This window comes from uncultured Anaerobiospirillum sp., assembly GCF_902485895.1.
Lineage (GTDB): Bacteria > Pseudomonadota > Gammaproteobacteria > Enterobacterales > Succinivibrionaceae > Anaerobiospirillum > Anaerobiospirillum succiniciproducens.
In genome coordinates this window covers 1-57,671 of record NZ_CABTML010000011.1, presented here as the reverse complement: position 1 = coordinate 57,671, position 57,671 = coordinate 1, and the positions used below count along the sequence as shown (strand labels likewise).

The 57,671-nt window shown below is 44.5% G+C and carries 32 protein-coding genes (1 of these 32 running past the window's edge); 14 read left to right on the top strand and 18 right to left on the bottom strand.

Annotation, left to right across the window (positions count from 1 at the left end; genetic code table 11):
* Positions 1–1,669 carry the 5' portion of a translational GTPase TypA gene (gene typA, locus RDO37_RS01155; protein ID WP_027939567.1) on the bottom strand. Its footprint begins 170 nt before the window's first position, so only the first 1,669 of its 1,839 coding nucleotides appear in the window; its start codon is at positions 1,667–1,669; its stop codon lies off the left edge, out of view.
* Positions 1,670–2,362: 693 nt separating this feature from the next.
* Between typA and RDO37_RS01150 the strand changes: the two genes are divergently transcribed.
* On the top strand, positions 2,363–3,337 hold the full coding sequence (locus RDO37_RS01150; protein ID WP_308497831.1) for a YihY family inner membrane protein: 975 nt from the start codon (positions 2,363–2,365) through the stop codon (positions 3,335–3,337).
* Between the two features lie 148 nt (positions 3,338–3,485).
* Here the strand turns inward: RDO37_RS01150 and RDO37_RS01145 are convergent, their stop codons facing one another.
* Complete coding sequence (locus RDO37_RS01145; protein ID WP_308497830.1) at positions 3,486–7,133, bottom strand: hypothetical protein; 3,648 nt, start codon at positions 7,131–7,133, stop codon at positions 3,486–3,488.
* Positions 7,134–7,387: 254 nt separating this feature from the next.
* Complete coding sequence (locus tag RDO37_RS01140; protein ID WP_308497829.1) at positions 7,388–9,523, bottom strand: ATP-dependent DNA helicase RecG; 2,136 nt, start codon at positions 9,521–9,523, stop codon at positions 7,388–7,390.
* A gap of 430 nt (positions 9,524–9,953) precedes the next feature.
* On the opposite strand from RDO37_RS01140, the gene RDO37_RS01135 reads away from it, so the two are divergent.
* The gene (locus tag RDO37_RS01135) at positions 9,954–10,901 is read left to right on the top strand and encodes a hypothetical protein (RefSeq protein WP_308497828.1); all 948 of its coding nucleotides are present in this window, start codon (positions 9,954–9,956) and stop codon (positions 10,899–10,901) included.
* 150 nt (positions 10,902–11,051) lie between these two features.
* Here the strand turns inward: RDO37_RS01135 and RDO37_RS01130 are convergent, their stop codons facing one another.
* The 3 genes from RDO37_RS01130 to RDO37_RS01120 all read right to left on the bottom strand — a co-directional run bounded on the left by RDO37_RS01130 (position 11,052) and on the right by RDO37_RS01120 (position 16,684).
* A complete protein-coding gene (locus RDO37_RS01130; protein WP_308497827.1) occupies positions 11,052–12,413 on the bottom strand; it encodes an MFS transporter in 1,362 nt (453 codons plus the stop codon).
* Positions 12,414–13,046: 633 nt separating this feature from the next.
* Positions 13,047–14,426, bottom strand: coding sequence for a CDP-diacylglycerol--serine O-phosphatidyltransferase (gene pssA, locus RDO37_RS01125; protein WP_052338941.1), 1,380 nt, complete (start codon positions 14,424–14,426; stop codon positions 13,047–13,049).
* Positions 14,427–14,755: 329 nt separating this feature from the next.
* On the bottom strand, positions 14,756–16,684 hold the full coding sequence (locus RDO37_RS01120) for an aminopeptidase P family protein (RefSeq protein WP_308497826.1): 1,929 nt from the start codon (positions 16,682–16,684) through the stop codon (positions 14,756–14,758).
* A 1,372-nt stretch (positions 16,685–18,056) separates the two neighbouring features.
* Between RDO37_RS01120 and prlC the strand changes: the two genes are divergently transcribed.
* Positions 18,057–20,114: an oligopeptidase A gene (gene prlC / locus RDO37_RS01115; RefSeq protein WP_308497825.1), complete on the top strand. Its 2,058-nt coding sequence runs from the start codon at positions 18,057–18,059 to the stop codon at positions 20,112–20,114.
* A gap of 203 nt (positions 20,115–20,317) precedes the next feature.
* Here prlC and menA read toward each other — a convergent pair whose 3' ends face one another.
* The gene (gene menA, locus RDO37_RS01110) at positions 20,318–21,256 is read right to left on the bottom strand and encodes a 1,4-dihydroxy-2-naphthoate octaprenyltransferase (RefSeq protein ID WP_052338989.1); all 939 of its coding nucleotides are present in this window, start codon (positions 21,254–21,256) and stop codon (positions 20,318–20,320) included.
* 822 nt (positions 21,257–22,078) lie between these two features.
* Here menA and RDO37_RS01105 point away from each other — a divergent pair.
* Positions 22,079–24,106, top strand: coding sequence for an exoribonuclease II (locus tag RDO37_RS01105; protein WP_308497824.1), 2,028 nt, complete (start codon positions 22,079–22,081; stop codon positions 24,104–24,106).
* Between the two features lie 175 nt (positions 24,107–24,281).
* On the opposite strand, the gene RDO37_RS01100 is transcribed toward RDO37_RS01105, so the two are convergent.
* From RDO37_RS01100 to def, 5 genes are all read right to left on the bottom strand, one after another.
* On the bottom strand, positions 24,282–25,739 hold the full coding sequence (locus RDO37_RS01100; protein WP_308497823.1) for a TrkH family potassium uptake protein: 1,458 nt from the start codon (positions 25,737–25,739) through the stop codon (positions 24,282–24,284).
* An 11-nt stretch (positions 25,740–25,750) separates the two neighbouring features.
* Complete coding sequence (trkA, locus tag RDO37_RS01095) at positions 25,751–27,139, bottom strand: Trk system potassium transporter TrkA (RefSeq protein ID WP_027939839.1); 1,389 nt, start codon at positions 27,137–27,139, stop codon at positions 25,751–25,753.
* A gap of 382 nt (positions 27,140–27,521) precedes the next feature.
* Positions 27,522–28,889 (bottom strand): 16S rRNA (cytosine(967)-C(5))-methyltransferase RsmB, encoded by a 1,368-nt coding sequence (gene rsmB, locus RDO37_RS01090; protein ID WP_052338990.1) that lies wholly within the window; start codon positions 28,887–28,889, stop codon positions 27,522–27,524.
* Complete coding sequence (gene fmt / locus RDO37_RS01085) at positions 28,882–29,847, bottom strand: methionyl-tRNA formyltransferase (protein WP_303074739.1); 966 nt, start codon at positions 29,845–29,847, stop codon at positions 28,882–28,884. Before fmt ends, rsmB begins: the two co-directional genes overlap by 8 nt.
* A gap of 323 nt (positions 29,848–30,170) precedes the next feature.
* Entirely contained in the window at positions 30,171–30,701 is a 531-nt protein-coding gene (gene def, locus RDO37_RS01080; RefSeq protein WP_027939841.1) for a peptide deformylase, read from the bottom strand.
* A gap of 320 nt (positions 30,702–31,021) precedes the next feature.
* Between def and RDO37_RS01075 the strand changes: the two genes are divergently transcribed.
* The 5 genes from RDO37_RS01075 to RDO37_RS01055 all read left to right on the top strand — a co-directional run bounded on the left by RDO37_RS01075 (position 31,022) and on the right by RDO37_RS01055 (position 35,989).
* Positions 31,022–32,266, top strand: coding sequence for a topoisomerase DNA-binding C4 zinc finger domain-containing protein (locus RDO37_RS01075; protein WP_308497822.1), 1,245 nt, complete (start codon positions 31,022–31,024; stop codon positions 32,264–32,266).
* A gap of 393 nt (positions 32,267–32,659) precedes the next feature.
* A complete protein-coding gene (purE, locus tag RDO37_RS01070; RefSeq protein ID WP_027939842.1) occupies positions 32,660–33,160 on the top strand; it encodes a 5-(carboxyamino)imidazole ribonucleotide mutase in 501 nt (166 codons plus the stop codon).
* A 214-nt stretch (positions 33,161–33,374) separates the two neighbouring features.
* On the top strand, positions 33,375–33,953 hold the full coding sequence (locus tag RDO37_RS01065) for an L-threonylcarbamoyladenylate synthase (RefSeq protein ID WP_308497821.1): 579 nt from the start codon (positions 33,375–33,377) through the stop codon (positions 33,951–33,953).
* Positions 33,954–34,144: 191 nt separating this feature from the next.
* Entirely contained in the window at positions 34,145–35,005 is an 861-nt protein-coding gene (aroE, locus tag RDO37_RS01060; RefSeq protein WP_308497820.1) for a shikimate dehydrogenase, read from the top strand.
* A gap of 12 nt (positions 35,006–35,017) precedes the next feature.
* Positions 35,018–35,989, top strand: coding sequence for a class I SAM-dependent methyltransferase (locus tag RDO37_RS01055; RefSeq protein WP_308497819.1), 972 nt, complete (start codon positions 35,018–35,020; stop codon positions 35,987–35,989).
* Positions 35,990–36,141: 152 nt separating this feature from the next.
* On the opposite strand, the gene RDO37_RS01050 is transcribed toward RDO37_RS01055, so the two are convergent.
* The 4 genes from RDO37_RS01050 to lgt form a co-directional block, all read right to left on the bottom strand.
* Positions 36,142–37,008, bottom strand: a complete 867-nt coding sequence (locus RDO37_RS01050; protein ID WP_027939844.1) for a substrate-binding domain-containing protein — start codon at positions 37,006–37,008, stop codon at positions 36,142–36,144.
* 280 nt (positions 37,009–37,288) lie between these two features.
* The gene (locus RDO37_RS01045; protein ID WP_308497818.1) at positions 37,289–39,712 is read right to left on the bottom strand and encodes a PTS sugar transporter subunit IIA; all 2,424 of its coding nucleotides are present in this window, start codon (positions 39,710–39,712) and stop codon (positions 37,289–37,291) included.
* Between the two features lie 441 nt (positions 39,713–40,153).
* The gene (gene glmU, locus RDO37_RS01040) at positions 40,154–41,548 is read right to left on the bottom strand and encodes a bifunctional UDP-N-acetylglucosamine diphosphorylase/glucosamine-1-phosphate N-acetyltransferase GlmU (RefSeq protein WP_303075212.1); all 1,395 of its coding nucleotides are present in this window, start codon (positions 41,546–41,548) and stop codon (positions 40,154–40,156) included.
* Between the two features lie 179 nt (positions 41,549–41,727).
* Positions 41,728–42,516: a prolipoprotein diacylglyceryl transferase gene (lgt, locus tag RDO37_RS01035; RefSeq protein WP_308497817.1), complete on the bottom strand. Its 789-nt coding sequence runs from the start codon at positions 42,514–42,516 to the stop codon at positions 41,728–41,730.
* Positions 42,517–43,422: 906 nt separating this feature from the next.
* Between lgt and RDO37_RS01030 the strand changes: the two genes are divergently transcribed.
* The 4 genes from RDO37_RS01030 (at position 43,423) to RDO37_RS01015 (ending at position 50,315) form a co-directional block, all read left to right on the top strand.
* Positions 43,423–48,180 carry a hypothetical protein gene (locus RDO37_RS01030; protein ID WP_308497816.1) on the top strand — a complete coding sequence of 1,586 codons (4,758 nt, stop codon included), beginning with the start codon at positions 43,423–43,425 and terminating at the stop codon, positions 48,178–48,180.
* 129 nt (positions 48,181–48,309) lie between these two features.
* Positions 48,310–49,344, top strand: a complete 1,035-nt coding sequence (locus tag RDO37_RS01025; RefSeq protein ID WP_308497815.1) for a 4'-phosphopantetheinyl transferase superfamily protein — start codon at positions 48,310–48,312, stop codon at positions 49,342–49,344.
* 279 nt (positions 49,345–49,623) lie between these two features.
* On the top strand, positions 49,624–50,043 hold the full coding sequence (locus tag RDO37_RS01020) for a hypothetical protein (RefSeq protein ID WP_308497814.1): 420 nt from the start codon (positions 49,624–49,626) through the stop codon (positions 50,041–50,043).
* Between the two features lie 86 nt (positions 50,044–50,129).
* Positions 50,130–50,315 (top strand): hypothetical protein, encoded by a 186-nt coding sequence (locus RDO37_RS01015; RefSeq protein WP_308497813.1) that lies wholly within the window; start codon positions 50,130–50,132, stop codon positions 50,313–50,315.
* On the opposite strand, the gene dnaE is transcribed toward RDO37_RS01015, so the two are convergent.
* Positions 50,312–54,316, bottom strand: coding sequence for a DNA polymerase III subunit alpha (gene dnaE, locus RDO37_RS01010; protein WP_308497812.1), 4,005 nt, complete (start codon positions 54,314–54,316; stop codon positions 50,312–50,314). The two genes, RDO37_RS01015 and dnaE, sit on opposite strands and share 4 nt — an antisense overlap.
* Positions 54,317–54,760: 444 nt before the next feature.
* Between dnaE and RDO37_RS01005 the strand changes: the two genes are divergently transcribed.
* The gene (locus tag RDO37_RS01005; protein ID WP_308497811.1) at positions 54,761–55,657 is read left to right on the top strand and encodes an alpha/beta hydrolase; all 897 of its coding nucleotides are present in this window, start codon (positions 54,761–54,763) and stop codon (positions 55,655–55,657) included.
* 382 nt (positions 55,658–56,039) lie between these two features.
* On the opposite strand, the gene RDO37_RS01000 is transcribed toward RDO37_RS01005, so the two are convergent.
* A partial coding sequence (locus RDO37_RS01000) for a transposase (protein WP_308497810.1) occupies positions 56,040–57,671 on the bottom strand: 1,632 nt, incomplete at its 5' end.

Below are 57,671 nucleotides of genomic sequence, written 5' to 3'. Positions count from 1 at the left end.
TGTTGTCATCGGAACCTGCTGCACGAACGTTGGTGAGCTTCTTGGTCTTTAAGCAGTTAACGGTTAAGTCGTTGGAGCGAACGTGCAGACCGATAACCTGACCCTCGTAAACCTCTTCACCTGCGTCTACGAACAGACGGCCACGCTCTTGTAAGAACCATAAAGCGTATGGAACGGCCTTACCAGTGTCGTTAGAAATCAGAACACCGTTAGCACGCTCACCGATAGAACCACCTACATACTCGTCATAGCTGTCGAATGTGTGGTACATAAGACCAGTACCAGAGGTTAAGGTCATGTATAAGCTCTGGAAGCCGATAAGACCACGAGCTGGGATGCGGTAGTCTAAACGTACACGGCCCTTACCATCTGGGCTCATGTTCTTAAGCTCACCCTTACGACGGCCGAGCTCTTCCATTACACCACCCTGGTCGCCTTCTTCGAGGTCTAAGGTTAATACCTCGTATGGCTCTAAGGTCTTGCCGTTCTCATCCTTGTGAAGAATAACTTCAGGACGGGATACGCCAAGCTCGTAGCCCTCACGACGCATCTGCTCAATTAAAACAGATAAGTGCAGCTCACCACGGCCTGATACACGGAACTTGTCAGCGTCATCAGTGTTCTCAACGCGCAGAGCTACGTTGTGTACCAGTTCAGTACGTAAGCGCTCTTCAATGTTACGTGAAGTAACAAACTTGCCTTCCTTACCTGCAAATGGTGAGGTGTTAACACAGAATGTCATGGACACAGTTGGCTCGTCAACAGATAAAGGAGGCAGGGCCTCAACAGCTTGTGGAGAGCAAATGGTGTCAGAAATCTTAAGCTCGCCTAAACCAGTAATAGCGATAATGTCGCCAGCACCAGCCTCAGCTACTTCAGAACGGTGCAGACCTAAGTAACCTAAAACCTGACCTATCTTACCTTGACGGGTGGAGCCATCAGCACCAACGATGGTTACAGGCTGATTGGTCTTAACGCTACCACGGGTGATACGACCAACACCGATAACACCGACGTATGAGGTGAAGTCTAATGAGGAGATCTGCATTTGCAGCTGACCTGCTGGATCAGCCTGTGGTGGGCTTACCTTTTCAATGATGGCATTGAATAAAGGCTCCATGGTGTCGCCATGGTTCTCTGGATCTAAAGAAGCCCAGCCTGATAATGCGGATGCATAAATAACAGGGAAGTCGAGCTGCTCATCGGTTGCACCTAAGTTGTCGAACAGATCGAATACCTGATCGATAACCCAGTCAGGACGTGCACCTGGACGATCGCACTTGTTAATTACAACGATTGGGCGCAGACCACGAGCAAAAGCCTTCTGAGTTACGAAGCGGGTTTGTGGCATTGGGCCATCTACAGCGTCAACGAGCAGCAGTACTGAGTCAACCATGGACATAACGCGCTCAACCTCACCACCAAAGTCTGCGTGTCCTGGGGTGTCAACGATGTTGATGCGGTAGTCCTGCCAGTTGATGGCGGTATTCTTAGAAAGGATGGTAATGCCACGCTCTTTTTCAATGGCATTTGAGTCCATCACACGCTCTTGAGCGCTTTCATTACGATCAAGGGTGCCTGATTGACGCAATAACTTGTCTACGAGAGTAGTCTTGCCATGATCAACGTGGGCAATGATGGCAATGTTACGGATCTTTTGAACATCCATGGAGAAATACCTATTGTGGAATACCGAGCTATACGGGTATTTAAGAGCATGAACTGCACTTGGCAGTGCATTTAAAATCTACAAGAACCAGAGCCTAGAACATCTCTGTAGCGCACTGTAAGGGACAGGATCTTTAGCATGCTTATCATGGTCTGAAAGATTGCTAAGGCGTTACCTTAGGAACAAAAGAAATGATGTTAGCTAAAAGATAATACTGTTCTTACGTGCATAGAAAACTAAACTTTAAGCTAAGAGCATAGTCTCTAGCTAAGGCTCAGCTGACATATCTATCAGTGTCGAATCTGCACCTAAAGTCAATTTTGCGATCTCTTTCGCGCTTTGTTACTTGTAAGCTTGAAAAAACGGCCCCGCTATTTTAGCGCAAAAATCTCTAGAACGGTGTGCATTTTAAAATTTCTCTTTTTACTAGAGTTAACTGTCATCAATACGATAAACATCATCTTTGTTAGCAAGAGGTTCACTCTAATTGCAAGCCTTTATCATAAGAGGCAGGCCTCACAGCAACACTTGTGCTCTAAATCGACTATAGAAAGCCACTAAAATATATAAGGCTTGCAGATTGCATCCAAGCACATACACAATTATCAAGATCGAATACAATTACAGATTACTGGCCCAAGATTGGGCTTAGATAATTAAGATACAGAACAATCATTAAGCTGGAGTGAGTAAATGTTGGAGCTTATCAAGTATTTTATACGGCGTATCAAACGTGATGGTATTGGTATTGAAGCTGCGTCGCTTTCTTATACCTCAATACTAGCGTTAGTTCCTGCATTAACTATCATCTTGTCAATCTTTGCTATGGTTCCATCCTTTGAGCCAGTCAAAGAATCAATGATGAGCTTTATTCAGGATAATTTTGTTCCTGTGTTTGCCGACGCTATCATGGGGTCGCTGCAAAAGTTTGTAGATCATGCAGGCTCTATGACGGTAACCGGTCTTCTAGTGCTGTTTATCGTCAGTATGATGCTCATTCGAGCCATTGATAAGGCTATCAACCGTATTTGGCGTGGGTCACAACGTCGTAAGATCATTACTTTCGCTATTTATTGGACCTTGCTGACAGTGGGCCCTCTTGCTATGGGTATTACGGTTTGGGCTACCTCTAGTATCGTGGCTTTACAGATTTTTCAGGACATGGAGATGGCCACAGCTGTACGCACAGTCTTATATGTGCTGCCTTTCTTCGTGCAAACTGCCTTAATCTTTGTTCTGTATACAGTCTTGCCAGTAGCTCGCGTTAAATCACGCGATGCTTTATTAAGTGCCGCTGTAGTTGCTCTATTATTTGAAATCTCTAAGCGTGTATTTGCCGCCTTTATTATCAATTTCTCAGATTATGAAGCTATCTATGGTGCTTTAGCAGCACTGCCTGTACTGATGATTTGGATTTATATCAACTGGTGGCTGGTGCTTTTAGGAGCTGAGCTTACAGCTGTTCTGGGTATTGCTCGCTCTGAGCACTCTAAAGAAGTACCATCAATGATTCACTCCATCGTTGACACTATGGGTAAGGATACTAAGAAGCCAGAGCAGATTATTTCCGATGCTCTTGCCTATGAAAAAGAGCCAGCTCCTCGTTCAGCTATCAAGGTTCATGTATCTCCAGTCCGTCGCGACAACGCTGTCGAGCATAAAAAATAGCAAACCAACGCTACATATCTAAACACTACTCTTTTCCAATCTTACAAGCGGGCAATATCCAACATACGATACACAGCGCCCGCTCCTGCCAAAGCTTAAAAAGTACAAGGCCATGCTCTAAGCATGGCCTTGTCTAGCAAGTCGATAATTAGAAGATCAGCTCCTCTTCACCCTCTTCGCTATCAAAAAAGCTGTCTATAAGTACGTTCTTGAGAAGATCGGTCTCAGTCTTATCTGCCTGAGCTCGAGCTTCAGCGCTTATTGCTTCATTGCTCTTATTGGCAGTCTGCTTAGGCTCATCTCCTCCTGCACTATTATCACTAGCAGCTACAGCCTCACTCTTATTAGATTGGGCTTCGTCCTTAGCTACTTCACTTGCCTCACTTGTAGTTTCAGCCTTTGCACTGTCTTTACTTGGCTCGCTAGTCACAGGCTCTTTCTTAGCAGTGTCTTCACCTGGCACTGTAGCTACAGTTTCAGCCTTTGCACTGTCTTCACTTGGCTCGGTAGCTATAGTCTCTGCATCGCTTTGTGGCTTAGTATCTTGGGCTTGAGCATTAGCAGCATCTGCACTAGTCTCTTCCTTGTCTTGAGAGGCTGTAGTGCTGTCTGCGTCATTGGCTTGGGCGCTGGTTTGGGTAGAGTTAATTACAGCAGTATTTGTCTTGGTGGACTTTTGGTCGGAATCTGAGGAGGTTTGAGCAGGAGAAGTGGAGAGGTTTTCGGTAGGAACACCTGATAAAGATGAGGCGTCTTGAGTGGAGTCAGGAGTGTCTTTTGCTGAAGAATCTTTTGCTATGACGCTAGAGTCTTGGTCCTTATCAGAGGCCTGACTATCTGTTGCTTCAAAATCTCGGTCAGTGCTGGTTTCTGTCTCTTTATCTGGAGCTTTGTCTGAAGATTCAGAGCCATCGGCACTCACTTTAGCTGATGATGTATTGCCTTCATCTTGAGTATCTGACTTAGTGGCATTACTATCTTGTGTTGCCTTTGGCTCTTGAGCGCTGTCTGTTTTAGGAGCGCTGTTATCGCCAGGCTTTTCATCTTTGCTCTTATCCTTAGCTGCCTGATCTATTAGCTGAGCACTCTTGTCATCCTCCGCTGTACTATCATTTGATGAGTTTGAGCTCTCATCGCTATTGTCTTGCCTTGAAGTAGCCTCATTAGATTTATCCTCTTGAGGCTTTAACTCTTCTTTTTTGTCAGTACTGCTTGATTTGTCAGATAGTGAGCTAGAGTCTGCAGCGCTATTTGCCTTTGGATCTGGACTAGTTTCTTGTATCTTGTCCTTATCATCATCAGACTTTTGCGGCTCTTCAATCTTTACCTTGCCATTAAGGACAGCAGCTGCATCAGTCTGCTCTTTAGCCTTAGCGTTCTCATCGTACTGAGGCAGATATAAACCAGGGCGCTGCTCTCCACGACGTAATGGGATAATTGCAAAGCGTGGTTCATCGAGATCACCTAAGATGGTTACCTTAGTAGAGCTATCCTTTGCAGGACTGATGAAAAAGCTATTGCCTGAGATCTTATTACGCTCATAGTCTGCATTGACTGATAAGCGCATGTTGGCAGTAGATAAAGCCATGGATGTAGTATTTTGAGCTACACCTTGATTAAAGGTGGTGGTGCTCTTAAGAGCGGAGATACCGGCAACAGCGCCTTGTACACCAGTGAGCAGCTCGGTATAGGACAGCTCGTAGTTCTTGTCTTTACCACCGTTAATGAGGTCTAAGCCAAAGTCTGAGATGAGCATGGCATCAGAGTTAACATTAAGCTTACCTTTAGCTTCATTGATGAGGCTCTCAAAGGTCTTAGCTTGGGCTTTAGACTCTAAGCTTAAGTTTACATCCATCCTGCCAGTAAGCATGTGGCTTACTAAGTTGGAGTTTAAGTCTGCACTCTCAAAGTCAGGAGCATTGAGTTTAAGGTGGCTCTTATCAAATGCCTTAAGTGCAATGAGAGCCTCTGCTGCTGCAGATGATTCTTTGAACTTGGCATTTGGTACTTCGATTAAGAGTTTATCTGCATCTAAGTGCCACTTGCTGTGCATGCTGCTAATTAGCAGATCGGAGTATAAGAAGTTCTTAAACTCAAGCTCCATAGCGGCAGCATTGGCGCTCTTTGCAACAGCATCAGCTGTAGCCGCCTTATTATCTACAGCGGTCTTATCCGCATCAGCACTATCCTGACTGTCCTTTTTAGCCTCAGTGTTGGCAAAGACATTGTCTTTAAGGACAGATACGCTAGAGAGCAGACGATAGAACTCATCTTGGTCTTTTTGTTGTGCTTGACCCTTTATAGAAAGATTATCAGCAGTGCCAGTGATGGATTGGATCGACATTGGCAGTGAGTTTAAGTATGACAAAAACTCCAAAGACTCAAAGCCAGCATGCTTGAGGTTAAAGGTGTATTCGTTAAGACCTGCACTTAAGAACTTTAAGCGTGGGGTGTTGATTGCTAGCTTGGCCTTTTTCATGAGGAGCTTTTCTAAGTTGAGCTCTTTGTTCTTATGGTCAAGCTCACCTTGTGCAAGATAGCGTCCCTCATAGACATTACCTTGCAACTTAAAGGTAAAAGCATCTTTGGAGAAAGTAGCACTTACCTCATTGCTCTCCATAGTGGTTTGCAAATTAGGCATTGAGATTTCATCAGCGCTACCGTTAAAGGTGCCCTGCATGCCATTAGAGGTGATCTTGAGATCTTCAATATTGCCATTGATACCTTGGACAATATAAGTACTCAAGTTCACATCATCGGCTTTTGGAGTATGGCTTTGCTTAGCGCCTTGCTTGCCACCTTTGTCTGCAGCATTTTGCGCATCTTCAGCTGCTTTAGCTGCTGCTAAATTATTAGTGTTCTTTGAGCTATGAGGCTTGCTCTTACGGGCAGATGGAGCATCATCAGAGAGAATGACATCGGTTAAGACAGTGCTTTGTGATGTCAAAGTGATGTTCTCTGGGCTAGTGAGGCCTGAGTAGATGATGACATTGGCAAGACTGAGCTCATCAAGCTTGATATCGGTGATAACCTGCGGCGTGCCGTTAGTACCATCAGCTTTTTGATCTTGATTGGCGTTGGCGCTATTAGCATTGGCAATGCTTTGGTTGTACATGCCTTTACCTGAGATGATGCCACCATACATTTGTACGCTAAAGTTATTAAGGCGCATGCCATCTGGTGCTTGTTCAAAATCCACCACAAAGCTCTTAGCTTGCTCTTTAAAGAGGCTAAGTTTTTCTGAGGCTAAGGAGCCTGATCTGAAGGTAAGACCTTCTTTGTCGCTAAAGGAGACCTGGTTTAAGCGAATGGTCGCATCCTTGGTCTTCAAAAAGCGAGTATTGATTGGAGTGTGATGGAAGCGAACGGCATTAGCGCGAATAGACTTATAGCCTGCTTTTGACGAGGAGAGCGCGGCGAGATCTTCCTTGCTTAGCTTAAGATCGTTGATGTAGATATCGTTGATCTTCAGCTCATCATCAGACAAAGCAGAGCTAATATCGTACTCAAGGTACAGCTCACCTACAGTGGATGAGCCAAACTTAACGTTGTTGAGCTTGATAACATCTGGGTATACAGGGGAGAACTCGGCATCTTCAATAGTGACATCTAAACCTGTTTGCTTAGACAGGTAGGAGCCTAAAGGGCCTTTAATCGCTGTACCGTTAAAGAAGATAGCGACCAAGGTAAAGCCAACCACAGTGAACGCACCGGCAGCAGCGCCTGCGCGAATCATGCAGCTTAATACTTTGCTTTGCGAACGCTCAGCGCGTCTTTTATGGTAAAGGCCTACCATCTTCATTCACCGTAGATTGTTAACAGATGCCACATTACAAGCAAAATGCATTACCAGATATTCAAAAATGCCTAGTCTTGTTTTGCCTTGCAATACTTTCGCTACAGTGTACCTAATGCAAGCCCCGATGTGATCAAAAACTTATGTTCAGGGCTTATTTTTCTTCATTAGCGCTTGAAGATCGTTAAGACAGTGTAGTTTGGGCCATGATCTACATGCCTAAATCATGGCTAAATAGTACTTATGGGCGGGCGCTATTTTTTTGCCTTACCTGATAGAGGGCCGTTTTCGAGATCTAAGACTTGCGGGAACCAGCGCATGATAAGGTTGCCTGCAGTCTCAGGATCGTTATTGAAAATCGCAGATGCTGCGCGAGTGGCATTTTCAATCAGATCGTAATCTCGATTGAGATCGGCAAAACGGAAGTTTTCTTTACCAGCCTGATTAGTGCCAAAGAACTCACCAGGACCACGCATTAAAAGATCTTGATTAGCGATAGCAAAACCATTGGTGGTACTACGCATGATCTCAAGACGCTTAATGCCGCGCTCACGACGCTCATTATCTTTAGCTGGAGTATTGTTTTGGTGGAGTAATAAACAGAACGATGGTTTAGAGCCTCGGCCTACACGACCACGTAGCTGATGGAGCTGTGCAAGACCTAGACGATCGGCGTTTTCAATTACGATTACAGTGGCATTTGGCACATCCACGCCAACTTCCACAATTGTAGTAGCGACGAGAATATTGATCTCTCCTGAGATGAATGCCTCCATGGTCTCGTTCTTTTGCTTCTCGCTCATTTGAGCGTGCAGAAGTCCAATTTTCAGATCTGGCAGTAGCTCGGTAAGCTCCTTGTGACGCTTCTTAGCTGAAGTGGCATCTAAAAGCTCATTTTCTTCAACTAATGGGCATACCCAATAGGCCTGATTGCCCTCATGACAGTGATGGTTGAGACGATTGGCCACTTCTTCGATGCGATCTTGACCAATGATGGCTGTGGTAATTGGGGTACGACCCGCTGGAAGCACGTCAATGGTGGATACATCAGTATCTGAATAGAGGGCTTGTTGTAATGAACGTGGAATCGGGGTAGCTGTCATGAGCAGCTCATGGGCTGCGTATTCTTCAGGAGACTTGTTGAGCAAGGCCTCACGTTGATCTACACCAAAGCGGTGTTGCTCATCGACAATGACTAAAGATAGGTTCTTATAGACTATGTCCTTTTGGAAGAGCGCATGGGTACCAACAAATATCAGTGCCTTTCCTGACTTAGCCTTTTCAAAGACGCTCTCACGTTCTTTTTTCTTTAAAGAGCCAATCACGCAGACTACTTCAAAGCCCATAGGCTCGAAAAGCTCAGAGATCTTGCGATGATGTTGTTTGGCCAAAAGCTCAGTTGGTGCAAGCAGAGCACATTGCATATTGGCACTCGCAAATTGCTCCATCACCATAGCTGCAACTAAGGTTTTACCCGAGCCTACGTCGCCGTGAACTAAGCGGCTCATTGCCTTGTTCTTGTTACAGTCACCCATGATCTCATCAAAGACACGACTTTGAGCATCAGTTGGGGTAAATGGCAGGCTCTTTAAGAGCTTTTCATGGCTTTTAGTATTAAGTTCAACGCTCTTAGCTGCTTTGCTTACTTGGCGAGCTTTAAGCTCAAGAATACTCAGCTTATAAGCCACGAGCTCTTCGTAGCAAATACGCTGATAGCTAGGCAGTGCTTCAAGTAGAACTAAACCATGATCCTCTCTAGGCTCAGGATTATGGGTAATCATGAGAGCACGAGTTAAGTCCATGCCGTATGGATTGAGCATGGTTGGTAAATACTCTTCAAGAGGGTGGCGTGCTAACAGAGTTAAGGCTAAATGGGTAAGCTCACGTAAGCGGTATTGAGTAATGCCTGCAGTTAAATGATAAACCGGCGAGAGTCTAGCAGGGAGCTCGATTTCGGAGCTATCAATAAAAGTAACTTCTGGGTGGGTAATGACGTACTTTGGTGATGGTCCATAAAAGTCCATACGTACGCTACCCCATGCAAGTACGGTGGTGCCTACAGTAAGTTTTTGTAGCAAATACTTACTTGCATGGAAGAAGATGATCTTGATATGTGAGCCTTCATGATCTTGAGCAGAAAACTCAGTCAGTTTTGGCTTGATACGTGGCGCTGAGGTAATAGTTAGCAAGAGATTGCACGGTACATTCTCCTCAGGGGAGCTTTGTACTGAACGAATATAGGTGCGATCCTCATAGCGGAAAGGTAGGTTCATGAGCAAATCGTAAATGTTAGATAAGCCCAATCGACCTAATTTAGCCATAGTCTGTGTTGCAACACTATTGATGCTCGACAGTGGCGTCGCTATAAATTGTGCATCCTGTCCTGGCATAGCCTCGGCTCCGCATTGACCAATTATCGCCTAACCATGCACATAGCTTTTCAAGCTCACGCTAGATGGCCGTGCTGCTAGTAAGGCGCTCCTTGTATGGCAAAGAATCTAGATCGCCACTCAAGGCATAGGTCATTATAGCATCGGATGTTTTTAGAACTTTGCCCTCTGCTATATTCCCATACAATGCCGAACAATAGGACTAGCTGTCATAGGCTTACATGATATTCAAACATGTATTACTGGACTTGATCTGCTATACAGGCTCAACTTAAGTTAATTTGAGTGAAAGATGCTTTTTATATCATTAGGCATGAGTTAAATGTGTAAGCAGGATTCAAAAGCTAATCTTATGTAAGATTAAGTGTTAATTAGAAGTAGTTCGTATGATCGCACTTAGCTTTCAAGTGAAAAGGGATTTAGTTGAAATATGTCAATGAATATTGCAATTTTCTTTGATGCTACTAAAGAGCAACAGAAAAAGCTGTTTAGCAAGCTTAGATTTAACACTATAGCAGGGTGGTATAAGCACTTAAGGTTACACCCAGTTCGTGATACAAATGTTTTCACTAGGGATTTTTACGACTTTAATTGGCATGAGACTATTTATACACCTTTAAATATGGTAGCTAGAGGCACTTTTAATGGCGAATATTTCAACGAAGAAGTGAAGCCACGCAGAAATGGTGTGCTAGTTGAAGTTGGTGAAAAAAGCTACGAGTCCTTATTCATTTATGGTTTGCAGGTGGATCACAGTTCAGCGTTTGATTCATTAATAAAAGTGGCATGGACTCAGGCTTTAGAAAGCGCAGGAATCAAGGATTATGCTATGGTTTTGCAACTAGGAACTAGTGGCGGCTATTGTGTGTCAGATGCCGTAATCTCTATTCGTTCAATCGCAAGTGGAGCCTTTAAAGATCAGGTATTTGTGACTTTCTTTTCAGGCACTGAGACTGAAATATGCTTCCCTATTGTGGAGGATAGCATCAACCCTCCATATAGATTTTGGGATAAGAAAGCCGCTAAGCCTGTGGTGATTGATGAGGGCAATGTGCAGCTAGAGACTATTATGACTTTAGAGCATGCTATGGCAGCATGGTGCATCATAACAAAAGAGGATTTTGAGAAAGTAAAACAATTAAGTACGACAGATTTTGTCTACTTGGTAAATAATTATGATTACACTGGTAAGTATGATTTGTTCAAGGATAGATACTTCAATGGTAAGTCATTAGATGATCTTGTCTATTATGGCCACATTATCAATTGTGCAATATCAGACGCTGACTATATAAGCCTTATTGACTTAATTGAGGACGAAGAATACAGACTAGAGGAGAATGCGTCTGTAACGCTAGAGTCGCTTATAAACGATTAAGCCTCTGGAAACTGCATTAAAACTTACCTTTGGGATCATTCAAGTCATTAGCGCATCTTCTTTGTAAGAAGGTAAAAGTAAAGGAGTAGTGTCGTTTATTACTTTAGCAAGGCACTTATGAGTACAGAGCCCTATTCATCAGCTATCATCTTATGACTTTGGTTGCTTAGGATTTGTAGCATTTTGAATTGACTCTTTTGGATGATACTCGCCTAGTGTGCCGTGAATATTTGTGCGACTAGAAACGTCAATGTCATTGAACATCGTTTCATCATAGTCTTTGGCCATGGCTTCGGCCTTATGCTCGGTAGCGGCGATGCGCTCCTTGCGATTTTTGATGAAGCGATAGCCAGTGTACAAACTCATTACAATCATCAGAGTGCCTGAGACAGCAAATTGATAGCGTATGGCTAAAAGATTGGCGATCGCAGCGCCAAGTAATGGGCCAAACATACAGCCAAATTGGGTGGCCATAGTAGCTGCACCAAAAGCTCTGCCTTTAAAGTCAGGTGGAGTTGCTAAGGTGATAGAAGCATTCAGCGCTGGCACTACTCCTACAATGAACAGTCCCATGAGGGCTGCTAAGATCATAAGTACGGTGTAGGTTGGAGCAAATGACTGCAAGATAAGAAAGAAGCCAGCTCCCATAAAAGCTGCAGCCATTGATCTGTAATAGCCATGACGCTGACCTAAAAATCCCCATATTGGAGCTGCGATAGCTCCTACCATTGGAGGGACAGAAACGGCAATACCAGCATAAATGGCGATATCGCTATAGCCGCCTAAAAGCTGTCCTACGTACAGCGAGAGTAGCGGCTGAATGGCCATCATGATGAGATGGAAGATGAAAAATAAAGCGAGAATCTCGCTAATGACCTTGTCAGTAAAGCAGGTCTTAAGATCCTGCAAGATGGTGGTTCGCTCTTGAGTAATCTCAGACTTATCACCTGAGTCTGGAATGATGTAAGTAACTACAGTGATAAATGCCAAGAATGCTGAGGCTATTAAGAATGAGGCTCGATAGCCAAAAGCTTCAGCTAAAAGACCACCAATGAGTGGGCCGCATACGGTACCAGCAAGCATGGATGATTGAATAAAACTAAGAGAAGTGCCGACTTTCTCTTTGGGGCTTTGTGAAGACACCATCGATAGAATGACGGGTAAATAGCCATTGGCAAAGCCTTGAATGATACGCATGCCTAAAAGCTGTATAGGCGCAGTGACAATGCCTCCCACACCATAGCTAATAAAGAGCAGGATAGCTGATCTGAGCGCCATACTCTTTTTGCCTTTAACATCTGAGATCTTTCCCCAGATCGGAGCCATGATGCCTGCAATTAAGAAACATGACGAAAACACTAAGGCCGACCACAGCTCAATAGTCTCTTCAGGAGCGCCAAGCTCAAGCAAGTACACTGGTAAAAATGGCACGCACATGGTATAGCTTGAGGAGGTAAAGAAGATACAAAAGGAGTAGAGGCCGAGTCTTAAGTTCCATGACATATTTTGCATACTTAGCTCCTTGTTCTATCTTGTTTGAATGCATGCAGGCGCAGCTTGTACTAGAGTGTCACAAATGCTGTATTGGGACGCTCTAAAAATTTTAGAGCATGACACGTACTAAAGATAGCTTAGGTTAGGCGCATATGAGAGCTAATGCCTTAGAGAATTGACAAGGGCAAGATCGATCGTCTAACGGAAGTTGAATGTTGCGCTGTTGCTACTGTGTATGAGTAATCTTAGATCTGAGATCAGGCGTCGAAAGCTAGTTGCGATTGAATGTCATATCCGTTGTGAGAAACGAGATCTACTCCAAAAACCTACCTAACACTATTGGAAAATCTGCATGGAGTGCGCAAAGACAAGGAATTCTTAGCTCCAAGACAAATGAGATTTTGCGTAATTGAGCCATGGTTTAGCCAAAGTAAGGTGCACTAAAGAGATGAGCGCAATTGGCTTTGAGTCGTAGATAGGCATAGATGGCATTTTAAAGCCCAGATCGCAAAGCCATTGGGTGAAAACATAAAGCCATGGTCGCTAAGGCATTGCGGGAAATTTAAAGCCCAGATCGCAAGGCACTGCGGGAAATATAAAGCCATGGTCGCTAAGGCAACCATGGCTTCAAAATGCAGATGAGCATTTAGCCTAGAGAAGCTTCTTGATGATGAATGAAGCTCTTAAGCGGCGCACCTTCTTTAAGATCTTTTGGACCTGCTCAGGGTAGCTATCAAAGCTGTCGAGCTGATCTACTGAGGTGATCTTGGTGGTGTGGTGCAAAATATACTGCTTTTCGTGCATGAACTTTTCACTTAAAAGATGGTTTGGATCGTTGATAAATAAACCGTTTTCTAAGTCTAAAGCCCAAGCACGTGGGTTTAAGTTATTACCGGTGATCACAGCTAAATTGCGGTCAATGAACATACCCTTGAGGTGATAGGTATTGATCCCGTCTCGCCACAGGTGGATGTTAAGCTTGCCAGCATCAATATGATGCTTATGGCGCTGTACCATCTCTTTTAAGTTTTGCTCATAGACATATGGAATGGCTCCAATTGGTGAAAATGGCTTATCTGGTGAGATATAGAAGTCATTTGCCACCTTGTCACCAACCACAATAGTGATCTCAACATTACGTTCAAGCGCCATCTCTAAGTGCTCAAGAAGCTCCTTTGGTGGGTTGAAATAAGGAGTGCAGATAAAGATGTGCTTTCTAGCTGAATCAAGTGCCCAAATAATAGAGCGATTGAGCTGATTGTTCTTTTTGCTAAGACCTGACAGTGGGGTAATACCAACCTCATCATCTTGCAGTTTTCGCGCTGCTTTAACCGTGTATTGAGCCTTGGTTAAAGAGCGCTGTAGCATCTTAATTTCATTCTTCATCTCTTTGGCAGGACGAATATTGCCTTGAGAGAAGTCTTGTACTGCATAGTTGATGTGGAACACTTCATTAGTGAAGCGGCAGAAAGAATTAGCTAATTCCTTGGATTGAATTTCGTGGTAGCGATCTAGACGGTACTTTTGATTGGCGTAGTTAACGTAAACATTGTTAATAGAAGCACCAGAGTAGAGTACGGTGTCATCAAAGACAAAGCCCTTAAGGTGCATGACGCCAAAGATTTCACGACGTTTAACTGGTACACCATAGACATGAGGTGCTAGCTCTTGATCTTGTGCAAAGTCACGGTACATGTCGGCATTGGTGCGGCTATCTCCTGTAGCTCCGATTAAGCCACGCTGTGCACGATGAAAGTCAACGTAGACACGAATATATAGCTTTGGATTACGTCTTTTAGCCTCATACAGGGCTTCCATGACCTCTCTACCGGCTTCGTCGTCTTGTAGATAAAGCATGGTCATCATGATACGTACCTTAGCTGAGGCAATCAGTTCTAAGACACGCTGATGAAAGTTTGCAGGCCGCTCGAGGATGTTATAGCCTGAAGCTTTTACCGCAATTTGCGGCATCTGCTGCAGACGAGTCTGGCTGTAAATTGAATTTGGCAGACTGTTTTTAAAGAGAAACATCTTATTAATTCACCTCAAAAGGCGCTAAAACAAAGTATTAACAAGCCCACACCGTAAGGCCCATCTTCACCACACCGTGGCCATTATATATGCAATAGCCAAGCACTAGCTATATCTACTGCCATCGCTCTTTTCACATTATGAAGAGGCTTGCAGGATATGCACGTTCACAAAAATGCAGGTGCGTATTCTAGCCACCCTTTTAAGAGGGTGGCAATAACCCTACAACTAGGCACTCATGACACTTAAAGAGGGTGGCATCACCCTCTTAAGTGAGGGTGGATGTAGCCATATTTTTATGGGCCTAGCTGCTATCCTTAGGGCGGCTATTAGATCGCGCAAGTAGCCTCGGTTAAGTAGCTTACCTCAAGGTCTGAGAGGGTGGTGGCAGTGTTCTTGATAACGGTCAGAACGTTCTGATGGTACTCATTTAACCAAGTACGCTCTGTAGGAGAGAGCATCTCACGGATAATCAGACGGGTATCAAAAGGCACTAAGGTCAGTGGTTCAAAACACAGCATATCGGTAAAGCCAGCTTGGCTGCAGCGGCTTACCTCATAGAGGTTTTCAAGACGAATACCAAACTCATCAGTCTCGTAGTAGCCTGGCTCAATCGAGACAACCATACCAACTTCTAAAGGTACAGTAGAGCTACGTGTGGAGATGTTGTGAGGACCCTCGTGAACAGCAAGTAGATGACCTACACCATGACCAGTGCCATGCTCATAGTCATAGCCATGCTCCCACAGCGGACGACGAGCGATCGCATCAAGCTGCATACCGCAAGTACCATGAGGGAAGATAGTAGAGGCCAGAGCAATGTGAGCTTTTAATACCAAGGTATACAAGGTCTGCATATGCTCAGTGAGGTTCGGACCAACTAAGATAGTACGCGTAATATCGGTAGTGCCCTCAATAAAGTGCGCACCTGAGTCAATTAAATACAGTGGATCCTTGCCAAACTTACGTGCCTCTGACACCTCAGCATGGTTGTAGTGACACATGGCGGCATTTGGGCCTAAAGCTGAAATGGTCGCAAAGGAAGGCTCAATATAGTCACCCTCGATCTTACGGAAGTACTCAGCCTTTTCTGCTAGAACAGCCTCATCAAGGTCTTCGATACGTCGCTGATAGGCCTCAAGATCGGTGATATTGTCTGCCTTAGTGATGTCATCAAGCCAAGCTAAGAAACGGCATAAAGCTACACCATCCTTAAGGTGGGCCTTATGCTCGCCGGCAAGCTCAATGGAGTTTTTGCAAGCCTTTGGAATCTCGCACAGACCTAAGCCTTCGACTACTTGAGCACCCTTAACGGTAAGCTGCTCAAAAATATGGGCATTAGTGCTAGCACTATCCACATAGACCTTACAGTTTGAGGAGCTTAAACGCTCTAAAACATCGTCAAAGCCTGCCTCAGGGAAGATATCGATGTGGCCAATATGATCTTCTAAGTTGGCCTGAATCTCGTCAGTAAGGTGATCTAAGTTTAAGTACCACTCCATAGCCTCATTGGCATAAGCGACTAAACGACAGTTGATAACTGGCAGGTAATCGCGGTCACGGCCACGGATGTTTAAAAGCCAGCAAACAGACTCAGGTCGTGAAATGATAGTGGCATCTAAACCACGATCTCTCAGGGCCTTCGCTAAGTTCTTACGCTTTTGTAAACTTGGGCAGCCGTTGTACTCATCAGGATAGAGCTCAACTGCTGAGCACACAGGATGAGGGCGACCCTCCCAAATAACATCAAAGAGGTTTTCATCAGTAGCCACTAACTCAATACCAGCCATGTTGAGCTCTTTTTCGAGCTTCTGCTGATAAGTGCGGCTGATGCATTTGAGGTCGACACCCACACGGCTTTTCTTTGGCAACACGGCGATGAGGTAGTCAAAAGGAGTTACCTCAGCAAAGTTAAAGGTATCGTAGACCTCATCGTCAACTTGCTCTTTAACCTGCACCTTGTAGCGGCCATCTACAAAGACAGCTTGGCCGTGCTCAATATTTACCTGAACCGCTTCATCTTTGCGATTGGTCGCTTCTAAAGGGAACTCACCCTTTTGTTTTACGGTTACGCAAACATAACCTGCAGATCCGGTAAAACCGGTTAGGGTGGCAATACGCTCACAGTCAGGGGTTAGATCTCCTGAGAGATACTCATCATCATGTGGGATGAGAATAGCATCGAGCTCGTGTTCAATGAGCTTCTCTTTTAATGCATCAAGTAGATCTAAGGACTCATCCTGAGTAATGTCAGTCATATATAAAAAAATCCTTGTTAATCTTCTACATCCTGCCTAGTTTAAAGAAGACGTTCATATCATCACATCAAGATGCTATGCAACATAGACAAAATGTAAGGGGCTCCTAAGCAAGCTTATACAGTCGATTAACTGAGAGCATATATAGAGCCTTGAGAGCCTGAATACGATACTACATTTGCCTTAGAATTCCCTTAGCTATGGGTACACAACTATATTTACGCACGCTGAGCGTAGCAACTTAATAAGTCGCATTAGCCATGTTGTCCAAGCTAGAAGTCAAAAGGTATCGCCCTATCCTTAAATGAGCTTAAAAACTCAAGTTTAGGCTGAAAGATAGGCTAATGTATAAATTTAAGCTGCTTGATGCCGCGACTATACTCAAAATGAGCTAGTGGAAAATGGCAATGAGCAACATGAGTTTGGTTAACCCAAGCTAGCAAGCTAGTAGACCAGTGAAATGTAGCGGGCTAAATCCTTAAAGCACAAAGGTACTTTGCGCATGGTGAAGATAAATTACTTATTGAGGCAACGTTTAACGTGCCGTAACCCTATCTAAAAGACCCTGCTAATCCCTAGAATGTTCCCAAGTTATCTTAATTGCACTAAAAGCATCTACCTTATTGTAAAAAAGCATAGGTTTAGAGCATTTTGCGTGCAAATAAGAGCAGCAAACTATTTGCCAGGCAACTATAAGCTCAGATTGAAACGAAGCACTTAAGAGAGTGCCTAAGCTTCGCTTGAGGTTAGTAGTTGCTATGGGCAAAACAGCGCAATCTTAGCACAAAGCCCGAAAGTAAGCCAATTTGCTAACTTATGATTTAAATATCAGCTTGCAAACGCCTTCTTTTAACTGCAAAGAACATTGTGCATATACTAAAGGCTGCAGATGGTTTATATGTACAAAGGCCGATGTTCTGTGCCGCAAATTTGTCGTGAGTCTTTGTCTAGACTAAGTCTTTGGTGTTAATCTATGGATAATTTAGCTTGTTAAGGATTCTTGCAACAAGCTAAATGCACCGTGTGGATGACTCTATACACTAGATTTTGTATGGGCCGCTGGATCTATACGCTAGGTTTCGTATGGGCTGCTAGCTCTATACACTAGATTTTGTATGGGCTGCTAGCTCTATACACTAGGTTTCGTATGGGCAGTCTGGCTCTGTACGCTTGTTTGTATGGGGTGTCGGTGCGGCTACCTAGCTAAAGAGGTTAGATAGCATTTAAATAATTAGAAGCAGCATTGTGCGTAGGCGTAGTGGTTCTACGCATCAGATATAAGCTGCTGTGCTGAATATATGGCTGTGAAATGTGAGGTTTAATGTGCCTCTTTTTTTATAGCTAGGATTGCCCGACTGAGCTGAGGTTATTCATGAGCGAGCATACTATCAATCCATTAACTGCATTACAGGGCTTACCTAACTTTTCTCAGGTTAAACATGAGCATGTGTTTGATGCAGTAAAAGCAGCTGTTGATGCCAGCATTAAAACTATCAAGACAGTAGTTGCTGCACATGAAAACGATCCTACCTGGGATAATGTCATGGCTCCAATTGAGGAGGCCGATGACAAGCTCTCTCGTGTCTGGTCAGTGGTTTCTCACTTAAACAGCGTTTGCAATACCGAGGAGTTTAGAAAGGCTCATGATAGCTGCTTGCCTATCATGTCCGAGTACTCCACCTTCGTCGGACAGTACAAGCCACTGTGCGATGTACTTAAGAAGATTTCTAAATCAGATGCTTATAGCCTCTTAACTTCTGCACAAAAGAAATCCATTGAAAACTCCTTAAGAGATTTCCGCCTCTCAGGTGTGGATTTACCTGCAGACAAACAAAAGCGCTATGCTCAGATTAGTGCTGAGCTCTCTCAGTTACAGTCTGACTTTGCTAACAATGTGTTAGATGCTACCAAGAACTTCATCTTACATATCGAGAATGAAGATGATGTCCAGGGCTTGCCATCCTCTCAGATCAACCAGGCGCGTGCTGAGGCTAAAAAGCGCGATCTTAAGGGCTTAGTATTTACTTTAGACATTCCTTCTTACCTGCCATTTATGACCTATGCAGATAATCGTGAGCTGCGTAAAGAGCTTTACATTGCTTATGTAACTCGTGCCTCTGATAAGGGTCCTAATGCTAACAAGTGGGATAACCAAGATAAGATTGATAACATTCTGCGCCTGCGTCATGAAGAGGCTCAACTCTTAGGCTTTGAAAGCTATGCCCACCTCTCCTTAGCTACTAAGATGGCTAAAGATCCACAAGAGGTTATCGACTTTTTAGAGGATTTAGCTCGTAAGTCCAAGCCTCAAGGTCAAAGAGAAATTGATGAGCTCAAAGAGTTTGCAGCTAAAAATGGTCTTGAAGGCGATCTCGAGCCTTGGGATGTTGCTTACTACTCACAAAAGCTGTGCAAAGAGCAGTACTCTTATGACCCACAAGAGTTACGTCCATACTTTGGCACTGAAAAGGTAGTTTCAGGTTTATTTACCTGCGCTGAGCGTCTTTATAATGTGTCTTTCCGCCCTCGTTTTGGTGTGGATGTATGGCATGAGGATGTTCGTTGCTACGACATTTATGACCGCTTTGGCTCCAAGATGGGCACTTTCTACATCGACCTGTATGCTCGTGATGGTAAGCGTGGTGGTGCTTGGATGGACGAGGCTATGTCGCGCCGTTACCGCTATGATGGCTCACTGCAGCTGCCAGTTGCTTACTTAGTTTGCAACTTCACCCCACCAATGAATGGCAAGGATTCACAGCTCACTCACGATGAGGTGGTTACCTTATTCCACGAGTTTGGTCATGGTCTGAATCAGCTGCTTACTCGCATCGATATTGCTGACGTTTCTGGTATCAATGGTGTGCCTTGGGATGCTGTGGAGCTACCATCTCAGTTCAACGAGAACTATGCATGGCAAGAGGAGGTTTTAAACTTCTTATCTGCTCACGAAACCACCAAAGAGCCGCTGCCAAAGGACAAGCTTGATGCTCTGATTAAGGCTAAGAACTTTGAGTCTGCCATGGCTATGCTCCGCCAGCTTGAGTTTGCCCTTTTTGATTTCAGACTGCACCTTGAGTATGACCCAGAGAAGGGCTCACGTGTCTATGAGACCTTAGGTAAGGTTAAAGACTTAGTCAGCGTGGTTCCTCAATATGCTGATGCCCGTTTCCCAGATAGCTTTAGCCATATTTTTGCAGGCGGTTATGCAGCAGGCTACTATAGCTACAAGTGGGCTGAGGTTTTAGCTGCTGATGCCTTTGGCCGTTTTGAAGAAGAGGGTATCTTCAACGAGAAGGCTGGCGAGGACTTTAAAGACTACATTCTGGCCTGTGGCGGTGCTAGCGATCCAATGAAGGGCTTTATCTCATTCCGTGGTCGTAAGCCAGAGGTTGATGCACTCTTACGTCAGAGCGGCATTAGTGCCTAAAGCGCTAAAACAACTAGTTATTAAGCGCTCAAACAATTTGTTATGCCCTAAGGCCAATAGCATGGCGCTGTTGGCCTACAAAGATGCCACTGCTTGCGGCATTTTGTTTGAAACAGGCATGCAAAAAGGAGAGGCCATAAGATACTTATGGCCTCTCCTTTTTTATGGCCTCATGGAGGCCAATGCTCATATGCTGTGGTTTTTTAATAGTAAACCCAGAAATCAACGAGCAGTACGATGAGCCATGCAAAGTGGTGAATGGCACAACCGATAAGAGTGTACTTAAGTTCTGGAGCTACTTTAGAACCGTCACGTACATTAATGATGGTACGGTAAGTAGAGGAGGCCAGAGGAATTAAGGATAAAGCCAGAATGCTAATTTCCCAGCCCTTGTGGGACATAAAGCAGGCGATAAAGGAAGAAAGTAGTACACCAGCAAATAATACACTGTGGTAAATAGTGGCAAAACGGTAGCCTAAACGCACAGCCATAGTACGCTTACCAGTGATCTTATCCTCTTTAATGTCGCGCATATTAGCAGTGTGGAGCACCATCACTGAGCCTAAGCCAACGCTGATGCAGAGCATGAAGGTATCAGGGTAGATTTCAAAACCACTACCTGAGGCATTGGTAATCATGATCTGTGGGCCAATTACAGCGAGAACACCGAAGAATAAGAATACAGAGATATCGCCAAGTCCTCTATAGCCATAGGAAACACCTAAGGTGTAGAGAATTGCTGCAAGAATGGAGATAACGCCTAAGAAGATAAACCAAGCAAAAGCATGGCTATCGTTGCCTAATGTCATGTAGACAGCAGTAAGACCGGTGAAAGTTAGCAAAATGGTAACTACAGCCATGAAGCGTCTTAAGCCATTGAGGCTGATGGCACCTGTCATGGCAGCACGGATAGGGCCTAAACGATTAGCGCCATCAGCTCCCTTAAAGGCATCACCATAGTCATTAGCTAAGTTTGACAGTACCTGCAAGAGCATGGCAGTGATGATAATTAAGAAAGCAGCTGCAATGTTGTAGGCATTAACTGCTCCATAGTAAAAGCCTAGACCGCAGCCAACAGCGCAATTAGTAGCACCTAAAAGCAATGTCTGTGGACGGGTTTCTTTAATCCAGTCTTTGATCATTTTGTTGTTTCCAAAAACCTGCACTTACGTGCTGGTATTTAAATAAGTTTGCAGCTTTTAGCAGAGAGTGCCACTCAAGATTGTAATCTTAGTCAAACTATGGGGGTGTTTAATCTCTAGCTCACTATGATCTGATAAGTTAGCGTATCTTGGCTAATGCCACAGTGTTAAGCCCTGCTTAAAACAAGAGTGGTTATCTCTGCTAAAAACTGCAACACTCTACAATCAGACATGAATGTCTGTACGATATGGATGTGTTTTTAAAGATAGGCAAGTGAATATAGAACAAACCTGCCATAAAAACTGCTCATGCATTTTAGCGGGTTTGTGCTTTGTTTTCATCTTTCATGACTGCAAATGCGACAGAGCTAGAATCCTAAGGGCGCTGTACACGTATCAATTAATAGTTTCTCTCAATCAGAGCTAGTTTAGGTCAGCTATTTTTTTTGTTGTATAGGGTGTGTAGCAAATTATTTTAAAACTACATAATTTTGACCTTTGCTCGCGTTTGAATAAGTCACAAAAGGGCTATTTAAGGCGAAAAAATCTAAATTATGCGGAGATCAGCCGAAAAACAACTTGTTTCTAGTATAATTCGCACACAAATTTGAGTTTCGGATGCGGTGAGTGTCAGGCGTCAATACACACAACGCTAAGCGCTTGGGTACTTAACTGACTTAAGGTACTCGCTGCAGCACAGATACACCTATATCCTCAAGCTAGCATGAACTGCACTTGAGGGTTCGAGTTCAAGGCATAGCCTGTAGTGCTGTGGTATTGGCTTAACGCGTTGTTGCACGCAAACTTGCTAAAGGGGCTGTTATGTTATTTGATGATCCTGCCTTACAGGCATTAAAGAAAGGTTTTGATGCCGAAAAGATCAAGAAAGAAGGTATTGTAAGAGCAACTGATCGTGGTTTTGGTTTCCTAGAGGTTGCTCAGGACAAGAATAGCTATTTCATCCCACCTCAGGAAATGAAGAAGCTGATGAACGGCGACCGCATTGTTGCTGTCATCACTGAGGACAAAGAGCGCGGCAAGAGTCAGGCTGCTCCTGAGTCTTTAGTCGAGAGCGCTTTAAAAGAAAAGTTTGTTGCTCGCGTAACCTACATCAACGGTAAGCTCAACATCAATCCTGATAACCCAGGCATTAAGCTGAGCTATTTGGCTGATGACTACCGTAAGGATAAGAGCAAGAAGCTAAACGAAGGCGATTGGGTGATGTGCTCACTTAAGAAGCATGCACTTAAGGATGGTCACTTCCGTGTTGCTATTGTTGAAGATATTACCGATAGCTCTGATCCAACCACTCCATGGGTGGTAAGCCTGCGTGCACTTGATCTGCCAACTGAATCCCCTCTTAGCACCGATGAGTTTAAGTTCTTAGAGGAAAACTTCCCTCGTGAGGACATGACTAATGTTCCTTTCGTTACAATTGATAGCGAAAAGACTGAGGATATGGACGACGCTCTGTACATTGAGCGTAATGAAAATGGCTTCAAGCTCTTTGTAGCCATTGCTGATCCAACTGGCTATATCGATGAGAACTCTGCTTTAGATGAAGAGGCATCCAAGCGTGCTTTCTCTATCTACTTACCAGGTCGTAACATCCCAATGCTGCCACGTGAGCTTGCAGACAATCTGTGCTCACTGCGTATGAATGAAAATCGCCCAGCGTTAGTTGGCATTATCAACATTGATAATGAGGGTAACATCGACACTGACAATGTTGAGTTCAAGATTGCTTTAGTTAAGTCACACGGTAAACTCGTATACAACTACGTATCTGATTACCTTGAGAACGGCGACACTACTAACTTCAATCCAAATGAGACTATCAAGCGCGTGATTGAAGACTTAGTTGCTATGACTAAGGTGCGTGATAACTTCCGTACTACTAAGCTTGCCTCTTTCCGTACTCGTCCTGATTATGAGTTTGTGCTCAATGAGGATGGCGCTCTTGATCACATCGAGGTTAACTACCGTCGCATTGCTAATCAGATCGTTGAAGAGTGCATGATTGCAGCAAACGTAGCTTGCGGTAGCTTCCTTGCAAAGAACCTCAATACTGGTATCTTCAATACCCACGCTGGCTTTATTAAAGAAGAGTTAGGCGATGTAGTAGAGCTTTTAGGTAAGTTTAATTTCACTACTACTGAAGAAGAGCTCTCTAAAATCGAAGGCTTCTGTGCCGCACGCCGCTATGCCAATAGCCTCGAGAAGACTTACTTAGACAATATGCTGCGTAAGTACCAAGAGTACTCTCAGATGCTCATCAACCCAGCACCTCACTACGCTTTAGGTGTTGAGACTTATGCAACTTGGACCTCTCCAATTCGTAAGTATGGCGATATGATTAACCACCGTTTAATCAAGTCTGTCATCTGCGATCAGGAGCATCCACGTATGCCAGATGAGAATACCTTGGCTGTGATGAACTTAGCCCGTCGTACTAATCGTATGGCTGAGCGTGGTGTACGTGATTGGTTATACGCTGATTACTTAGCCCCAGATGTAGAGAACAAGACTGTCTTTGATGGTGAGCTGTTCGATGTAGTACGTGGCGGTATCCGTGTAAGCTTAGTCGCTAACGGTGCCTTTATCTTCGTACCTATGAGTCTGTTTAGCTCTGATCGCGATAATATCGACTTCAACAGTGCCGAAGGTCGCATCACCTTTAAGGGCGAGGAGATCTTCTGTTTAGGTGATCCAATTAAAGTACGTATTGTCTCTATCGATAAGGCTAACCGCTCTATCGTGGGCGCTCCGGCAGAGCTGCCTGAGGGTGTTCCTGCTGTGAACATTGAAGAGGCGATGTTAAAGCGTCGTGAGGCAAATAACCGTCGCTAAAGCGCAACTGTACGTACAATTTTTACCAAAAAAAGGCCCGTAAATATCACGGGCCTTTTTTATTGGCGGCCAGCCGCCTTACAAGAGGAGCGATGCGTCATGCTCTAAGTTAGCCTAACTAGCAAGAGCTAAGGCTAAGTGAACCTGCTTTGGCTGGTTCGCTCGCCTATGGTAGCTAGGCTCGCCAGAACATACGGGTGCAGCACAGTAGCACAGGGATGATCTCAAGACGGCCTAAGAGCATATCAAAGGCAAAGAGGAGGTGAAGGCCTGAGTCAAGGCCTGCAAAATTGCCACTTGGGGTGAGCTGATCACCCATTGGAGGTCCAATATTTGATAGACAAGTGATAGTTGCAGAAAACGCATCAGAAGCACCTAGGCCCATTATGATGGCTAAGAAAGATGATATGACTGCAACGATCAAATAAGAGCTAAAGAAAGTAACAATGCTTTGTACGGTGGCAGCATCCACAGGATTGCCATTAAATTGAGGCTGTATCACACGGTGAGGGTGAATACTCTTAATACATTGCACTCTAAATAATGAGAGCAACACATTAATACGGAAGATTTTTAAGCCACCGGATGTCGAACCTGCACAAGCGCCTATAGGCAGAATTAACATAAAAATGACTGTGGCTACAGGATTCCACAGCGTAAAGTCCTCAAGAGCAAAGCCTGTGGAGGAGGTAACGGAGATGACATTAAACAGGGCAATACGGAAGGCACGCTCTAGTTCATATTCATTTTTCAGGTATAAAGTTGCAGCTACAACTAAAGATACGATCAACACTAAGAAGAAGTAGGTGCGGATCTGCTCATCGCTAAAGAGCTTGCGATAGTCACCAATAATACCTGCAATGAATACAGTAAATGGGCATGCTGAGATAAACATAAAGAAGCATGCCGAATAGTGTACAAATGGGCTAAGACCATTCATCGATGCATCAGTTGGCATCATGCCGCCAGTTGAAACGGTAGCTGCTGCAGCATTGATAGCGGTAAAGAAATCTAATCCACCTATGACATAGGCAATGGTACAAAGCACAAAGGTTGCGATATACCAGCCCAAGATAGCAAAAGACATGGTCTTTACGTGTGGTGTGAATTTAGAGCTGTTCTCAAAGTAGGTGTTTTCGGTCTTGAAGATATTCATACCACCCATAGCAACTTGAGGCAGCACAGCAACTGCAATCACCACGAACCCGATACCGCCAAGTAGATGTAGCATGGAGCGCCATAGTAAAATAGCGTCAGGCCTAGTGTCCAAAGCATTAATTGCAGTAGCGCCAGTAGTTGAAAGGGCAGATGCTGTTTCAAAGACAGCTCCGGCGTAATCCACATCAGGCAGCAAGAAGTAGATAGGAATAGCACTGATAACCGCAATCAAAGTCCACAGTGAGGCGGTAAACAAAAACAGCTCACGAATGGAAACAGCGTAATTACCGGCTCTCTTTCCTATCATGGATAAGATCTTACCAGCGACTAGCGAGATAACGGTCATAGCCACAAAGCTAAAAGCACCATCAGTGTGGGTGAACAAGGCATAGATAGTTGGAATCAGTCCAGTGATGCCCACGGCAATTAAGGATGGTCCAAGCAGTTTGGACACGGCATAAAGATTAATAACCATGTTTAACCTCTCTACCAGTGAGGCAGCCAGAAGGCGCGTGGTTTAAAGAGCTTAATTAAGTTTCTCATCTGCATGCGGTCGGTTAGGAAAGTAACGACACGATCGCCATCTTCAAAGATGAAGTTCTCATCAATTTTTACTACTAACTTGTCGCGTAGAGCCAAACCAAAATGCACGCCAGCTGGGATGTTGAGATCTTCAATCTTGCGACCTACCACATTGGAAGAGCGCTTATTACCTTGAACTAAGAGCTCCAAAGCCTCAGCCTGTCCTTGTCTGAAGATGCGCATGCGTTCTACACCCTCTTGGAGAATGTTAGAGAGCAATGCGGAAATTACAGATTCACGTGGGGATACGATGGCATTGATTTCATTACCGGCCTGAGCAATATCTTGCAGTGATGGCTGACGAATGATAGCGATAGTACGTACCTTGTTCATGCGCTGAATGAGTAAAGATGCCATGATGTTGCTCTCTTCACTAGGAGCAGCGGCAATAAAGGTATCAGTGTGATAGAGCTTCTCTTCAAGCACGAAGTCGATATTCGATGCTTCAGCACAGTAGAGCTCAACAGGCATGTCCTTAAAGCGTGGTGAGATACGTTCAGCTCGCTCAGGATCTGGCTCAATCAGTTTCACGTTATAGCGCTTACTTAAACGTATCGCGATAGCATCAGCAATGTGAGAGCCGCCTTGAATTACCACGTTCTTGCCATTGGGCTTGAGTGGCATCAGTGCACCGATGAGATTTAAGGTGCGGGTACGCTCGGCGCAAAAGTAGATCTCATCACCCTCTTCAATAGTCTGAGTGCTGAGTTTATCTAATACCTGTCCGTTACGATAAACGGCTAGCACCTTACAGCGACCATCGTAGTTTTCAAGATCGGTGACTAATGCTCCAATCAGCTTACCGCCTTTAGTTACGCAAACGGCCGTAATGATGAGACGATCTTTGGCAAAGGAGTGCAGTGCAGTTACTCCTGGTAGTTCCATCAAATCATCAATTGCATCGGCCATGATGCGCTCAGGAGAGATGATGTGATCGATCGGGATGGCCTTAGGTCCAAAGAGCTTATCTGACTCACTTAAAAAGTCTGAAGCGCGGATACGCGCAATCTTGCGGGGAATGGAGAACAGTGCTGCGGCAACAGAACAGGTGGCGATGTTAATTTCGTCATTAGGCGCGGTAGCTACTAACAGTTCAGTGTTACGTGCACCGGCCTCACGTAAAACGGATGGCCAAGTAGGATCGCCCTGTACTACGCGCAGATCGAGACGGTTAGCAATTTGTGTCAGTTCGGTAGATGGATTATCAATAAGAGTTACCGCATGACCGGCTTGCACCAGATATTCGGCTAACTCGGTACCTACTTGAGTGGCACCGATAATGATGATTTTCACTATGATCCCCGATACTCATTGAGCTAAAGTCAATGACTCAATAGTTAATGTGCCGCTATTGCGCCTAAGGTCAGTTGAAAAGCTCACATTGCCTTTCAACTAGCTTAGGCCTTTGTCTAGCGCTTGAAACCAAGAATGTCGCACTTCTTAGAAGCCACATCAGCTTGATGTTAGGCCTCAGATGTTACTACTACTTTAGGCTATATACATAAGCCTTTTGAGTACATGCAAGCCTTTAGTAGCTAAGGCCGCATAAGATGGCATGCCCACTTAGTGAGGCTTTCTTATCATTTATAACTTGCCATCACGTATGGCCAAGTCCTTACTAAAGACTGGCCACTACTAAGACTTAGCCTTATGGAGGGCAAGTCATTTTCAAAGCTTATTCAGGCTTGATGAAACGAGCGTAGAAGAAGCCGTCGCCGTCATCGTCACCTGGCAGTCTTTGCAAGGTGGTGTACTCTTTTCCATCTAAGCAAATTGGGTCTTGAATAGCGTCGCTATGGCGCTTTAAGAAGGCCTCAACTTGACGGATGTTTTCATCAGGCAAGATAGAGCAGGTGGTATAGAGTAATACACCACCCTTAGAGAGCTTTTCATAAGCTGCATCTAAGATCTTTGCTTGAATCTCACATAAGGCGGCAATATCCTTATCGCGGCGCAGCCACTTGATGTCAGGGTGACGACGAATAACACCAGTACCAGAGCAAGGAGCATCGACTAAGATACGATCAAAGCTTCCCTCAAGCGCATCAAGATTCGTAGCATCCATAGCCTTAAGTTCCACGTTCTTGAGGCGACCTAAGCGCTTTAAGGTGGAAACAGTTTGCTCTAAGCGTGACTCTTCGATATCTAAAGCAGTTACGTGGCTCTTAGGCGAAAGATCAAGTATATGAGCAGTCTTGCCGCCTGGTGCACAGCAACAATCTAAGATGCGCATGGCCTTGTCTTTGTCGAGCTTGAGAAAATCAGCGGTAAGCTGAGCAGAGATATCCTGTACGGTGCACAGACCCTCAGAGAAGCCAGGGATATCGTAGACATTAGCTGCAGCATCTAACTTAACGGTGCTCTTGCACAACTTAGAGGTCGTGGAGCTAATTTCTTTTTTGGCTAAATGCTCAACGAACTCCTCAGTGCTGACCTTAGAGTTTTCTACACGCAAGAACAGTGGAGCCTTGATATTGGATGCCTCTAGAATCTTTTTGACAGTAGCTGCGTCATAGCCATCTTGAAGACGAGTAACGAGCCAGTCAGGGAAAGAGTAGGTCACCGCATCATTATCTGATTCAATAACCTTAGCACCCTCTCGTAAAAAGCGACGTAAGATGGCGTTAGTTGTAGAGGTGAAAGACTTTCTACCAATATCGCCACAGGCACTAACAGTAGCTGAAACTACAGCATGGGCAGGTACGCGCATGTAGACAATTTGATACATGGCGGTAATGAGTAAAGCCTGTACAACACGATTACGCTCAGTAATCTTAAAGTCGAACATTGGCTTTAAAGTACCCATGAGGATACGACGGTGACGTAAGGTACCGTATACGATCTCTTTGATAAAGGCAGTATCACGAGAGTCAAATTGTGCGCAGTACTGTGGCACTGCCTCGCTCATGGATACACCTTTGTTCACCGCCTCAACGATTAAGGCTGCAGCAGCACGTGACTTCGAGCCAGCGACTTCAACCTTAGGAGTCTTTGGCTTAAAGTTTTTAGACTTGCGAAATGCTGGACGTTCAAACTTAGGCAAAGCACACACCTCTTGCAAACTGTTCCTTTCTGGAGCGAGCTAAGTCAGCGGCACTCACTCTTCCCTTACCAGGGGCCTGAATGGTCTTCAAAACTAAGAAGCCTTCGGCACATTTTACGACGATGCCAGAGGCATTTACCTCAACGATAGCGCCAGCACCTAGGTTGGAGGTGTCGCCAAGAGCGCCAATTTCCCCATCAGCTAAGACGTGTGCTTCAAAGACCTTAAATAAGGTATCACCAAGTGAGGTGGTAGCTACTGGCCAAGGGTTAAGACCACGCACTTGCAAACACAGCTCTTGAGCGCTTTTGTTGAAGTTAAGCGGAGACTCTTCCTTGCTTAGCTTTGCTGCATAGGTTACAAGCTTTTCATCCTGAGGCTCAGGGGTGATCTTAGAGCTAAGAATATCTGGCAGGGCCTCAACTAAAGCCTCTGCACCCACAGTTGCCATACGCTCAAATAAAGAGCCTGAGGTATCGCTATCTAAGATCGGCATTTCCTTTTTAAAGAGCATATCGCCAGCATCTAAGGCTTTAACGATCTGCATGATGGTAACGCCAGTAGTTCCCTTTCCACTTAACAGTGCTCTTTGAATTGGGGCAGCACCACGCCACTCTGGCAGTAATGAGCCGTGTACGTTAATACAGCCTAAACGAGGGGCGTTAAGTACACGCTCTGGCAAGATGACGCCATATGCAACCACAATTGCAATGTCAGCACCAATTGCCTCCCACTGTGCTTTATCTTCCTCTTCTTTGAAGTTCAGTGGAGTGTAAACAGGCAGGTTGTGCTTAAGGGCTAGCTCTTTTACTGGGCTTGGTGTGAGTTTGTGACCACGACCTGCTGGACGGTCAGGCTGTGTATAAACAGCAACTACATCAAAGCCTTTGTCGAGCAGTGCTTGTAAGTGCACGGCTGCAAAGTCTGGAGTGCCTGCAAATATGATTTTCTCAGCCATCTAAGTTTCTAGGCTCCTACAAGTGTGTATCGTTTATCCAAGCTCATACAAGTTATAACTAAGATGCTACGCACAAGGCAGCATTAAGGTTAAGAGCATTGAGGTGGTGTTGGATAAAAGATACGGGCTGATAATGCCTCAGGATAGAAATGGATTCTATAAGCTAAGTTATAGCTTTGTAAGCTACCTATGGTGCACAAGGCCTGCTCTGACACAGGTAGCTTCGAGACAAGAATTAAGAGGTGGGGTAGCGCATTAAGCTTTGCCTGTGCACAGGCATAAATGGCGTATGTACAAGCTTACTTAAAGCGGATAAAGAACTACTATGCTTCCTCACGCTCTTTTTTAATCATGGCCATCTTTTTAGTGACTCTAGTACGCTTAAGGCTGCTTAAGTAGTCAACAAAGATATGACCATCAAGGTGATCGATCTCGTGCTGCAGGCAAATAGCTAATAAGTCGCCAGTCTCAATGGACTGTGGATTACCATCTACGTCTTGGTATTCAACCTTCACACGCTCAGCACGGGTAACAGTATCGTAGTACTCAGGGACTGATAAACAGCCCTCTTTGTATTCGATGCTACCGCTCTTTTCAACAATCTTTGGATTGATGATTACCATAGGATTGTGCTTAAGAACTTGACCCTCACTGTCAACATCAGCAATGTCGATAACTACGACTTTCTTGCTCACGCCAATCTGAGGAGCCGCAAGACCAATGCCGTCATAGTGGTACATGCTATCAAACATGTCCTGAACCAGAGCCTTAAGTGCATCATCAAAGACAGTGACCTCAACAGTTGGGGCTCTTAAACGGTCATCTGGGTAAATCAGGATCTCACGAACAGCCATGTTCTTCAAAAACCTCGTGTCATCAAACCTAAGTATTTAGACCATGGCATGACTAACCTAGCTCTACTTAAGTAGCCTTAAGGCAATTAAGTTAAACGATGCAGCATGCTAAGAACTTACAAAAGCTGATAATTGAGCCATTGTAAGCATGGTCCAAGAAAAAATAGAATCAAAAATTCCGTTGATATCTTACCACGCCTGTCAAGTAATGAAGATTGCACTTCATGCTCAAATGACTGAATCATAGAGTAAAATGCCTTTCCTCAAATTAATCATTCTTCTCATGTTTTCAGTCTCATCAAGTAGGCTGCATAATTACCATGCTGCAAAACGATAACCTCACAACTAACGCTCATATAGAGACTACAGAGTCACTTGTAGATATCTCAACTAATGAGACAGATAATGGCAAAAGCCCATCGAGCATGCCAACACTAGAGCAAAATGGATCTACAAACTCCACTCATGTAGATGAGCACAACAATAAGCTGCATGTAAACGCATCTACTCCCCTCCTTACACAGGATGAAAATCAACAAGCTCCTGATGCGCTTGAGGATATGCCCAAGCGTAACCTAGCCACTGCTGTCGTTGTAACCGCTGATTCTAAAGATGAGCAAACCACGACCATAGAGGAGAGCGAAAGCTCAGCCCCTGTTAATTCAGTAGAGCAAAGCGGAAATGCAACCCATGTTGGTGCCGTAGAGGATAGCGAGAGTCTAGCCTCTGGCAGTGCGGTGCAAATTCTCAACAAAATGATTGAGGTGGTTGAGGATGAAGAGGCTTCAAGCAGTGATGAGACAAAGATTGTTCATGATAATGGCCAAAATCTAAGTGCTAAAGCGCAGCAAGACGCTTCTTTAGAAGATGGCATTACTGATGGCGATAAGGAGGCGAAGCCAGACCTTACTATCGCAGAGCCAGTGGCGATAATCGAGAGCGGGATTGCAGATGCTGATAATGAGGCCTCTTATCCTGAATTATCTGCAGCTGATCAAGAACGCTATAACAAGATGCTGCTCAAAGAGGGTGATCCATGCCCGGCATGCGGACAGGGCAGCCTTATCTTAAGACAAAATGAGAGGGTAGCGTTTTTAGGATGCTCATGCTTTCCTAAGTGTAAGCTACGCTATTACACAGCTAGATCTAATGCAGTCGTAACGCTTAAGACGCTAGAAAGCACCTGCCCCGAGTGTGGGGCACGGTTAGCCGTAAAGAAAGGTCGCTATGGTCTTTTTATTGGCTGCTCAGACTACCCTCAATGTACTTACACTTACAAAGAGGACTCGGTTGATGAGGAGATTAGCTGCCCATCGTGCAACAAAGGGCAATTAGAGCGCCGAAGAGCACGTTCAGGACGCATCTTCTTTGGCTGTAATAACTACCCAAGCTGTGAGTTCATACTACCAGGTGTACCGGAGGCAAGTGAGTGTAAGGAGTGTGGCTTCCCTCTTAAGTACAAAAAGAAGGTGAAAGCTGGTATCGCTCTTATTTGCGGCAATCCACTGTGTGCATCACGCCGCCGTCGTAAACAAGAGATGCTCGCTCAAACACCACAAGCCTAAATGCCAAGCGAACATGGATAAGTCTTTGCCAAAGCCAAAAATGCCAAGCGAACATGGATACGTCTTTGCCAAAGCCAAAAATGCCAAGCGAACATGGATAAGTCTTTGCCAAAGCCTAAATGCCAAGCGAACATGGATAAGGCGTTCTAACAGCCTCAGGTGCCAAATGAGCAAGGGTACGCATTTTACAAAAGCACTGCTTTTTACACTGCTTACATTTATGAGGCCTGCTTGTTTGCTTTGTAAATATTAGAGGTAATCTTGTGTGAGCATGGTGGCTAATGGGCATGTCCATAAGTGTGACATGTGCGATAAGGTACTTTGCTCATGATATAATTTAGAGCTTAGTAGGGCATAAGGATGCCTAAGATATCAGATTTAACGGAGAATACGATGTCAGAGCAATTTGCTGTCATTATCATGGGTTCAGATTCAGACTTACCTTTGGTGAACAACACTCTTGATGTTTTAAAGGGCTTTGATATCAAGTACGAAGTACGTGTAGCTTCTGCTCACCGTACTCCAGATGTAGTTTCAAACTATGTTCAGGATGCTGAGAAGCGTGGTGCTAGCGTATTTATCTGTGCAGCTGGTTTAGCAGCTCACTTAGCTGGCGCTGTTGCTGCTCGCACTACCCGTCCTGTAATCGGCATTCCAGTTGATGGCGGTCCATTAAATGGCGTTGATGCTCTTTACTCAACCGTAATGATGCCAGGTGGTATCCCTGTAGCAACTGTTGCAGTTGGTAAGGCTGGTGCCAAGAACGCAGGTTACTTAGCAGCCCAGATCATGGCCTTAGTTGATAAGGACTTAGACGCTCGTGTTAAGGCAAACCGTCAGGCCGCTGCTGAGGAAGTAATGGCTAAAGACGCTGCTTTACAAGCTAAGCTCTAATTATCAAAACAGGTCTTTTAACTGGCTTGTTAATGCTGCTATAAAGATTTGCAGAGCAGGCAAGATACAAACTAATCTTGTCTGAAATCAACAAAAGGGGGTGATCCACATGGATGCCCCTTTTTGTTTGTCGCCAAAGTAAGTACATTTGGTTAAATTTGATTCGCTCATTACAGTTTTGGACGGGCGCTGCTTTAGTTTGAGGTGTAAGAAGTTGTCACAGATAAGCGATGCGGTTAGCTACAAGATTGCAGAGGCTGCCCAGACTTTAAAAGAGGGTGGTGTGATCGCCTGCCCAACTGAAGGTGTCTTTGGACTTTCAGCTAGAGTCAATGATGTCAATGCCGTACAAAGAGTTATTAGTATTAAGCATCGTGCGCTCAACAAGGGCCTTATTGTAGTGGCATCGGATATTGCTATGCTTGAGGGTACTGTAAATTTTGCCCAATTATCTCAAGACAGCATGCGTCTTATTCATGAAAAGTGGCCAGGACATGCCACCTTCATTGTTCCAGCGCACCCATCACTGCCAAGTGTCCTTACTGGGGGCAGAAATACCGTTGCCGTACGCATAAGTGCCTTTCCTTTATTACAAGAGCTGTGCAGGCAGACTAATTGTCCTATTGTCTCAACTAGCGCCAATATTTCAGGCAATGAGCCTGTTGCAGATCTTGAGGAGCTTAAGAGAGTCTTTGGTTCTGTTGTTGACTATATTCTTGATGAGCCATGTCAAGGACTAAGCAAACCTAGCACTATCTATGATGCTATGACCGGAGCAATCTTGCGCCCATAGCAGAACGTATTTGGCTAGCAAATCTTGGGTAGCCATGCTGCATGGGCATAATAGGCTAGCTAAATCTAGGTTAGTCATGCTGCAAGGGCATAATAGGCTTGGTGCATGTGTACTATTGCGGTGAGATAGTATGACTGCCTAGTGTGGTTTGATATGCTAAAGCAGAAATACACTTTCTAGCAGGTATCGTTATGGCACTCAAACTAGCAGTCTTTGGTAATCCTATTGCACACTCCATGTCCCCTCTTATTCACCAGCATTTTGCTAAATTACATGGGCATGAGATCTCGTATGAGCGTTTGCTAGTTGAAGGTAGCTTTAAAGAGGCTGCTGATGCATTTTTTAGCTCAGGTGGTCTTGGCTGTAATATAACCGTGCCATGTAAAATTGAGGCATATGAGTTTGCTCATGAGCTTACCGATCGTGCTCGTATTGCTAAGGCGGTAAACACCCTCAAATGCATTCAAAGTGAGGATGGAAATGAGCGCTATATTGGCGACAATACCGATGGTTTTGGCTTTTATAGCGATCTATTACGTCTAAATGCTCCTTTGCAGCAAGCTAAAGTGTTGGTCATCGGCGCAGGTGGTGCTGCACGAGGTATCTTGCCATCACTTATGAGTAAAGAAGCTGCACTAAGCGAGCTTACCTTAGTTAATCGTACTGTCTCAAAGGCAAGTCAATTACTGCAAGGCCTAGATGAAGTACTGCTTGATCGCTCTGAGGCTAAGTGCAGAGCTTGTACTTTTGATGATCTTTTACCTGATGATCATTATGATCTGATCATTAACTCTACGTCTTTATCAGTGAGCAAAGAGTTGCCTAAGATTCCTGATAGCATCTACACTCATGCTGCCTTTGCTTATGATCTCTATTACACTAAGACAGGTAGCACTGTCTTTACTGATAAGGCTTCGAGCCTTGGTGTTAAGGCATGTTTTGATGGTCTTGGAATGCTTGTCGGTCAGGCTACTTTGTCATATGAGTTATGGACTGGAGTGCGTCCTGATATTGGCGCTACCTTAGACTATCTGCGCTCTGAGCTCGGCTAAATAGGATCAATCGTGAAGAAACTATACTTACATCTAAATGCTAATGAGCAAGCAAGCTTATTTATTGATGAGATCAAGCAATCTATTGAAGAGGCAGTAGCTACTAATGCTTGTGTATCTGATGTGAGTGGGGATTCTTCTTTGCAGGTGGATGGCACTCAGATCTCTTGCTTATCGGACGCTACTTTACTTGGTAGCTATGGTGATAGGCTTGTTTATGTGGTGGGCGATGAGAGCACAGCTGCACTTAAAGATGCTGCAGCCAAAGCCAGTGCGTTAATCCATAAACATGGACATGAGGCGTTTTTAAATAGCGAATATGCATCGTTCATTAGCGATGGGGATGCCTTAATTGGTTTTGATAACGGTATGGCTGGTATGAGTTTGTTGCTACAAGCTAAGATGAAGCCATTAGTCATCGACTTTGAGCAAATTTCATATCGTCAAAGACTGCTACGCGGTGGTAGACAAAAAGAGCCTTTAGCTCGTGCAGTGATGAATGGCATTGAAGATGGGGCTTTAGTTTTTGATGCCACTGCAGGATTAGGACGAGAGTCCATGATCTTAGCTCATGCTAAAGCTCAGGTGTTCTCCTTTGAAAGACAGCTGCCTATCTGGATTATCTTAAAAGATGCGTTAATGAGAGCATCTAAGTCACGCTTCTTTCCTTTTACTTTGCCAAAGCTTCAGGCAATAGGCACTATAGCCTCATACGTTGGGGAGGCTCCTGAGGTGATATACTACGATCCTATGTTCCCAGAACGAGAAAAGAGTGCTGTAGTTAAGAAAGATATGTTCTTGTTTAGACAGGTAATTGGTGAGGACAAGGACATTGAAGACTTTGTTCGCATTGCTTTAAGGCTTGCGACTAAGCGTGTGGTGGTCAAGCGCCCTTCAACAGCAGAGCCAGTTAGTGCTGTAGATATACAAAGAGCCTATTTTGTTGACGGTGGCCAATGTCGATTTGATTGCTATAAGCCTTAGTGCATTAGCCAAGATCTAATGTGATGGCTGCTTTACGTATGATTCAAATGAAAATGGCGAGTTCACCTCGCCATTTTCATTTGATAAGAGCGCTAGTTGCTCTTTAGTAGATAGTCTTAGGCTTACGCTATGTAATTTTTTTGATTATTGGATTAGTCTGTTGTGATTGGGGAGAAGCCAGTAATGTGGAGGACTTCCTGAATGCGCTTATCTTTTATGAGGCGGCCAATGAAGGCCTTAGCTTTACGATTGGTTTTGGACTGCTCCATTAAAACGGCATAGTACTGAATATCAGAGTGCAGATTACGTGGCACCTCATAATAAGAGCCGTTGAGCTCGCGAGTTATTTGAGCAACTAATGGCTTAGTGACAATGCCTACCTGAACATTGCCGTTAGAGACCATGGAGTAGACTTGGTACTCGTGTTCGCTCTTATAGGTTTTGTCTTTCAGATAGGATGTATTAAAAGCTGAGTTTTTCAAAAGCTGTGCGGTTGCAAAGCCAACAGGAGTTTGGTTTGCTGACGCTAGTGCGAGGCTTTGAATCTGATGTTTGCGCAACAGGTTTTGCGCAGTATTGCCTTTGGAGCTAAATAATTCAGGATCGCGTGACCAAAATACTAAAGGAGCAATAGCAAAAGGCACCATAGAGCTGCCTACTGCTCTTTGAGAGCGAATCAGGCTAATTGGTAGTCTTTCATCAGATGAAAGCACTACATCACAGACAGCTACAGTGTTGTTTTCAGGTGCGTTAGCTACCATGGCATACAATTCGTTAGCTGTTGCAAAGGTAGGCTCAAACTTAATCTTTGAGACATTTTGCATCAGGTTAACTGCCTGATATAGCTGCGGTACAGCACATACCTTAATGATATTGTTCTGCTCGATCGTTTCGTTGGCTGTAGCATGGGCAAAACTAGGAGTGGCAGCAAGCACTAAAGCACTAAAAGCGGCACTGCCTGCACAGAAGAGTTTAAAGAGGCGTACTGCCTTATGTGAGCGTAATACAGAGATACTCATATATCCTTCCTAGCTTCAAGTCCAAGTAAGCAGATCTTATCATTAGCCTATGCTGATTATCTCATGCATATGTACAAATTACTTAATACCTGAAAAGCATTCAACTAATCTCCATTTCCTAGGCGCTAAAGACCTTGCCTCATGCAAAAGGGTAACATGGTTTTTTGGTGGATCTGCGCCTGTCGTGCTCTTAGGCAATTAGGGCCTTTTCAGATGATGTGTTCGACAAGTAGTGTTGATGCGATCGAGGGTTGTTTTAGCGAGTTTACTGAGCGGGCGCTTATTTGACCACGTGCTTTTCGCACTGTACAAGGCGCTCAAAGATCTCAGTAGTTGATCCGCAGTCACGGAGCTTGTCGGCAAAACCTGGCTCGTTTAGTAACAAGGAGAGGCGGCCTAAAAGTTTTAAGTGGGTCTCGCCGTCATCAGGGCTAGCAAGCAAGAAGATAAGATCACTCTTGCGGCCATCAAGGGAGCCAAGATCGATTGGGGTATCAAGGGTTGCAACTACCACAGTGGCACGCAATACAGAAGATGATTTGGCATGCGGCAGCGCGATACCTTCAGCAACGCCACAAGGACCGAGCTCTAAGCGTGCATTAAGATCGCTTAAGTAATCATGCTCCGAGGTAATAGCATTGACCTTAGAGAGTTTTTGCACCATGGCGCGGATGATGTCATCTTGATTGCTTGCTTTGAGCTTAACAATCATAGTGCTCTCATCGAGCGCATAGCGGAGCATAAATGGGCCTCTATCAACATTATCAGCTGAGCGAAAGTTTTGACGTAAGTACTGCAGGTTATTGAGCACATTACGATAGAAGCTACCATTGAGCTTGTAGTAAGCACTGTAGATAAAGAGGGTGGTTAGACACAAAATAGCAACAAAGATAGTCGCCATATTCGAGTTCATTTCTGGCAGCGGTACTTGAGAGTCTTCAAAGACAAATGTTGCTGCCATAGATCCACCAAAGAAGAAGAATGAAATGGTGCTACCTAAGTGTACTGAGGTAATGCGCATAGAGAAAATCAAGGCGTCATTACGCTGTGAAAGTTTAAACTCTCCATAGTCTACGGTATCTACAGTCATTGAAATCAGGCTGACATGACACATGCCTAAGCCGCAGTTAATTAAGATTAATGCAGCAGTTATGAGTGCGGTAAGCATGTCAGAGGCATTTTGCGCTAAGAAAAGGACTACAGCGCCGCCTATAAATAAGTAGACTGAAAAGTTAAAGACAAAGGCTCTAGAGAGCATGCGCACCATGGGCTCATACAAAGCCATACAGGTAATTTGTAAGAAGCAGCCAACTAAAAGTGCAGTGTATATAGAGTGATTGTTAAAGAGGTTGTTGGCATTTAAGAGATTAAAAATAGAGCCAACGGTGATGCCTAAAGCTATGTTAATTAATACACCGCAAATAAAGAGCACCATCAGCTGATCGTTGTGCAACACGATCTGGGCAATGTTTTTAATTTGTTTGATGAGGCTTTCAGAGCTACCTTGATGATTGCTATGCGCAACAGGTGAGAGCTCATTAAACGAATTAACGTAGTTCTCTTGATTGCTAGAGGCCATTGTAGCCTCGCGAATCTCTGCATAGACAGCACTAATATCATTAATTTCGTGGTTATGGTTTTGCTCTTGATTATTCAGTGAGGCATAAAGCTCGCTATTAGAACCTGCATTATCTCCATTGGAGGAATAGCCCACCATCTTATCGTCAGTACCATTAACATTAGCGCGGTCAAAATAGCCGATAACATTGTTGTAGCACTGCTTGACGTTGTTCTGAACTACAGCTGCATCGTAAGTTGTAAAGCTAGAGCTAATGATGCCCTCAGAGGCTGTAGAGTCCTTAAAGTTTTGCATCTGAGGCTTGTTTGAGCCTTGTGATTTAGAGTAGTTAAGTGCCGCTTGAGCCGCAAGACGAGCGTAAAGATTGTGCGAGTCGTTGGTAGAGCAATAGCCACCATTAGAGCCAATGGCATCTTTTTGATATGGCGGCAGCATATGCTTGTGAGAATTGCGGCGAATGCTACGCGCTTGTCTTTTAGCAATGTGCTTGGTTCGGATGAAAAGTAACAAAGCACTTTGACTGACCACCAAAATGATAATGCTCATGATATCTGCATTAGTGTACTCATCATTTGGACCTGAAAGCATGGTCGGGAAGTAATGGAGCAGGGGTACAGAGCAGATAGGTATAAAGAAAGTACCGATCGAGGTGGCGATACATGGAACTGAGGCCATGGCATCGCGCGTTGAGCTATCGGAGCTAAAGATAGTCAGCATCGGCCATGAGGCAGTATCGATCATAAAGAACGATAGTGACCATAATGCATAGGAGAGCGTTACTGCTAAGTAGATGCTGCCGCCTTGCTCAGGCAAGTGGTACATCCATACAATAGCTAGGAGATTTAACAGCGAGCCGCAAAAGATCCACGGCTTGTATTTACCAAAGCGGCTAGAGGTATTGTCGACTAAGAAGCCGATAATAGGATTGGCAATAGTACCTAGAACATGAAAGCCTAAGTACAAAGCACACAAAAATGCTGCTTCAAGATGCAGTACATGGATGCAGTAGGCAAAGATGCATAGATTTATAAGACCTTGCACTAATTCTTTGCCGAGGACACCGACGCTAAAAGCAATTTTTTCACGCCACGATGCAAATGATATAGAACGTTTGAAGTCTTTCATAAAACACCAGGCGCAACCACTGCCACGGGTAATGACAGCGATCTTGATAAAACAACCCATGCTAGACTTTATATAAGCCTAGCCCCGCAAATAGCTATAGCGTCCACTCTATGGAAAAATCGCTCACTACAACAGATCTCGCCATATAGAATTAGACTATATTTGCATGATGATGTGACAACCAAACACATCATATTGGCTTTGAGATCTTAAAAGTGAAAGCTAAATTGCGCATTATTCTAGCAAAATTTGGGATCGGGCACACAGTTTGCCCTGTTGTTGGGCCCAAATACAACTAGCGGTGCTCAAACTCCTATCTATATAAGAGGCACAAATGTTTAGACTCTATCAGAGGGCTGGTTTGTGTTGTGCCCAAGGCAAAACGGCCCCACTAAGTGAGGCCGCTTGCTATGGCATAAAGATCTGTGTCGATGTGACTGATTAAGCCTTAGGTTTTTTGGTTGGACGCTTGTAATTGTCCTTAGTAAGACCCTTTGCGCGAGTGATATACAGTGCGTTGGCAGCTACAGTCTTAGTTACGGTGGTACCTGCTCCGATAGTTGCGCCATCCTCAACAGTAACCGGGGCAACTAACTGTGTATCTGAGCCAATGAAGACATCCTTGCCGATGACAGTGCGATGCTTATTAGCGCCATCATAATTGCAGGTAATAGTACCGGCACCGATGTTAGTGCCAGAGCCGATATCGCTATCACCAATATAAGTAAGGTGGCCAGATTTAGTGCCAACCCCAATATGGCTATTCTTTACTTCAACGAAGTTACCAATGTGCACCTCATCTTCAAGCACATTGCCTGGACGCAGACGTGCAAATGGTCCAATGGTAGTGTGCACCTTCATCTCAGACTTTTCTAAGATGGAGTATGGAGAGATCTCAGAGCGATCGCCAATGGTTACATCCTTAAGTACACAGCCAGTACCGATAATTACGTTATCGCCGAGCACCACCTTGCCCATAATGATAACGTTGGTATCGATAAAGCAGTCTTTACCAAAGCTCAGAGTGCCGCGCAGATCAAAACGTTCAGGATCAGCTAAAGTAAGGCCTTCAGTCATTAAACGAGTGGCTTGTTGCTTTTGGTAGATACGCTCAACTGCAGATAACTGTACCTTGTTATTGACGCCTTCGAGCAGCATGGTGTTGTGAGGCTGAGCCTCAACAGGGCTTACGGTACGGCCATCCTTAACTAAGAGCTCAATGAGATCGGTAAGGTAGTACTCACCTTGAGCATTGTTGTTGGAGATTTTTGGCAAATACTCATTTAATACTGCAGCTGATGCGGCGATCATGCCGGTGTTAATTTCGCGAACTGCCTTTTGCTCTTCGCTAGCGTCCTTTTCTTCAACGATGCAACGAATGCTGCCCTTTGAGTCACGGATGATGCGACCGTAGCCAAAAGGATTCTTTGGTCGTGAGGTCAGCAAAGTCATAGCAGAGCTGCTAAGACCTGAGAGCAAACGCTCAAGCTCGCTCTTTGGAGTTAATGGAGTATCCCCATAAAGAACAATCACATCTGAGGATGCATCGACACAAGGAATGGCCTGAGATACTGCATGGGCGGTACCTAATTGCTCTTTTTGGTAGCACACATTAATGAGTGAGTGGCAAGCACCCTCAAGGCTTTGTAAGGCTTGTTCCACTTGCTCGCCCTTGTGACCAAGTACTACATGAATCTTGGATGGGCTAAGCTCACTAGCGGTCTTAATGACATGAAAGAGCATCGGCTCATCAGCAACCTTATGCAACACCTTTGGTAAATCAGAGTGCATGCGTTTGCCCATACCTGCGGCAAGGACGATAACTTCAAGAGCCATATACTCTCCTTAATATAAACAAAATGATTCATCTGATGGACACACACACAAAGTCCATCAGGGTGTATCCCATAATGCTAAAACTTTAATGAATAAGTTAATAATCTAACTTTCCAAAATACAAGTGCTAGCAAAGATGGTTTCATCCACGAAAAGAATTTTTAAAAATTATCTTAACGCTATTTGGCGTTCTTCTTATAGCGGTACCAAACAAAGATTATCAAAGCTAGTGCTGCAATGATGAATGGATAACTAAGCAGCTGTCCTACGTTCATGCCTACATTGGTTTGATAATCTGCCTGCTCGATCTTAAATGGCTCAATGATGACACGAGCAGTGAAGATCATAAGAAGCATTAAGCCCAAGATGAAACCATCAGGGCGCTTTTTCATCGCAAAGTACACTAAGGTAAGCACGATGAAAGTGGCAAAGTAAGCACAAGCTTCATAGAGCATAGCAGGGTGGCGGGCAAAGTCTTCGCCCAAACGGGCAAATACAACGCCAAACGCACTATCTGTTGGGGTTCCAAGAATTTCAGAGTTCATAAAGTTGCCTAAGCGAATGAAGCAACAGACGAGCGCAATTGGGATGCTGAGCATATCGGCAAGCTCTAAGAAACGGTACTTCTTGGAGCGCCAAATAAAGATGGAGTAAGCGACAATCACGCCTACAGTACCACCGTGGCTTGCAAGTCCGCCATTCCAGATTTTAAGGATCTCAATTGGATTGGACAGGTAGAAGTCTGGTTCGTAAATAAGACAATGACCAAGACGAGCGCCGATGATGGTGCCAGCAAAGATATACACGAGCAGCTTGTCTAAGTCTTCAGTGTTGTACTTAAGGCGCTTAAACATAGCCTGCATGATGAAGTAGCCAATCACAAAGCCAGAGGCAAAGAACAATCCGTACCAACGCAAGGTTAGTGGACCTATGGTAAAAGCAATTGGATCTCCGTCCCAAACAAACATAGTACATTCTCTAATGTTGGAAAATTATTGCCACGGCTATGGTGCTTTTAGGCAGATTACATATCGAAAACGATCAACTATCGTAATACTGCCAATGAAATGTTCATCCGCAGTCATGGATTACTCAAAAAGCAAAGTTATCGTAGCCAAGAACAAAAATGTTCGTATAGGCATATATTTATCGTATTTCTTGGTATTAGCTTGATTGCTAATCTTCATCGTGCCCTATTATGGGGCTTGAAAATTTTGCATTAGTCGCTACATACCTTGAGTAACTTGAGTCTTAGTTTCGACATTATGAAAAATAGTATTTTCTGTGTAACGTTCAACATAATCAAGTACTTAGTCATGTTCTGTATTGGGGAGTAGTCTCTTACCAAAAGCAGCTTACGAGTTGCTCGTGTAAAATAGCCGAAAAGCCTTTATCTATGCTAAGAAAATAAGGTTAGAGAGGCTTTAAATTGAGGTTAGTTTTGTAAGAATAGTTTGGCAAATAAGTCGCCGCCACAAAATAGTGCGAAGACGTCGCACATGAGAATAATAAGACAACATGGCTCTTTGAGGCGTGCATTGCAGTTTGCGCGTATAGACTTTGATATAATCGAGTAGAGCTATGTGCGTTATAAGATTATGTTCTTTGGTGCATGCGCTTATGCACCGAATTAGGGCCTGTTAAGGCCATTCAATCATCCTTGCGCTGTGCTGTTAGTGAGATAGCACTTTATCGGCTTAGTTTGCCTGTAAGTGCCAAATACAAGTTCATAACAAAGGTGTTATGTACGTGTATAAGGAACTATCCACTTAAGCTTTGAGTGCTAATCCACTCAATTATCAGTCCTTGGATGGGCACATTCTTAAATAAGACGACCTAGTTAACAGCCTGTTTATCTATTCTTTAAGTGCTCCATGATTGATCTAGTTTCCTCGGTAGATGCCCTGTTTTCGTATATGGGCGCAACCATATTCGCTTTAGGCCTTATTTTCTGCCTAATTCCCCGTACTTTTAGGTTCGGTATCTTTGCTATGCTCGCAGGTGATGTACCGCTAGCATTAGCTATTGCATTTCCGAGGAAGATAATTGAGTTCTTGCTCTCGCAAGGCATTACTCCTGAGCAATTCCCTGATCCTGATTCTGGTCATATCTACGGTATCGTAGGTGGTGTGGCCTTTGTCGCTTTTCTATTCTTAATGCGCGCCTTGCTCTTAAAGCTCTTTAAGAGAAGCGCAGAAGATGATGATGCACCAGTACTCCCTGTAGAGGACTCGTTCTTAGATGAGGAGCAGGACGATTTAGATCTCGCAGGCAAGGGAGCACGCAATCAAAAAGCCTCAGGCAAGAAAGGCAATAAGAGAGCTAGCTCAAGACATTTAAGCGCTGATGATGTTCCTCTGAGCCTTGATGGTGCAGACAGCGCATTCAAGCCATTAAAAGAAAATAATAGCTATCCAGAGCCACGCACTAATGCTAACGGAGATAGCACTAGTGCAGCTAACAGCTTTGGTAACGCCGCGCTGCAGGGTTTAAGTGCCGATGATGGCCCTGACTTTAGTAACGATTTCTTAGCTGCAACTGCACGTAAGGAAACTCAAGCTAAAGCATCTGATGCTAATACTCCTTCTAAAGAGGCCTTAGCTGACCGTATGAGTCGTCTGAGCTCTCTTGCTATGTCTGTTGCACAAGAGCAGGAGCAAAAACAGTCCGCATCAGATACAAACAATAAAGATAATGCCTCATCACCATGGTCTGGCTTAATGGCTAAGATTGATGCGGCTAATGCTCAAGGTCAAGCAGCACAGCCTCAAAGCGCCCAAGAGAATGTAGGTAATGAGCTTGCTCAGGTTCCTCTTACAGGTCGCAAGGTAGGACAGTTACTTGATGTAATTGATAATGATGATGCTGAAGCTGTAGCTGATCTGCAAAAGAGTTATAACAAGAAAACTACTGAGGATACTGCTAGTTCATCAGCAGGTTTTGCTGATATCTTAAACTCAGCTACTGCTCGTCAAAGCCGTATTGAGCATGAGAACCAAGATGAGCTTGACTCTCACAACCTCACTGATACTTTAGGTCAACAAGCCGAGGATCTCAATGACGATCGTTATGAGTCAGCTCCTAAGGATCAAGAGCAATCTCCAGTTTATCCAAACTTCAAGCGCAAGACTGTAGCTGAGGTATTAGCCTCATTAGAGTCAGAAGATGTGCCTGATGAACACGATGAGCTTAAGGTAGACGGCACTCATAGTGCAGCTACAGACTTTGACCGTCAGGCTATCGATGCCAAGATTGCAGAGACTAGTGAGGTAAGCAATGAAAGCGAGCCTTATCAGTCAAGCTCTGCAAATAAAGCTGATGCAAGTGAGAATCAGGATGGCGCTGCTGATGGCTTAAACCTTGACTCCTTAAACTTCAGTTTCTCTATTTACAATCACAACTTAAGAGAAAAGCACTCTGAAGATGCAGACAAGAGTGTATCCGAGTCTGAGGAAAAGTCTTCTCAGGCCCCTTCAAGTATTGCTAAGCAGGCAACCTTAGCCGCTGCTCAAGAAGGTGGTGAGGAGCTTCCTGAGCTGAACTTAGATGGCATGTCTCCAGGCTCTGAAGATGTCTTAAGTGAAGAAATTAGCGCAGAGTTAGAAAAACAAGATAAGGAACACGACATTCTTGAAAAGAGTGATCGTGCTGCTGAGGCGTTAAACCACGTCTCCTTGCTCGAGGGTGACTTTGAGAACGAGGCCTCCCGTTTCTACGAGTACAACACTACTCGTGTCGACTCTGCTCAAGAAGAGGCTAAGTCTCTTGAAGAGCGCATGCGTCGTGGTATTCAAGAGAAGTTTGGTATCGATGGCAGCACCATTTCACCTGCTTTAGCTAATGACCCTGGCATGATCTCTGACCTTGAGAGACAGCAAAAGGTCATGGAGGCTCTTAATAAACTTAAGAACCTCAATGCCGCTAAGCAGGCCAATAAGGAACAAGAAGTTGTCAAGGCAGATGCCGCCACAAGCACTGATACCCCTGCAAGCACTGATACAGCTGCACGCACAGATACATCCGCTAAGGCAGAGTTTGCTAGCAAGGCCGCATCTGATAATGCTCAAGAGCCTAAGAGCGATAGCCAAAATCCTAGTGCTCCGGTAGCCTCCGATCTTAAGGCCATGGTTGCAGCAGCTAAGGCCGCCGCAGCCGCATCAGATGATGTTCAAGAGCCTAAGAGCGATAGCCAAAAGCCAAGCGCTCCGGCAGTATCTGATCTTAAAGCCATGGTAGCAGCAGCTAAGGCCGCCGCAGCCGCAGCTGATGAAAAGGCTGATGATCAGGCTGACGATAAATCTCAAGCTACTGCAGCTCAGATGGCTAAAGATAGTGTTTCTGAGGATAAGACTAAGGAGCTTAAGTCTCAGAGTGCGCCTTTAGCTGCATCAACAGCTGCTGCGCTGACCCCTGCACAGATGGTAGCTCAGGCTAAGCTTGCTGCTTTAAGAGCATCCTCAGCTACTAAGCCAAAGCCAAAGAAGATTTTTGCAACCTTAAATGAGGGTGGTGAGACTCGTGTTAAGGGCCCACGTACCGCAGCAGAAGCTTTAAAGATGGCATTTGCTAATGCTGGCTCTGAGGGCCGTGGTCTCTTGCAAAATGCCTATAAGCATCACAAAGAGTTTAAGCCTTTAAATGCTCCAGCTGAAGGTGGCGTAGCAGCAAGTATCAAGGCAGAAGTTGCTAAAGCTAAAGCTGCAGCTGCTGGTGCTGATCTTAATGCTATGGATTTAGCTGAGGATATTGCAGCTATGGCTGCTGCCGCCGCTGCTTTGCCAGGTAGTGAAGATTTCAATACCGATGAGATGCTGGCAGCTGTCGAAAGTATCGATACTAGTGGCTCCTTTGCTGATGGCTTTAATGCTAGTGATTTTGATGCTTCAACTCTCGATAGCATCGGCTCAGATGGCTTTGACTCTCAGGCAGCTGTTGCAGAGGCAAAAGAGGCGGTGGATGCTATTGCAGCTAGCGTAGCCGATGATACTGGCTTTGTGGGCGATGAATTTGATGCTGCACACAGTGGCATTAGCAAGCCTGTTTCAACATCCACTAAGTCCGAGCGTATGCAAGATATGCTTGCCAAAGCTAGAGAGCGAGCTGCCAAGGTTGCAGCTATGCGTTCTGCTGACTTAGCTAAGAAGGGCGCTTCCCCTGATGTTGCTGCTGCAGTTGTAGCAGCAGCTAGTGAAGCTGCGACCAACGAGTTTAATGTAGTTACTCCTGTTCTTCCTCATGAGGATGAAGAGGATCCAGCTGATTTGGCCGCTAGCATCAGAGCCGCTGTAAATACTGCTAAGGCTACAGCTGCTGCTAATACCCGTAAGGATGTTCCTGAAGATGACGAGTGGTCATTCCCGGTAGCTGATAATGAAGAGCCTTTACGTCGAATTTCATCAATAAATCCAGGCAATGATCCAAAGGTTAAGGCTGCACGTGCTAATGCTATGGCACGCATTGCTAAAGCTCGCCAAGCTGCTCAGGAGCGTTCAGCTGCCGCAGCTGTGGCTGCTGCCTGGAAGAAAGATAAGGGCAGTATCGTTTCAAAGCATGGTGTGGCTAATAAGGCTGCAGCAGCATTACAGTCACGTACTGCAAGCTCCTTAGTTGCTAATGCAATTAAAGAGCGTACCGGCGTAGTAGTTCCACAGAAGATGATCAGAACTGTTCCTGATTCTCTGCCTACTGCCATTCGTACTCCTAAGTCATTTGCCGCAGGTGCTGCTCGCATTAATCGTTTAGAAAACGTTAAGAAAGCTGCATCAGCCGCTGGTCGTCAGATTCCAAATACCGAGCGTAAGGTAGCTACACCACGACAGGTCCTCAAGAGCGATGCTGTGACTAAGGTCGATGTAAAGCCTCAGTCTCGCGCTGTGACCTCTGATGTTAAGAGCGCTTTAGAGGCTGCACGTGCATTTGCTAAGTCTCGTGATGATGCTAAAAAGCAGCTTAGCAATGCATCTAATCCAGATGAGGTTAAGATTGCACTTGAGGCGGCTCGTAGCGCTGCAAGAAATCGCGCTCGTGAGGCTGCAAAGGCTAGAGCTACTATTGCAGCTCATGCGAGCAAGAAAGTTGAGGTACCTGATGTAGAGCGTACTGAGCCATCTGAGGCTGTTAGCTCTTCACTTGAGGCAGCACGTAATGCCGCTCGTGCAGTATTAGCTCGTGCCGATCGCTCCAAGTCAGGCGTAGTTCCACCTCACTCAGAGGATGTGGATGTTAACGCTATTAATGATGAGGCTAAGCTTAAGAGCGATATGGCTCCAAAGAGTGATATGTCGATTGCTCGCCTGACTAAGGCCGTGGCATCAGCATCTAATGCTTCAGCTCAAAAGCGACCTGTTGCCGCAGCTAGCGCCTCAGTTGGTGCCACAGCTAGTGCAGCAGCCCCATCTGCAAGCCCTGCAGCTCCTGCTAGTGTAGTAACCGCAAGTGCTACAGCAGCTACAAGCGCTGCAACATTAGATAGCGATGAGCCAAAGCGTCGTGTTCACTCTCTCAAAGGCCGCAGCCGCAGCAAGGCTGATGATACTCAAGCTATCGTTGAGGAGGCTGCAAGCTTAAAGAAGCGTAAGGTCGCATCTTTAAAGCGCACCATACGTCGCTCTAGTGCAGATACTCAAGAGTAGTATTAACTAAACATTCATTATGTCTCCCCTTATCTTTAGTTGTTTAAAGGTAGCGGGGAGGCAATGTTTGAGGCCGCTTAGCGGCCTTAGTTATTTTTATCGTTACGCAATGATGAGGATCTAGCATAGATGAAGCAAACGCAACTAAAGATTGCTTATGTCAGTCCAGCTAGTCCTTGCATACAAAGATTAGTGGCAAAAGATGAGCTCTTATTAAACTCTGCATCCTCATTTAAACCACTACGTCGTAAAACCTATCTATCAGGGCGCGGCTTACTCAAACTCGCATTAGTTGAGCAAGGACTGTTAGATATAAATGCTCCTCTACCGCCGCTTAAGCTTGGCCCAAGTGGTAAGCCATTTATTGGCACTTTAAGTAAGAGCATCAATGAGGTTCACTTTAATCTTAGCCACTCTATAGATTTAATTGCCCTATCTACAGGAAGCAAAGAGCAGGGGATCGATCTTGAGGTGGCTAATATTAAACGCTTACGTAAGCCATTAGTTGAGCGTGTCCTAAGCGATAAAGAGCTTGATTATTATTTGAAGCTTGAGAGCGACGCAGATAAAGCCTTGTTTTTTACGCAACAATGGACCTTAAGAGAGGCTCTAATTAAGCTTACGGGGCTAAGCATCTTTAAGATGGATGTATTGAGTATTGATCCGTACGAACACACCATTGTCTCAAGTGAGGTTCCAAAGGGCGTGGTCTACTGCTTCAAGTTACCAAAGGCGGCAGGAAGTTCAAAGCGCGTGCTTAGCAAAGCCATGCACGATAGCCACCCATCAAGTTCAAAGTGCGTGCTTAGCAAAGCTATGCACGATAGTCACCCATCAAGTGTTACTGTAGATGCTAATTGTGGCCTTGATGAGCAATTAGAGATTAATCTTAACGAGCCACTTGATGCGATGGTATCAGTATTTGTGCATCAAAAGGACATTGAGGAGTGCCAAAAGGCCAGGATAGCGCCAGTTTTAATTAGTATGCAGCAAGAACTTGCCACCTCATTAGGTCTTTTAATGGATCATGATGGAGCACAAGAAGCTGCCCTAAATGGTGCGACTATCCATAATGAGTCTATGTTGTATGACCACACAGACTTTATCCCATGCGCTCTTGCGGTTTATAACGCGTTTACAGTTAATTGCAGCCCTGATTCATAAGGCATCCATACATTATGTATGGATGCGGCGTGTTATAATAATGTGTGGGAATACTACTGTCACGCCTTTTGCTTTAAAGTGTAAGAATCATTAACCAGTTTGTTTTATGTCAACTTGGTAATGAATTGATTTTGAAGCTGAGTGCCTCAGTGGATATTGGGTAAGTTGCGAGCTATGCCTATTGGCTTTGTAATTTTATTAACGGATCTCTTTATTATTGGATCTGTTCAAAAGGTTTAAGATTTTATTGCCAGCTGCGAAAAGCAAAGGAGAAGGAAAGTGACCTGGTTCAGATATCTGGCGTTTGTCGGTGCTGTATGCATGCTTGTTGCTGTTACTCCAGGTTCAGCAACCCTTGATTTCCTATGCCGTATAGGCGGTGCTTTCGTGCTTATGTTTGGCTGCTGCTACTTCCTGTTGCGCGAAAACGAGATCCTATACGGCTCTGTATGCGTAGTTTTGGCCGTATTAGTACAGCCATTCTATTCACTGCCTTACTCTAATGGTATGTGGATGCTGCTATCTTTATTTGCAGGCATTTATTTATGTCTTGCTGGTCTTTTATCTGCCAAGATTGAAAAGCAGCATGCTATGCAAAAGGCCAAGATTGATGCAGAAATGGAAATGTATCGTCGTAATGAAGAAAAACTGCGCAAGCAAAAAGAAGAAATGGCTAATAATCCACACGGCCATAAGTAAGAGCGCAAGCATAGTTTTATAACAAGCAACAAGCCCTGTCAGAGCAATCTGTCAGGGCTTGTTGCTTATTGGGCGGAGACAAGTACATGATCTTTTGGGACAAGAAAAGTGCCAACCCTAGCTCGGCAGGAAAAGTACATGATCTTGCTGGACAGGAAAAGTCCATGAGTTTGTTGGACAAGAAAAGTGCCAACCCTAGCTCGGCAGGAAAAGTCCATGAGTTTGTTGGATTCTTAAGGTTGGCACTTTTCTTTAGAGCAATTAGCAGCTAAGAGTTGGTGTAGCTAATTTGCACCGCATGAGGTCCTGCAAGATCTCGAATACTTTCGATAAGATCGTCGCTAGGAATAAAGCGCAAGTTATCGTTATTGAGATTGATGCGTACATCATCAAGCATGATGCTCAAAGAGCAGCCCTCATCAACAAAAACATCCTCATTTTCATTGTCATAGCGGCCTGAAGAGCGTCGATTGTTATCTGCATATTGAGGTGGCAGTGCTTGTGGCGGAGGTAGACCAGGCAGATTAGTGCGATTTGGTAATCCTGCTTTAGCTAAAGCGCTCTTAATATCACTTACCTTGACGGCATTGCGCATTAAGGTGGTGTTGATGAACTCATGGTGCTCTTCGTAGAAGTCCTTTTTGAAGCATAAGGTGATATTACGGGCACTCTTACGACGGATGAGATCCATAGTCTCAATACCACGGCAGCGATAGCGCAGACCGTCAGGTGAGTTATAGCAAGACACCTTCAAGATTAAGATTAAAGGTGCATCGCATAAGAGACTTTCGTCCGTATCAGCAGGCATGCTATTAATGCGCTGATCATGGCTATTAGCACGCTCTTCTAAAATCTTAGTTAAGGTTTCAGCTTGGTTTTGGAAAAGCTGCAGTGACAGCTGAGAGGTCGCATCATCTAAAGTAATAGAGTAGAACTTTTTGCCACTATTCTTAGACACATTGCTATCGCAACTAATGACGACACCACAGACGGTATCAACTGAAGGCCTATCTTGTGAGCCTGGACGAATATGTCCTAAAGATGTGGTGCAATAGCTTCTAAGCTCATCGATATAGCCGTTAATCGGATGACCTGAAACATATAAACCGAGCTTGGCCTTCTCTTGAGATAAGGTGTATTTCTCTGGCCACTCATGGCACTGTTCAAACTCTGGTGTATCGTCGATATCATCCATCATGGCAAACAAGCCAGTTTGACCTGTTTCTTTTTCATCTTTCTTTTGTGTTGCGTAGGTAATAGCGCGTGTAATCGATGCAAACTTCTGTGCACGGCTACCCTCAAAACAATCTAAAGCACCACTGAAGATAAAGGCTTCCATGCTCTTCTTATTGAGACGCTGACTACCAATGCGGGCAACAAAGTCAAAGTAATCGTTGAATGGACCATTCTCATTACGATCGTGAACGATTTGATTAACTAAGTCTTCACCAATGCCATTGATCGCGCCCAGGCCGTAAATAACAGAACCATCTTCATCTACAGTAAAGTCAAAACGACCTACGTTAACGCTTGGTGGATTTACGGTGATGTTAAGGCGTTTACATTCGGCAATATATGACACCAGCTTAACGGTATTAGTACGGTCAGCTGTCATCATGGCTGCAAGGAATTCAGCTGGATAGTGTACTTTTAAGTACAGTGTCCACCAGGCCACAAGAGCATATGCAGCTGAGTGAGACTTGTTAAAGCCGTACTCAGCAAACTTCTGTACCTGATCGAAGATCTTCATGGCGATTTCGGTATCTTTACCGTTCTTCGCTGCACCTTTTTTGAATACTTCGCGCTGGCTTTCCATTTCAGCAGGATTCTTCTTACCCATCGCACGACGCAGAATATCTGCACCGCCCAATGAGTATCCAGCAAGCACCTGAGCAAGCTGCATAACCTGCTCTTGGTACACGATAACGCCATAGGTTGAGTCAAGAATTGGTTTTAGGTCGAGATCTTGGAAGTCAGGGGATGGGTAGCTTACTTCTTCCTCGCCATGTTTACGCTTAACAAAGTGCTCCACCATGCCTGATTGAATAGGGCCTGGTCGATACAGAGCCACCAGCGCAATCATGTCATCAAAACGGTCAGGACGCATCTGGCTAATCAGACGGCGCATACCATCAGATTCAAGCTGGAATACTGCAGTAGTCTCACCTTGCTGTAAAACCTCGAACGAGGCGTCATCATGGTAAGGGATCGACGCTACATCAACTAAAGGCTCACCTAAGCGTTTTTTGCGCTCATTAATCATATCGAGCGCGTCTTGAATGATGGTAAGCGTAGTCAGACCTAAGAAGTCGAACTTAACTAAGCCAGCGTGTTCAACGTCCTTTTTATCAAACTGAGTAATAGGCTGACCAAACGAGTCGAGCATTAATGGCGCGAACTCAGCAGTACGAGTAGGAGAGATAACCACACCTGCTGCGTGCTTACCGATCTGCTTAATCACACCCTCAAGGCGCATTGCATAGTGGATAAGATCAATACGCGCCTTGTCATCGTCGTTAACGGCATTGTTGTACAGGGCTAAGAAATCAGGTGCTGCAGGTTCAATTGGATTACCTTTCTTGTCAAAGCCCATGGCTGCCTTAAAGGATAGGCCAGGGGTTGCCGGCAGCATCTTAGCTACAGTGTCTACAGAGCCATAGGTCATGCCTAGAGCACGACCAACGTCTTTAATGGCTGCTTTTGGGGCCATAGTACCGAATGCAGCAATCTGAGATACCGCATTCTTACCGTAGGTAGTACGTACGTGTTCTAAAGTCTTTTCACGGTTACGCTGACAGAAGTCAACGTCAAAGTCAGGCATAGACACACGCTCTGGGTTTAAGAAACGCTCGAAGAGGAGGTCAAATGCCATTGGGTCAAAGTCGGTAATTTTTAGAGCATAGGCCACTAACGAACCACCACCAGAACCACGTCCTGGGCCTACTGGTACACCGTGGTCTTTGGACCACTGAATAAACTCCATCACGATGAGGAAGTAGCCCGGGAAGTCCATGTTGATGATAACGTTAAGCTCAACCTCTAAACGTTGCTCATACTCAGGACGCTTCTTTTCACGCTCTTGAGGATCTGGAAAGAGGAACTCAAGACGCTCATTTAAGCCCTCATAGGACTTTTGGCGTAGACATTCAGCAGGGGATAGATCACCTGTTGGATAGCGAGGCAGGCGTGGTACGTCGAGCTCTAACTCCACATTACAACGCTCGGCAATCATACGTGTATTAATGATGGCCTCAGGCAGGTCGTGGAACAGCTGACGCATTTGCTCAGGTGACTTTAGGTACTGCTCATGTGAGTACAGTCTTGCCATCTCAGCATTGTTATAAGTACATTTGTTCTGTACTGATACACGTACATCATGCACCATGTAGTCAGTCAGACCATCCTTACCAACGTCTTGATCTCCAAATAAGAAGCGAGTGTCATTAGTAGCAACTGGGGCAATACCGTATTGAGCACATAGATCTAATGCTAAGGTCTCAAAGTTTGCCTCACCTTCTCGATTGGTGCGAGTGATCTCAAAGCAAAAGCGATCTTTAAAGTGCTTTAGGTAGAATGCCACACGCTCATGAATCTTTTTCATATTGCGCTCAGCACCAAAAGCCGCAATATCGCCTCTAAAGCCATTGAGTAAAATCAAGCCATCAGAAAAACGAGCGAGCTCTTCAAGTTTGGTGTGCGCGTTATAGACACCGCCTGGTGAGTTAAGCCATGCCTCAGAGAGAATATCGTAGAGGTTTTGCTTACCAATACGGTCCATAGCCAAGATGGTGACATTGAAGGTGTATGGAGCAACACCTGGTTCAACCTCTTCTTCAACAATGAGGTCAGCACCCATAATTGGCTTGATGCCATTAGATAAACAGGTTGAGTAGAATTTGATATAGCCACATACATTAGTCCAGTCAGTTAAGGCTAAGGCTGGAATCTTAAGCTTAGTTGCCTGCTTTACAATTGCGCCCACACTTTCAAGACCATCCATGATGGAGTAGTCTGAGTGCAGATGCAGTGGGATGTAACTTAGCTGCTCTTCAGTATATGGATAATCAAGGCCACCAATCTCAACGCCGTTAGTATCCACGGCATTAGCGTCGTTCTCAACGTTAAAGACACTGTCTTTTGGGACTTTTGTACCCTTAGCGCGCAGTTCTTCTTCTTCTCCTACTTGAGTTGGTACACCAGCTCCTTGCTCATCGACAGCACTTTCGTTGTAGACGGCCTGAAGCAGTGAAAAACGTGCAACGCTATTAAACATGGCATCCCCGCAAAGACAAGATTATGAACGCATATATTATACTCGTTAACGGCCCTCGCCCGAGAGTAAGTGTGTTTTTGCTCATCAATGCCAATATACAAGCCATTCATGCCCAGTTTAGTAGTTATTATTCATAATGCTCCTGAATCCAGTGCACAATAGAGCTTCAAGCTGCCAAATAGAACCTCAAGAGCTCTCAGGTGGACAATAGTATTAAGTAGCCATCGATTTGTATGATGGCATTGTGCGTGTAACAAAGCGCAAGGGTAGTTGTGCTTTAGTGGCATTAGTAGGATCATACGTAGCATTGCAGTCTGCAGCTGATGTGTCTTGATGATCTCTTGGTTCAGCTGGTCCAAAGATATCTTAAGATACAGCTTAGAGTGCAGCGTGCGGTTAAGCTAAGCAATGAGCATGATCTTTTGCTGGTAAGGAGTTATTAAGATGGATGAGAAGACCGCCAAGGAACAAGAGCTTGGTTATATTGAGCAACGCAAGGTCATTAAGGTAAGCGTAAATAAGCAGTTACCTTGTGGCAAGGTACTTGAGATCATTAAGGCATCAGATGTTGCCCCTCATGATCTGATATCTGCACAGCCTTATCTCATCTTGATCTTCCCTGGTGGCGGATATGAGTTCACCTCTTATCGTGAGTCGCTCAATGTTGCCTTAGCCTTTGCCAAACGCGGAATTGATGCTGCTGTACTGCATTACACCACTGAAAACGGTAAGACTATCCTTGCATCGGGAAAAGGCTTGCTCTATAAGCCGCTACAGGAGGCGGCCGAGGCTATGATCGCTTTGCGTACAGACGAAGATCTTGGCTTTACAAAGCACAAGATTGTAGTGAGCGGTTATTCTGCAGGAGCTCATTTAGCAGCATCAGTATGCAATCTCTATAAGCATGAGGCTCTTAAAGAGCTTACTTATGAGGCACAAAAAGTACGCCCTGATGGTGCAGTGCTAGGTTATGGCGTCTTTGAGATCCAAACTAAGGGCCATACTTCTGATCTAGTGTTTGAAAATCTTTCAGGCTCTACTGATCCTACTAAATGGGAGCAATTTACTCTAACTGACAAAGTAAGCAGCGATACCCCGCCAAGCTTTATTTGGCATACTGCAGATGATGCTGTGGTTCCAGTAGAGAACTCCTTACACTATGCTCAAGCTATGTGGCAGCACGGTGGCATTGCTGAGCTTACCATATTCCCTCAAGGAATCCACGGCCTTGCAACTGCAACACCTGACGTAGAACCAGACAATAGCTTTAAGTATGCTGATCCTCATGTAGCCCCATGGGTAGATCAGGCTGTCGACTTTATTAAGACTTATGTATCTTAAGTCCATGAGTTTGCAGTCAACCAAGACATTTATCTTTAGGAAATTGAATGTCTAAGCAAAGTGCGTAGTATTTGATCGATATTTGGAAAGGGCATATATAAGCCATTTAAGCTATGATATATGCATGCATCTGCATGATCCGGACATGTAGTTTTTGTATTACGCTAACCACAAAAGTTAACGGTATACCGTATCATCTTTCAATTTCAATCGAAACCATTCAAAATCAAGGAATTTGTCTCGAGAACGCTGAAAAAAGACAATAGGATCCCTAACCAAAGGCTATAGCCTTTAGCCATCTAATATACATTGATTCTGTGTAGCTTGCTACATCGTAGGCCTGCGCTCTATACCTCGGTATAGGGCGTAGGCTTGTTTCTTTTTAGCTAGCCATCAACGTGTTCTTGAAGTCTAGAGGAGTAAGTCCCTCGTATGAAATAGCATCATATAGTGCTGTCAAAGGGTTGCTCGGATCGTACATGTCAACAGATTCTTTTTGCGCACCATCCTTGCCACGTTCGACTCCGACGAATTTTTTAGGAGTAGCGTGCCTCTTTAGCTGGATCTGTTTATCCGCGTCCCATAGCTCATTAGCTTTCTTTTCATGCTCTGCAATAAGTTCATGTGGCAAATTATTTATTCTTGTTTTGACGTTGTCTACAAGCCAATAAATGTAGTCTCTTAAGTTGACTCCACATATAACGCAGTTCTGCAGGATAGTCATTTGATTTGCAAAGCTGTGAAATCCGTCCATGCTCTTTAAGCTCAACCTACTATGTTTAGAAATAGCAGGGAATCTAAAAGCTCTTTCTATGTCGTTGTTTGTAAGCGGCACCATTGGATCGTTGATGAACTCAATAAGCTTATGACGTGCATTCATCCAGTATAAGCAGAACTCAGTCGCCTTGTTTTTAATTAGATTAGAGTAGAAACACTTCATGTTCTTGCTGATTCTAATGTTGTTTTTGGCGGCAATATAAACCTCGACCAATAAATTCAAGACGGTAACTAAGTGAGCGCTATGCTCTTTACGCACAGCATCAAGCTTACTAAAAAATTCCTCTGAATCATGTTCGTCACATGAGCGGACTACATATTCATCATTTACAAAGATTTGATTGATGATGTGGTAGATGCAAAGTAAAAGCACAGTATGTTTGTCAAGATTAACACTAGGCTTGCCCTTGCCTTTGCCCTCTATTGGCATGGCTAAATCTTGAAGTCTCTGAAAGAAGTCGTATGGGCTATCAGACTCTTCAAGTAATTTGTTGTATAACTTTAACACACCAAGTTCTTTCAAGAACTTATGTAAAGGTCTTCTACAATGAGCATAGCATTGAGCATGTTTTCTTTTTGTGCCGCCCATAGTTTGTATGCCTTTGTCATAGCAAGCATATGCATCTGTTATTATGTACTCTACATCGCTAGATAGATCATTGTAGTTAATAAATGATAGAAATGACTCTAGGTTTCTATGTGGATGAGCTTCAAAATAGACCATATGATTACTTGATAGTGACGCATTTCCCATACACCAGAGATATCCCTGCTTACAGATCACATTACCGTCAACCATAACATTTGCCAATCGTACTGGACTTTCATCCATACGTAGCACTTTGCTGTTATTTGAAACCTGGTGTTTAATCAGTTTACAAACACCTTCAAGATAGGCTCTAGAGAAAGATATAGATCTTACATTAAGGTGACCTCTAGATATAATTTGATCTACAGCGGTAGCAAGTGATGATGTCTTATGATAGCGAGAGGCACTGCAATAGAGCAGATGTGCTTCCAAAAGATCAGCCATCTGAGCAACATTGAAATGGCATCCTTTAAACAATGGCATCAGGGATGATATTGTGCGGTCAAAGGCTGCAGATCCAGATATTTTCAACACATGTGCCTGTTTTTTTATATCTGAAGCCCTGTGGTTGCATGCAGTGCTAAATCTATAGCTTCTCTGGTTATTGTTTTTAGCCGAATTAATTCTTATTGATTCATCTTCGCAATT

What these genes read in the sequence shown, in the direction of transcription:
- pssA (WP_052338941.1), bottom strand. Translation starts at nt 14,426, where the DNA reads ATGTTTCTCTTTAAAAACAGTCTGCCAAATTCAATTTACAGCCAGACT.
- RDO37_RS01100 (WP_308497823.1), bottom strand. Translation starts at nt 25,739, where the DNA reads ATGGTTATTAATCTTTATGCCGTGTCCAAACTGCTTGGACCATCCTTA.
- RDO37_RS01005 (WP_308497811.1), top strand. Translation starts at nt 54,761, where the DNA reads ATGGATGAGAAGACCGCCAAGGAACAAGAGCTTGGTTATATTGAGCAA.
- RDO37_RS01045 (WP_308497818.1), bottom strand. Translation starts at nt 39,712, where the DNA reads ATGAAAGACTTCAAACGTTCTATATCATTTGCATCGTGGCGTGAAAAA.
- menA (WP_052338989.1), bottom strand. Translation starts at nt 21,256, where the DNA reads ATGATCAAAGACTGGATTAAAGAAACCCGTCCACAGACATTGCTTTTA.
- RDO37_RS01150 (WP_308497831.1), top strand. Translation starts at nt 2,363, where the DNA reads ATGTTGGAGCTTATCAAGTATTTTATACGGCGTATCAAACGTGATGGT.
- RDO37_RS01140 (WP_308497829.1), bottom strand. Translation starts at nt 9,523, where the DNA reads ATGCCAGGACAGGATGCACAATTTATAGCGACGCCACTGTCGAGCATC.
- lgt (WP_308497817.1), bottom strand. Translation starts at nt 42,516, where the DNA reads ATGTTTGTTTGGGACGGAGATCCAATTGCTTTTACCATAGGTCCACTA.
- aroE (WP_308497820.1), top strand. Translation starts at nt 34,145, where the DNA reads ATGGCACTCAAACTAGCAGTCTTTGGTAATCCTATTGCACACTCCATG.
- RDO37_RS01120 (WP_308497826.1), bottom strand. Translation starts at nt 16,684, where the DNA reads ATGACTGACATTACTCAGGATGAGTCCTTAGATCTACTTGATGCATTA.
- dnaE (WP_308497812.1), bottom strand. Translation starts at nt 54,316, where the DNA reads ATGTTTAATAGCGTTGCACGTTTTTCACTGCTTCAGGCCGTCTACAAC.
- prlC (WP_308497825.1), top strand. Translation starts at nt 18,057, where the DNA reads ATGAGCGAGCATACTATCAATCCATTAACTGCATTACAGGGCTTACCT.
- RDO37_RS01105 (WP_308497824.1), top strand. Translation starts at nt 22,079, where the DNA reads ATGTTATTTGATGATCCTGCCTTACAGGCATTAAAGAAAGGTTTTGAT.
- fmt (WP_303074739.1), bottom strand. Translation starts at nt 29,847, where the DNA reads ATGGCTGAGAAAATCATATTTGCAGGCACTCCAGACTTTGCAGCCGTG.
- RDO37_RS01145 (WP_308497830.1), bottom strand. Translation starts at nt 7,133, where the DNA reads ATGGTAGGCCTTTACCATAAAAGACGCGCTGAGCGTTCGCAAAGCAAA.
- RDO37_RS01135 (WP_308497828.1), top strand. Translation starts at nt 9,954, where the DNA reads ATGTCAATGAATATTGCAATTTTCTTTGATGCTACTAAAGAGCAACAG.
- purE (WP_027939842.1), top strand. Translation starts at nt 32,660, where the DNA reads ATGTCAGAGCAATTTGCTGTCATTATCATGGGTTCAGATTCAGACTTA.
- RDO37_RS01050 (WP_027939844.1), bottom strand. Translation starts at nt 37,008, where the DNA reads ATGAGTATCTCTGTATTACGCTCACATAAGGCAGTACGCCTCTTTAAA.
- RDO37_RS01030 (WP_308497816.1), top strand. Translation starts at nt 43,423, where the DNA reads ATGATTGATCTAGTTTCCTCGGTAGATGCCCTGTTTTCGTATATGGGC.
- RDO37_RS01130 (WP_308497827.1), bottom strand. Translation starts at nt 12,413, where the DNA reads ATGCAAAATATGTCATGGAACTTAAGACTCGGCCTCTACTCCTTTTGT.
- glmU (WP_303075212.1), bottom strand. Translation starts at nt 41,548, where the DNA reads ATGGCTCTTGAAGTTATCGTCCTTGCCGCAGGTATGGGCAAACGCATG.
- def (WP_027939841.1), bottom strand. Translation starts at nt 30,701, where the DNA reads ATGGCTGTTCGTGAGATCCTGATTTACCCAGATGACCGTTTAAGAGCC.
- RDO37_RS01025 (WP_308497815.1), top strand. Translation starts at nt 48,310, where the DNA reads ATGAAGCAAACGCAACTAAAGATTGCTTATGTCAGTCCAGCTAGTCCT.
- RDO37_RS01075 (WP_308497822.1), top strand. Translation starts at nt 31,022, where the DNA reads ATGCTGCAAAACGATAACCTCACAACTAACGCTCATATAGAGACTACA.
- RDO37_RS01015 (WP_308497813.1), top strand. Translation starts at nt 50,130, where the DNA reads ATGATCTTTTGGGACAAGAAAAGTGCCAACCCTAGCTCGGCAGGAAAA.